This is a genomic window from Bradyrhizobium sp. AZCC 1719, assembly GCF_036924525.1.
In the GTDB taxonomy this organism is placed as follows: domain Bacteria; phylum Pseudomonadota; class Alphaproteobacteria; order Rhizobiales; family Xanthobacteraceae; genus Bradyrhizobium.
On record NZ_JAZHRU010000001.1, the window covers coordinates 1,174,376 to 1,231,890 of the forward strand.

Genomic DNA, 57,515 nt, shown 5'->3' on the forward strand with positions numbered 1-57,515 from the left:
GCTATTCGCTGGTCGCAAGCTTGTGGATCGGCGGCGTGCTGCAGGCGATCTCCAACCTGGTGTTTGCGTGGCTCGCCTTTGTCGGCACCAACCAGTGGGCACTGGCCGTCGCCATCTCGGCAGAAAACTTCACCGGCGCGATCGGCACCGTGATCTTCGTCGCCTATCTCTCGGCGCTATGCCGGAATCCGCTGCACACGGCGACCCAATACGCGCTGCTCACCGCGCTGGCCGCCGTCGGGCGCACCTATCTATCCTCCGGCGCCGGCTATGTGGCGGAGGCGACGGGCTGGCCGCTATTCTTCGTGATCTCCGTTGCGATCGCGGTGCCAAGCCTGATCCTGCTGGCGTGGCTGCAGCGGCGCGGACATTTTGAGGCGGTGGGCCCGGTGAAGGTTTAGTTGCTCATCGGCGACCGCAAACACAAATCGTCATCACCCGCGAAAGCGGGTGATCCAGTATTCCAGAGCAGTTGCGTAGAATCGAGAGAGCGCGGCGTACTGGATCGCCCGGTCCTGGTGCGCAATTGCGCACAAGGCCGGGCGACGACAGCGGTCTATGTGGCAATGACGGCCGCGACACCTCAATGCTTCGTCACCACGCTCCACTTGGTGATCACGGCTTCGCTGATCTGACCGACATCCTGCGCGCAGGCGACTTCGTCGACCTTCACCGAAATTTCCTTGCCGATGAAATTCTTCAGTTGCGCGGCCTGGGCCTCGCTGCTGGTGACGAGCTGGAACGTCTCGGGCCCGGTTTCGAGATTGCAAAGCCCGTTCGGCGGCGGCAGCCGGCGCGGCTCGCTGGTGATCTGGTAGGTGGCGGCGCGCTTCTTGCCGCCCTTCATGGCGTTGAGTTCGCCGGACAGCACGTCGCCAGCCTTGATCGGCTTGCCGGGCTTCGGCGCGGGCTCGGCCTGCTGCGCCCACGCGGAAGGCGCGATCAAGGTCGCCGCCATGATGACCGCAAAACAATAGCGTTTGCCGAATCGAGGTTTCGTCATGTCGATCAGTTCCGTTTGGTGATGGCTAGAACAGCGTGCGCTGCCGCATGGCAGCCGATAGCGTACCTTCGTCGAGATAATCAAGCTCGCCGCCGACCGGCACGCCATGGGCAAGCCGGGTGATCTTGACGTTGGCGTCCTGCAGGAGATCGGTGATGTAATGCGCGGTGGTCTGGCCGTCGACCGTGGCGTTCAGCGCGAGCACGATTTCGCTGACTTGCGACTCGTGCGCGCGCGCCACCAGCGCGTCGATGGTCAGATCCTGCGGACCGATGCCGTCGAGCGGCGACAATGTGGCGCCGAGCACGTGATAGCGGCCGTTGGTCGCATTCGCCCGCTCCAACGCCCAGAGGTCGGCGACGTCGGCGACCACGACGATGGTCGAGGGATCGCGCCGGGGGTCGGTGCACACCGTGCAGGGATTTTGCGTATCGATATTGCCGCAGGTCTTGCAGACCTGAATCCTGTCGATTGCCACCTGCAGCGCGCCGGCCAAAGGCGTCATCAGCGCCTCGCGCTTCTTGATCAGGTGTAGCGCCGCGCGCCGCGCCGAGCGCGGCCCAAGCCCCGGCAGCCGCGCCAGGAGCTGGATCAGGCGTTCGATTTCAGGGCCGGCAACGCTGGCGGCCATTTCAGGTGAGACCAAGTCCGGGCGGCAGGCCGAGCCCGCCGGTCAGCGCCTGCATTTTTTCCATCGCCGCGGTTTCCGCCTTGCGCCGCGCGTCGTTATGCGCGGTGACCAGCAGATCCTCGAGCACTTCGCGCTCCTCGGCCTTCATCAGCGACGGATCGATCTTCACGCCCTTCACTTCCATCTTCGCGGTCATGCGAACGGCAACCAGCCCGCCGCCGGAAATGCCCTCGACCTCGAGATTGCCGAGCTCTTCCTGCATCGCCTGCATCTTGGATTGCAGCTCCGCCGCCTGCTTCATCATGCCGAGAAAATCAGCCATTCATCCGTCCTCTCGAGAGTCCGATCAGTCGTCGTCGCCGTCGGAAGTCTCGTTCAAGTCGTCAGTGATAATATTGGATTCCGGCGGCTCGGCGGCAAGCCTTCGCACCTCGACGACCTTGGTGCCGGGAAACCGCGCCAGCACCTCCTGCACGCGCGGATCGGCCTCGGCTGCGCGGGCGTGCTCGTTTCTCGCTTGCTCGTTCTGCGAGCGCAATGTCGGCTGGCCGGCCTCGTTGGAGACGATCACGGTCCAGCGCCGCCCGGTCCACAGTTCCAGCTTGCGGGAGAGGTCGTTGACCAACCCCCGCGCCGCATTCCGCTCCAGCGCCACCTCAAGCCGCCCGTCCTCGAAGCGGACCAGGCGCATATCGGCTTCCAGCGCCGCCTTGGTCAGGAGATCGCGCTTTTCGCCGGCGAGCGCAACAAGCTGCGGGAAAGTCGTGATCCGCAGTACGGGCGCGGAGTCCGTTTGTGCCAACGGCGCCGCCATTTGCGGGCGCGCGGACGCCTCCGCGCCGGAGCGGGGCGAGGCAGGCGTCCGCATCGGTGACGCGGCAGACATTGAAGATACCGGTGCGGTGGGCGCAGCCCGTGACGGCGCTGCACCGCCCGCGGCGATTTGCGCGCCCCCGCCGTTTTGGTCGAGCATCCGGATCGCCTCATCCGGTGTCGGCAAGTCGGCGACATAGGCGATGCGCACCAGCACCATTTCAGCGGCAGCCGCCGGCCGGGTCGCGGTCTGCACCTCCGTGATGCCCTTGAGCAGCATCTGCCACATCCGCGACAGCACCCGCATTGACAGCTTTGCGGCAAATTCACGGGCGCGGACGCGCTCAGTCTCGCCGAAAGCGACGTTGTCGGCGGTGGCGGGGACGGCCTTCACGCGGGTAACGAAATTGACGAATTCGGCGATGTCGGACAGCACCACAACCGGATCGGCGCCGACGTCATATTGGCTGCGGAATTCGCCAAAGGCGCTGGCGATATCGCCGCGCGCCAGGTGCTCGAACAGGTCGATCACCCGGGTCCGGTCGGCAAGCCCCAGCATCTGCCGGACCGCGTCGGCACGGACAAGCCCCGCCGCATGGGCAATTGCCTGATCGAACAGCGACAGCGAATCGCGCACCGAGCCTTCGGCAGCGCGCGCGATGATGCCGAGCGCCTCGGGCTCGACCTCCACGCCTTCCTTTTTCGCGATGTTGGAGAGATGCCCCATCAGCACGTCGGCCTCGACCCGTCGCAGGTCAAAACGCTGGCAGCGCGACAGCACCGTCACCGGGACTTTACGGATCTCGGTAGTAGCGAAGACGAATTTGGCGTGTTCCGGCGGCTCTTCCAGCGTCTTCAGGAAGGCGTTGAACGCCGCCGTCGACAGCATATGGACTTCGTCGATGATGTAGACCTTGTAGCGGGCACTGGCCGGCGCGTAGCGCACGCTGTCATTGATCTGGCGGACGTCGTCAACGCCGGTATGGGACGCGGCGTCCATCTCCAGCACGTCCATGTGCCGGCTTTCCATGATCGCCTGGCAGTGCACGCCGAGATCCGGCATGTGGATGGTCGGCCCCTTCACCGAACCATCCGGCTTCTCGTAGTTGAGTGCGCGGGCGAGAATTCGCGCTGTGGTGGTTTTGCCGACCCCGCGGACGCCGGTCAGGATCCAGGCCTGCGGAATTCGCCCGGTTTCGAACGCATTCGAAACGGTGCGCACCATGGCCTCCTGGCCGATCAGGTCGTCGAAATTGGAGGGGCGGTATTTTCGCGCCAGCACGCGGTAGGGCTTGGCGGTGGCGGGCTGGCCGCCGAGCTCCAAACCACCCTGGCCGGCGCCTGCTGTCATATCGGGGGGAGCGCCAGCATCACTCATCGGTCGATCCGCAATTGATTGTCTCTCAGGGCCGGCTTGCGGAAAGGAGCAAAATCAGGCGCACGGGCGCGGACCCAGCCGCTTCCATGCGCTTTTCGCTCGAAAAACAGGTAGGAGACTGACGAGCGACCCGATCCGGACCTCGTTAGGGCTGCTTCCTTCCGGACCTGACCCGGTTGGCGAGTGGCTCGTCCACCGCCAATCTCCCGATCCCTATTTGGGGCCAAAAGGGCCGGAAAGCAAGCGGGGCTTTCCCTGTAATAATCCGTGTCTCCCTGTCATACCCCGCGAAAGCGGGGTATCCAGTACGCTGCAGCCTGACAGTAAAAACGGAAGGGCCACGGCGTACTGGATCCGCCTTCGCTGGTTGAGGCTACGGCGGACAAGTCAACCGCTTTCGCGGATGATGACACATTGGTATGAAACTGCGCGAGTGCTCTCCAGAAGGCACTTTTAAAGACCCGACATTGCATCTAAAGGCCCGGCATGGATCGGGCATGGGAACTCTTGATGTCCTCTGACGCCTCCGCCTGGTCGCTGCATTCCCAGCTCAAAAAGGACACCATCGACATCGGCGACCTGCCGCTGTGCAAGGTGCTGGTGATCAAGGATGCGCATTACCCGTGGCTGCTCCTGGTGCCGCGCCGGGCAGGTGCGGTGGAAATCATCGACCTCGACGATGTCGAGCAGGCGCAGTTGATGACCGAAATCTCCCGGGTGTCGCGGGCGCTCAAAGAGATCACGAAATGCAACAAGCTCAATGTCGCGGCATTGGGCAATCTCGTGCCGCAGTTGCATGTCCATGTCATCGCGCGACGCACCAGCGATGCGGCCTGGCCGCGCCCGGTCTGGGGCGTGATGCCGCCGCTGGCGCACGACGCCGAGGAAGTCCAGAATTTCATCAACGCGCTTCGCCGCAAGATCTGGTTGGGTTGAATAGATGTCCGCATTCGACAAGTATCCGCTGGGGAAGCCCGCTTTCGTTACCCATATTCTGGATCGCGCCGCGCATCTGCGCACCAATGACGAAAAACTGTTCGCGCTGGAGAACCAGCGCAACGCCAGCGCCTATGTGATCTACCGTGACTCGCTTCTGGTGAAGCAGGAGGCGGACGGGCCGCGCGTGCTGCTCGGCATCGAAGAGGCCGTGAAGCTCGGCGCCAATCCCGGCACGATCTTTCTGGGCCTGCGCGACGGCGCGCCGGTGTTCGGCATGGGTATTTCGGCGGCGGCCGTGGAGAAGCTGATGACGCGCGACGGTGTCGCCGTGACCGAGCTGCGCGGCATGGCCATGCAGGGCACGGTGCCGCCAGAACAACTCTCCGCGATCGCGATGGCCAAATCGATGGTGACCTGGCATCAGCGCCACGGCTATTGCGCCAATTGCGGTACCCGCACCGCGATGAAGGAAGGCGGCTGGAAGCGCGAGTGCCCGAGCTGCAAAGCCGAGCACTTTCCGCGCACCGATCCGGTCGTAATCATGCTGGTCACGCACGGCGATCGATGCCTGCTCGGCCGGCAGAAGCAGTTCATGCCTGGAATGTGGTCATGCCTCGCCGGCTTCGTCGAAGCGGCCGAGACGATCGAGGACGCGGTCTGCCGGGAAATTTTCGAGGAATCCGGCATTCGTTGCACCGACGTGAGCTATTACATGACGCAGCCGTGGCCCTATCCGTCATCGCTGATGATCGGATGTTCCGCGCGCGCGCTCAACGAGGAGATCGTAGTTGACCGCGCAGAGCTTGAGGACGCGCGCTGGTTCGATCGCGCCGAGGTCGCCCTCATGCACAAGCGCCAGCATCCTGACGGCCTGTTTGCCGCGCATCCCTTCGCGATCGCGCATCATTTGATCGGCCAATGGTTGCATGGCCGGGGATAACTGCGCGTAGCGGGGAACCGGCGTCTGCTTGCTCGATTAACTGGGGACTTGAACGGACATGACGGATTCACGCATGAACTTTCAGGACAAGGCGCCGAAAATACCCCCGCGTGTCCTCTGCATCGGCATGCCGGTGCGTGACCTCACTTTTCATACGCCGGGCGTTCCCGGGCGCGGTTCCAAGGAGAACGCCACCGCATTCGACGAAATCTGCGGCGGCAACGCGCTCAATGGCGCGATCGGCATCGTTCGGCTCGGTGGCCGCGCCTCGATTTGCGGGCCGATGGGCGATGCCAGGGAAACATCGAGCCGCTTCATCTTCGAACAAATGGCGCATGAGGGCATCGAAACAAAACATCTGATCCACATGCCGGGGCTGGTGACGCCGATCTCGGCGGTGATGATCGATCCTTCCGGCGAGCGCACCATCGTGACCTTCCGCGATCCGAACCTGTGGCATGTGAAGTTGCCCGACTTCGACACGCTGCTGGACGATTGCGCCGCCATTCTCACCGAGAGCCGCTGCGCGGAATTCTGCACCGAGCTCTGCGCCGAGGCGGTCCGGCGCGGCATTCCCGTCATCGTCGACGTCGATCGCGCGATGTCGATGCGCGAGGGACTGTTGAACGCCTCCACCCACCTGGTGTTCTCGAGCGAGCCGCTGCAGGAAACCGCAGACGTTAGCGACGATGCCCAGGCGCTGAAGAAAATTGCAAAGCTGACCCCCTCATTTCTGGCGGGAACCCGAGGCCCGAGGGGCACGATCTGGCTCGACGAGAACGGCGGCATCCAGGAAACCCCGGCTTTCCCGGTGCATACGGTAGACACCCTGGGCGCCGGCGACGTGTTCCACGGCGCGTTTGCGCTCGCGATCACCGAGAACCAGGAATTACGGCAGGCGCTCCGATTCGCCTCCGCCGCGGCAGCGCTGAAATGCACCCGCTTCGGGGGGGCCTTCGCAGCCCCACAACGTGCTGAAGTTGAAGAGTTTTTGACCCACGGCCAAGCTGCAGGCCAGGCTTCGACCGACCACTAGCGACTTGCTATAGAAGAATTTTCTATATATGAGGTGATCAGACCTTTCATATGGAACATTCTTCTCATGACCGACCTAGCCGTTCAACTCCCTGAAGCCAGCCGCCGGCTGGATGCCATCGACCGCAAGATCCTGACCGTGCTGCAGGAGGACGCCTCGCTATCGGTTGCCGAGATTGGGGACCGGGTTGGGCTGTCGTCGACGCCGTGCTGGAAGCGGATCCAGCGGCTGGAGGCCGATGGCGTGATCCTGCGCCGGGTCGCGCTGGTCGACCAGAACAAGATCGGGCTCGGCATTTCCGTGTTCGTCTCGGTCGAGAGCGCCGACCATTCCGAGGCCTGGCTGCGAAAGTTCGCCGACGCCGTCAGCGCCATGCCCGAGGTGATGGAGTTTTATCGGATGGCCGGCGACGTCGATTACATGCTGCGCGTCGTGGTCGCCGATATGGCGAGCTATGACGTGTTCTACAAAAAGCTGATCAGCGCCGTGCCGCTGAAGAACGTCACCTCGCGGTTTGCGATGGAGAAGATCAAGTCGGTGACCGCACTGCCAGTGCCGGCGGCGTAAGGGCGATCACGCGACCATTCACTCCGCTGTCGTCACCCGCGAAAGCGGGTGACCCAGTATTCCAGAGACGTCAGCGATAGAACCGAGAAGCCGCGGCGTACTGGGTCCCCCGCCTTCGCGGGGAAGACAACGGTGAGCGCGGCAACGATGCGCCCCCTTCAAATCTTCTGGTTATACTCACCCACTTCCGGATGCGTGCGCAGCACGGAATCCATCGCCTCGAACATGTCGCGCATGCGCGCCTCACTCACCGGGCTCTCGACCACGACCACCAGTTCCGGCTTGTTCGATGAGGCCCGCACCAGGCCCCAGCTTCCGTCCTCGACGGTGACGCGCACGCCATTGACGGTGACGAGATCGCGAATCTTCTGGCCGGCGACCTTGTCGCCCTTCTTCTGCAGCGCTTCGAAATGTTTCACCACGGCGTCGGCGACGCCGTATTTGGCCTCGTCGGCGCAATGCGGCGACATGGTCGGCGACGACCAGGTTTTCGGCAGCGCGTTCTTCAGGTCCGCCATCGACTTATCAGGCGCGCGATCGAGCATCTCGCAGATCGCAATTGCCGAGACCAAGCCGTCGTCATAGCCGCGGCCGAACGGCTTGTTGAAGAAGAAGTGGCCTGATTTTTCGAAACCTGCCAGCGCGCCCATCTCGTTGGTGCGGCGCTTCATGTAGGAATGGCCGGTTTTCCAGTAGGCCGTTTTCGCGCCCTGCTTCTGCAGCACCGGATCCGTGACGAACAATCCCGTCGATTTCACGTCGACCACGAATTGCGCTTCCTTGTGGATCGCCGACATGTCGCGCGCCAGCATCACGCCGACCTTGTCGGCGAAGATTTCCTCGCCGGTATTGTCAACGACGCCGCAGCGGTCGCCGTCGCCGTCGAAGCCCAGGCCCACATCGGCCTTGTGCTTGAGCACGGCGTCGCGAATCGCGTGCAGCATCTCCATGTCTTCCGGATTCGGATTGTACTTCGGAAACGTGTGGTCGAGCTCGGTGTCGAGCGGGATCACTTCGCAGCCGATCGCCTCCAAAACCTGCGGCGCGAACGCGCCCGCGGTGCCGTTGCCGCAGGCGGCAACAACCTTCAGCTTGCGTTTCAGCTTGGAACGGCTGGTGAGATCGGCGATATAGCGCGCCGGAAAGTTCTCGTGGAATTGATAAGAGCCGCCGACCCTGTTCCTGAAATCAGCGTTGAGCACGATCTCTTTCAGCCGCGTCATCTCGTCGGGGCCGAAGGTGAGCGGGCGGTTGGCACCCATCTTGACGCCGGTCCAGCCATTGTCGTTGTGCGAGGCGGTGACCATGGCGACGCAGGGCACGTCGAGATCGAACTGCGCGAAATAGGCCATCGGCGTCACCGCGAGCCCGATGTCGTGCACCTTGCAGCCCGCGGCCATCAGGCCGGAAACCAGCGCGTATTTGATCGAGGCTGAATAGCCGCGGAAATCGTGGCCGGTGACGATTTCCTGTTTGACCCCGAGTTCCGCAATCAGCGCACCGAGCCCCATGCCCAGCGCCTGAACGCCCATCAAATTGATTTCCTTCTCGAACAGCCAGCGCGCGTCGTATTCGCGGAAACCAGTCGCCTTCACCATCGGCCCGGATTCGAAGTCATAGGTATTCGGAACCAGCACGGATTTGGGCTTCGGGAACATGGGATGGCCTTGTCATGAAAGCGAGGGAACCGCAGCCATAGCGAAAGCGCAGGCCGGGCGAAAGGCGGGCCGCCGCGTTTTGACGGTCAATTGCGGCGGTTTGGTAGCCGGGTAACCTTACTGTTCCAGCACCATTCTGCCGTTGGCATATTCGAAGCGCTTCAGCTTCGACAGGAACGACAGGCCGAGCAGGTTTTCGGACAGCGCCTCGTCCGGCAGCACCACGGCATCAACGTCGCGCACCACGAGGCCGCCGAGTTCGATCATCGCAAGCCGCGTACGCGCGGCCTTGATGGTGCCGTTGGCGGTGGTGACGGTCGCGTTGTAGTCGCTGCGCGAGGGACGCAGGCCAAAGCGGGCCGCCGACTTTTCGTTCAACGCCACCAGCGAGGCGCCGGTATCGACCATGAAGTTGATGCGTTGCCCATCGATGCGGCCGTCGGTCTGGAAATGGCCGCGCGCATCGCGGGGAATGTCGAGGCTGCGACCGGAGGCTTGCGCGACCGTTTGCACGGGAGCCTTTTTCGGCGACGTACTGGCGGAGGCCGAGGTCGGCGACATCTTGTCTGCCATCTGCGCCATGTAGGTGCCGAGGCCGATCAGGACGGCGGCAAGGATCATCAGGTTACGCATCACGCCACACTCGACTGCCAGACCGCCGATATCACCACGCCGGCCGCGAAATCGCGACTAACGGCGATGACCGGGCGTGCCATTTTGACGAAAAGGATGAGTGAAGTGTTAACGGGGCGTCCTGAACCTCGCCCCGCTTGCGGGGAGAGGGAGCTCAAGCCCTCACGTCCCGCGCGGCTTGACCCGGCGGGTCGGCAGCGCATTTGCCGGGTCTTCCGGCCAGGGATGACGGGGATAACGGCCGCGCAGGTCGGAGCGCACGGCGGCATAGCTGCCGCGCCAAAAACCTGGAAGGTCGCGCGTCACCTGCACAGGGCGTTGTGCCGGGGACAGCAATTCCAGCACCAGCGGCACCTTGCCTTTGGCGATCGAAGGATGGGTGTTGAGCCCGAACAGTTCCTGCAGGCGTACAGCAATGGTCGGGCCCTGCTCGGCCTCGTAGTCGATCGCCAACATGGTGCCGGTCGGCGCCTCGAAATGCGTCGGCGCCTCGCGCTCCAGCCGCGCGCGCAATTCCCATGGCAACAGCATCATCAGCGTATCCGAGAGATCGCCGGAGGAAAAATCCTTCAGCGAGGTCTTGTCGTGGAGCGCCGGCACCAGCCAGTTCTCGGCTTCGGCTGCCAGCGCAGCATCCGACAGATCGGGCCAGCTCTCACCTTCCGCCTTGCGCAGGAACATCACACGGTCACGCCACTGCTTCAGGGATTTCGACCATGGCAGCTTGTCGAGCCCCGCGGCGACCAAGCCCGCAGCGAAGATGCGTGCGGTCTCTGCCGACGGCGACAGCGCCATCGGCGCTTCCGACAGCGTGATTGCGTGCAGCGTCCGCTTGCGGCGGGCACGCAGCGCCATCGCGCCGCGATCGAACGAAATCTCTTCGGTGCTTTCGATCTGATCGGCGAAATGCGCTTCGATATCTTCTTGCGCGATCGGTGCCGCCAGCAGAATGCGCCCCTGGGCTGCGGTGCCGGTCAGTTCGGCGACCGCGATATAGGGCGCGCGCCCCAGCGACGAGCCTTGCTCGACGGCGGCGCCACGACCGTTGGCGAGCACGAAACTGCCGTTGCCGCGGTTGCGGGCGACCCGATCGGGGAAGGCAAGCGCGAGCATGAGGCCGGTGGAGAGTTCTGCGTTAGGGACGCGAGACTGCCCGGGCTCCCCTCCCCCTTGCGGGGTCCGAGGCGAGCGAAGCTCGCTCTCGAGGTTGGGGGAAGGGGTAAGCCCAGGAAAGACTACCCGTGTGGACCCCTCTCCCCGGCCCTCCCCCGCAAGGGGGGAGGGAGAAGAGAGAGCACGCTCCTCGGCCCCCACCTGCTGCGCCCATCGCTGGGCGAGACTGCGCGCGCTGGAAGCGCGCGACGAGCGGTCGCGGCGGAACTGATCGAGCCTGACGTCGAGATCGACGCTGTCGCCGCCGAGGCCGCGTTCGGTGAGAACAGCGGCGATTTCGGCGGCCTCCTCGCCCGCGCCCAGCCGGTGCGAATCCACGATCATGCGCGCCAGCCGTGGCGGCAGCGCCAGAGCCCGAAGGCTCTTGCCCTCTGCGGTGATGCGGCCGTCGCTATCGAGAGCACCGAGCTCGAGAAGCAGGCTCCCCGCTTCCTTCAGCGCCGGCGCCGGCGGGGGATCGAGAAACGCCAGCGTCGCCGGATCGCGGACGCCCCATTGCGCGAGATCGAGCACCAGCGAGGATAGATCGGCCGAGAGAATTTCCGGCTGGGTGTAGGCGGCGAGCGAAGCCGTCTGCGGCTCGTCCCACAGCCGGTAGCACACGCCGGGCTCGGTGCGGCCGGCGCGGCCGCGGCGCTGGTCGACCGCGGCGCGCGAGGCGCGCACGGTCTCGAGCCGCGTCAGGCCGATATCGGGCTCGTAACGCGGCACCCGCGCCAGGCCGGAATCGACGACGATGCGGACGCCCTCGATGGTCAGCGAGGTCTCGGCGATCGAAGTTGCCAGCACGACTTTGCGTTGGCCCTTCGGCGCCGGCGCGATGGCGCGGTCCTGCACGGCGGCCTCCAGCGCGCCGAACAGCGGCACGATCTCGACGCTTGCGTCATGAACCCGCTCGCCGAGAAAATTCTGCGTACGGCGGATTTCGGCGGCGCCTGGTAGAAATGCCAGCACCGAGCCGGGATCGGCGCGCAGCGCGGTCGCGATCGCATCCGCCATCTGCCGCTCGATGGGTGCGTCCGCCTTGCGGCCGAGATAACGTGTCTCCACCGCAAACGCGCGGCCTTCGCTGGCAACCACTGGTGCATCCCCGAGCAGTTTGCCGACCCTTGCGCCGTCGAGCGTTGCCGACATTACGAGGATACGCAGGTCCTCGCGCAGGCCGGTCTGCGCATCGCGGGCGAGCGCGAGCCCCAGATCGGCGTCGAGCGAACGCTCGTGGAATTCGTCGAACAGCACGGCGGCGACGCCGTTCAATTCGGGATCATCGAGAATCTGGCGCGAGAAGATTCCCTCGGTGACCACCTCGATCCGGGTCGCGCGCGAGATCTTGGAGCCGAAGCGGACGCGATAGCCGACGGTCTCCCCTGCCCGCTCGCCGAGCGTCCGCGCCATTCGTTCGGCGCTGGCCCGCGCCGCGATCCGCCGCGGCTCCAGCATGATGATCTTCTTGTCCTTCAGCCAGGGCGCATCGAGCAGCGCGAGCGGCACCCGCGTGGTCTTGCCGGCACCGGGAGGGGCCACCAGCACCGCGGTGTTGCTAGCCGAAAGCGTGCGATCGAGTTCATCGAGCACGGCATCAATCGGCAGAGGCGTGTCGAAGGTAAGAGGCAATATCTCTCATCCGTCATCACCCGCGAAAGCGGGTGATCCAGTAAACGCAGACGTTGCTGATCGCAAAGACCGGGAGTACTGGATACCCCGCCTGCGCGGGGTATGACAACTGTGGTTGCGGCTACTTCCGAGTCTGAGCCGCCCGCCCGACGCTATCATAGATGAAGCCATGGGCCTCCATGTCTTCGGAGCGGTAGATGTTGCGCAAGTCGACCACGACAGGCTGCGCCATTGCGCCCTTGATCCGATCCAGATCGAGCGCGCGGTACTGCACCCATTCGGTGACGAGGACCATGGCGTCGGCGCCCTTCACGCATTCATAGGGGTCGTCGCAATATTCGATCTCGGGCAGCTCCTTCTTCGCCTGCTCCATGCCAACCGGATCGTGCGCGCGCACTTTCGCGCCCATGTCGAGCAGGCCGGTGACGAGCGGAATCGACGGCGCCTCGCGCATGTCGTCGGTGTCGGGCTTGAAGGTGAGGCCGAGCACCGCGACCGTCTTGCCGCGCAGGTTGCCGGCGGCATTCGACACCTTGCGCGCCATCGCGCGCTTTCTGATGTCGTTGACGCCGAGCACGGCCTCGACGATGCGCAGTTGCACGTCATGATCCTGAGCGATCTTGACCAGCGCGCGGGTATCCTTCGGAAAGCAGGAGCCGCCGAAGCCCGGCCCCGCATGCAGGAATTTCGAGCCGATGCGGTTGTCAAGCCCGATGCCGCGCGCGACTTGCTGCACGTCGGCGCCGACCTTTTCCGAGAGATCGGCAATCTCGTTGATGAAGGTGATCTTGGTGGCAAGGAACGCGTTGGCCGCGTATTTGATCAGTTCGGCGGTGCGCCGCGCCGTGAACATCAACGGCGCCTGGTTGAGCGACAGCGGCCGGTAGACGTCACCGAGCACCTTGCGCCCGCGTTCGTCGTCGGTCCCGACCACGATACGGTCGGGGAATTTGAAGTCGCGGATCGCGGCGCCCTCGCGCAAAAATTCCGGATTGGAGGCGACCACGACGTCGGCCGACGGATTGGCCTCGCTGATCAATCGTTCGACCTCATCGCCAGTGCCGACCGGCACGGTCGATTTGGTCACCACCACCGTGAAGCCCGACAGCGCCGCCGCGATCTCGCGCGCGGCGCTGTAGACGTAAGTGAGGTCGGCATGGCCGTCGCCACGCCGCGAGGGCGTCCCGACGGCGATGAACACGGCGTCGGCTTCCGCCACCGGCGCGGTCAGGTCGGTGGTGAAATCCAGCCGCTTGGCCCTGACGTTGGAGGCCACCAGCGCGTCGAGCCCAGGCTCGAAAATCGGGATCTCACCTCGGTGCAGGGCTTCGATCTTGCCGGCGTCCTTGTCCACGCAGGTGACCTGGTGGCCGAAATCGGCAAAGCAGGCGCCGGATACCAGCCCCACATAGCCCGTGCCAATCATGGCGATTCGCATGAAAACAATCCGTATTTGATGGTTAACGCCAATCCCGATTTTGCAGGCGTCTTAGAGCATTTTTCATCAAAGGGGAAACCGGAAAAAGCGCCCGATCCCGGCATGTGATTTGTATGGATAAAGAAGAAAGCAACGGATCGGGCCGAAGATGCGGCCGCCTCGCGCCGAAAAGGGACACCGATGACTTCAAACGGTACATCCGCCGTCACGGAACGCTCCACCCGCATCGATTGGGTGGACTACGCCAAGGGCATCTGCATCGTCATGGTGGTGATGATGCATTCGGTGCTGGGGGTCGAAGCGGCGGCCGGCCAGACCGGCTTCATGCATGCGTTCGTGATGTTCGCAAAGCCGTTCCGGATGCCGGATTTCTTCCTGATTTCGGGCCTGTTTCTTGCCGTTGTCATCGACCGTGACTGGCGCACCTATCTCGACCGCAAGGTCCTGCACTTCGCTTATTTTTATGTGCTGTGGGTGACGATCCAGTTCGGCTTCAAGGCTCCTGGCTTCGCCGCTGAATCGGGTTGGCGGCATGTCGGATTCATGTATCTGGAATCCTTCATCGAGCCGTTCGGCACGTTGTGGTTCATTTATTTGTTGCCGGTGTTCTTCGTTGTCACAAAACTGTTGCGCGGCGTCCCGCCGCTTGCGATCTGGCTCGCGGCCGCGGCGCTCGAGATGGCGCATATCACGACCGGCTGGACCGTGATCGACGAATTCTGCGGGCGTTTCGTCTATTTCTATTCCGGCTACCTGTTTGCCAACTACGTGTTCGCGGTGTCGGACCGCGCGCGGGCGCGCCCGGCCCTCGCACTCGTGGGCGTCGCGCTGTGGACGCTCGTCAACGGCGCGCTGGTCGTATCCGGTTTTGACGAATGGCCGCTCGTTTCACTGGCGCTCGGCTTTGCGGGCGCCGGCGCCATCATCGTCATGGGCACGCTGCTGGCGCGCATGCAGTGGCTGAATTTCCTGCGCTATTGCGGCGAGCATTCCATCGTCATCTACCTCGCCTTCTTCCTGCCGATGGCGGTGACCCGAACGCTGCTTTTGAAGACCGGCCTGATCGCTGATATCGGAATGGTCTCGCTGATCGTGACGGTTGCAGGCGTCGCGGGGGCGGTGGTGATCTGGCGCCTCGCGCTGGCGCTGCGGGCGAACTTCCTGTTCGACCGCCCGGCCGCGTTCTGGATCGCGCCGAAAAAAGCCGCGCCGGCGCTGCAGCCGGCGGAGTAGGTTGCTCGACACACCCTACCTGTCATCGCCCGGCCTTGTGCGCAATTGCGCACTGGGACCGGGCGACCCAGTACGCCGAGCTCCCTCAGTTGAACATGACTGCCTCGGCGTACTGGATCACCCGCCTTCGCGGGTGATGACGGATGTGCGGGTGACGACGGGTGTGTATTTGGCTCAAAATCCCTCTCCCAAGGCTGTCAATCCGCGCAAAAATCCCTAAATTTCGGCCATGCCGAAATCAGCCCCCAAAGCCGCCGCGAAACCCGCTCCCGCCAAAGCGCCTGCCAAGGCGCCCGCCAAAGCCCCTGCCAAGGGCGACCATGTGTTCCTGGTCGACGGTTCCGGCTACATTTTCCGCGCCTATCACGCGCTGCCGCCCTTGAACCGCAAATCTGACGGGCTGCAGGTCAATGCCGTGCTCGGCTTCTGCAATATGCTGTGGAAGCTGCTCCGCGAAATGCCCGAGGATAACAGGCCGACGCATCTGGCGGTCGTGTTCGACAAGTCGGAAATCACGTTCCGCAACAAGCTCTATCCCGATTACAAGGCGCATCGGCCACCCGCGCCGGACGACCTGATCCCGCAATTTGCCTTGATCCGCGAAGCCGTGCGCGCGTTCGACCTGCCTTGCCTCGAGCAAGTCGGCTACGAGGCCGACGACTTGATCGCGACCTATGTCCGCATTGCCTGCGAGCGGGGCGCCACCGCCACCATCGTGTCCTCGGACAAGGACCTGATGCAGCTCGTGACCGACTGCGTCACCATGTACGACACCATGAAGGACCGGCGCCTCGGGGTCGCTGAGGTGATCGAGAAATTCGGCGTTCCGCCGGAAAAGGTCGTCGAGGTGCAGGCGTTGGCCGGCGATTCCACCGACAACGTGCCGGGTGTACCCGGCATCGGCGTCAAGACCGCGGCGCAACTGATTGTCGAATATGGCGACCTGGAAACGCTGCTGCAGCGCGCCGGCGAGATCAAGCAGCCGAAACGGCGCGAGGCGCTGATCGAGAACGCCGAAAAGGCGCGGATCTCGCGGCAACTGGTGCTGCTCGACGACAAGGTCGATCTCGAAGTGCCGCTCGATGACCTTGCCGTGCACGAGCCGGATGCGCGCAAGCTGATCGCCTTCCTCAAGGCGATGGAGTTCTCCACCCTTACCCGCCGTGTCGCCGAATATTCGCAGATCGATCCCGCCGATATCGAGCCGGATGCAGGCAACAAGAGCGGCGCCAGTGTTTTCGCGGTGCCGCCATCGGGCAAGAAGCCGGAGGGCTATGTCGAAGGCGCGACGCTATTCGACAGTCCGCCCGCCGGCAAAGCCGGCACCGCACCGGGCAAGACCGGCGGCGACAAGCAGGACAAGGGGGCGAGCCACAAGGGTACACCGATATCGCTGGCTGCGGTCCGCGCGGAGGCCGCGCGAAAACTGCCGGTCGATCGGACCAAGTACCAGACCATCCGCACGATCGATGAGCTCAATGCCTGGGTTGCGCGGGCCTATGACGCCGGCACGTTTGCGATCGTCGCCAAGGCGAGCTCGGACGATCCAATGCAGGCCGACATCTGCGGCATTGCGCTGGCGCTGGCGCCAAACGACGCCTGCTACATTCCACTCACGCACAAGCAATCCGGCGGCGGCGCCGGCCTGTTCGACGCCGGCCTCGCGCCGGACCAGATCACGGCTGCCGAGGCGCTGGCGGGGTTGCAGCCGCTGTTGGAATCACAGGGCATTCTCAAGATCGGCTTCGATATCAAGTTCAGCGCCGTGATGCTGGCGCAACACGGCGTCACCCTGCGCAACGTCGACGACGCGCAATTGATGTCGTACGCGCTCGACGCCGGACGCAATTCACATGCGCTGGGGTCGCTCGCCGAACGTTGGTTTGGCCATGCCGTCACGAGCGAAAGCGAGCTGATCGGCAACGGCAAGAACAAGCTGACCTTCGATCAGGTCGCGATCGACAAGGCGACCGTCTATTCGGCCGAGAGCGCCGACGTCATCCTGCGGCTGCATCGCGTGCTCAGACCGCGGCTCGCCGCGGAGCACATGATGACGGTCTATGAGACCCTGGAGCGGCCGCTGGTCACCGTGCTGGCGCGGATGGAGCGGCGCGGCATTTCGATCGATCGCCAAGTGCTGTCGCGGCTGTCGGGCGATTTCGCCCAGACCGCAGCGCGCGTCGAGGCCGAGTTGCAGGAGATCGCCGGCGAGCCGATCAATGTCGGCAGCCCCAAGCAGATCGGCGACATCATCTTCGGCAAGATGGGCATCCCCGGCGGCACCAAGACCAAGACCGGGGCGTGGTCGACCTCGGCGCAGATTCTCGATGAGCTCGCCGAACAGGGTCATGAATTCCCGAAGAAAATTCTGGAGTGGCGGCAGGTCTCGAAACTGAAATCGACCTATACCGACGCGCTGCCGAATTATGTGCATCCGCAGACCCACCGCGTGCACACGACCTATGCGCTGGCCGCGACCACCACGGGGCGGCTGTCGTCGAACGAGCCGAACCTGCAGAACATTCCGGTTCGTACCGAGGACGGCCGCAAGATCCGCCGCGCCTTCATCGCGACGCCCGGGCACAAGCTGGTGTCGGCGGACTATTCGCAGATCGAATTACGGCTGCTGGCCGAGATTGCGGACATCCCCGTTTTGAAGCAGGCGTTCCGCGACGGGCTCGACATTCACGCCATGACGGCGTCCGAAATGTTCGGCGTGCCGATCAAGGACATGCCGGGCGAAGTGCGGCGGCGTGCGAAGGCGATCAATTTCGGCATCATCTACGGCATCTCGGCGTTCGGCCTCGCCAACCAGCTCGGCATCGCCCGCGAGGAAGCCTCCGCCTACATCAAGAAGTACTTCGAGCGCTTCCCGGGCATCCGCGCTTACATGGACGAGACGCGGGATTTCTGCCGCACCAATGGCTATGTGCTGACCCTGTTCGGGCGGAAGTGTCATTATCCCGACATCAAGGCCTCCAACGCCTCGGTCCGCTCCTTCAACGAGCGGGCCGCAATCAACGCGCGCCTGCAAGGCACCGCCGCCGACATCATCCGTCGCGCCATGATCCGGATGGAAGATGCGCTGGCGGAGAAGAAGCTGTCGGCGCAGATGCTGTTGCAGGTGCATGACGAACTGATCTTCGAAGTGCCCGACGACGAAGTGGCGGCGACGCTTCCGGTGGTGCAGCACGTCATGCAAGACGCGCCGTTCCCGGCGGTAAATCTCTCGCTGCCGCTGCAGGTGGATGCGCGGGCGGCGAATAATTGGGACGAGGCGCATTGAGGCGATGCGTTCCCCGGATGCTGCGCAGCATCAAAAGCGCGTTCACGCGCGTCTTGGACGCGCTATGGTGATGCGCTGCTGATCCGGGTCCAGTGGGTCCCGGCTCTGCGTCGCGTCATTTCATACCGCGCCGCGTCCGGGACACGTGATCTGCATTGCTCCGAACGATAGCGGCTCCCCATCGGAGCAATATACGAAATGACATCGCCGCGCGCTGCGCGCTAGAAACGTGCGCATTCCTCGCCGCGAGTCTGCCATGCCTCACATCGCAACCCTGCTCGGTTTTGCCCTGGTCTCGCTCGGCATGGTGCTGACGCCGGGGCCGAACATGATCTACCTGATCTCGCGCTCGATTACGCAAGGGCCGGCAGCCGGCATCGTCTCGCTGGGCGGCGTTGCGCTCGGGTTCGTGTTCTACATGCTGTGCGCGGCGTTCGGCATCACGGCGCTCTTGTTCGCGGTGCCCTATGCTTACGACGCGCTGCGGTTTGCTGGCGCGGCCTATTTGCTGTGGCTGGCGTGGCAGGCGCTGAAACCGAACGGGCGTTCGCCGTTTCAGGTGAAGAAGCTGCAAGTCGACGGCCCGCGCAAGCTGTTTGCGATGGGCTTCGTCACCAATCTGCTCAATCCGAAGATCGCGATGCTGTACCTGGCGCTGCTGCCGCAATTCATCGATCCGGCTGTGGGAGGTGTGCTGACGCAGTCGCTGGCGCTGGGCGCGATCCAGATCGTGATCAGCGTCAGCGTCAACGCGCTGATCGCGCTCGCCGCCGGATCGATCGCAATGTTTCTCGGCTCGCGGCCGACGTGGCTGTTGCTGCAGCGCTGGCTGATGGGAACGGTGCTGGCAGGGCTTGCGGTGAAGATGGCATTCGAGGCGAAGCGGGGGTGATGTTCTTCCCCTCTCCCCTTGTGGGAGAGGGTGGATCAATCGCGCGAAGCGCGTTGAGACGGGTGAGGGGTCTGTCTCCGCGGAGAGAACCCCTCATCCGGCGCGGATTGCATCCGCGCCACCTTCTCCCACAAGGGGAGAAGGAAGAAAGCAAGGCGCGTTCTCAATCCAGCTTGGCTTCCATGCCGCGCTTGGTCGCCGGGCGTGCCATCAGGGCGTTGTACCAGCGCTCGACGTTCGGAAAATCCTTCAGCTCCACCTTGTGGCGCGGGTGGCGCCAGGCCCAGCCGAGAATGGCGAAGTCGGCGACCGACAAGGCATCGGCGACGAACTCGCGGCTCTCCAGCCGACGGTCGAGGACGCCGTAGAGCCGGCGGGTTTCGGCCATGAAGCGCTTGAGGCCATAGGCGCGGTCGGTCTCGTTCTCCAGCGCGATGAAATGGTGCACCTGGCCCGGCATCGGCCCAAATCCGCCCATCTGCCACATCAGCCATTCATAGACCGGGATACGCTCGGCCAGCGGCTTGGGCAGGAACTTGCCGGTCTTCTCGCCGAGATAAAGCAGGATCGCACCGGACTCGAAGATACTGACCGGCTTGCCGCCGGGGCCGTCGGGATCGACGATCGCCGGGATCTTGTTGTTCGGGCTGAGCTTGAGAAAGGCGGGCGCCATCTGCTCGCCCTTGGTGATGTTCACCGGGATCACCTTGTAGGGCAGCCCCATTTCCTCCAGCGCAACCGATATCTTGCGGCCGTTCGGCGTGTTCCAGGTGTGCAGTTCGATCGTCATTTTGTCATCCCCGCGGAAAGCGGGGTATCCAGTACCCCGGAACTTCGGGGCGTTACAACCGCCGCTGCGGAATACGGGGCCATCCGCTTTCGCGGATGCCGACATGGTGCCCTGTTGACGGCGTCGGATCGGCGCTGGAATCTAACCGGCAGCGCCGATAGATTGCGCCCCGCCTGAAACCTTCGGGGAAACCGCCTTGTCCAAATCAGCCTCCCGCGCCCGCCTCGCCGAGATCATCCGCAAGCGCTCGTTCGGCCGCGGCGAGATCACGTTGGCCTCAGGCCGCAAGAGCGACTTCTACTTCAACCTCAAGCCGACCATGCTCGACCCCGAAGGTGCGGCGCTGTTGGCTGAATTGACCTATGAGGCGTTGAAGGACGACAATCTCGATTTCGTCGGCGGGCTGGAGATGGGCGCGGTCCCACTGGCGGGCGCGATCGCGCAGCTCTCCTGGATCAAGGGCCACCCGATCGCGGCGTTTTTCGTGCGCAAGAAACCAAAGGAGCATGGCGCGCGTCTCGCAGTGGAGGGCCTTGCCAAGGGCGAGACCCTGCAGGGCAAGCGCATCGTGATCGTGGAGGACGTCACCACCACAGGCGGCTCGGCATTGAAGGCGGTCGAGGCCGTGCGCGAAGCCGGCGGCGAGATCGTGCTCGTGCTTACGATGGTAGACCGCGAGGAAGGCGCGACCGAAGCCTTTGCCGAGGCAGGGCTTGAGTTTCGTTCGCTGTACAAGGCGGGCGAATTTTTGAAGGGGTGAATAGGTCTTCCCCCCGTCCCCGCTCATCACTCATTTACCATCCGCCGTTAAGGTTACCCCGAACTGAAGCCGTCGCGCTTCAGCGCGTTTGTTGCGTTGGGTGGAGTTGGCGTTGCGTACAGAGTTGGCCTTTTCGCGCGTGCGGCGCCGCGCGACGTTTGTTGCCGCAGCGATCCTTTCGGGCGCTCTCCTGCTCGCGCCCGGCAGCGTTTCCGCCGAGGGCCTGTTCGATTTCCTGTTCGGCGGCGCGCAGAAGCAGCAGACGCGGCAAGCGTCACCGCAGGCCAATTTCTTCGCCGATCCGTTCGGCCTCAATCAGCAGCCATCGGCACCCCCGGCCCCGCGGGTAGCCGGCTCCGGGCCAGCGTTTTGCGTGCGAAGCTGCGACGGCAAATATTTTCCGCTGACCATGCGCGGCACCGCCTCGCCGGTGCAGACCTGCCAGGCGTTCTGCCCGGCCAGCGTCACCAAGGTGTTTTACGGCAGCAACATCGATCATGCGACCGCCAGTAACGGCGAGCGTTATGCCGACAGCGAGAACGCCTACGCCTATCGCAAGGCGCTGAGCGCCGACTGCACCTGCAACGGCCGAAGCCCGTCCGGGCTTGCGCCGGTCGATCTCACGCTTGACACTTCGCTGCGCTCCGGCGATGTCGTCGCCACCACCGACGGCCTGGTGGCCTATACTGGCGTGCGTCTTGGCGCCGACCACACGGCGGAGTTCACGCCAGTCGCCTCCTATCCCGGCCTCACGGCGGATGTCCGCGCCCGGCTCGGCGAAATGAAGGTCGCGCCAGTCAGCGCCGAGATGGTCGCCGGCACCGCGCCGCTGCCCGAAGCACGGCGCGACGACGAACTGCCGACCGCCTCGATCCCGAAGACGGCCGCGCCGAAAGCGGCGAAGCGGGCGGAAGCGCGATAGGGCACCCGCACTACGCCGCAGGGCCCAAACACAAAATTACGAAAACAACCCCATGCAAAGTAGCGTGGGCCCGGGCTCGCGGCATTCAGGTAGCTGACGCCAGCACTACCGCCCCACGATGACCCCGATCACGTTCGGCGCCGACAGATATTTTTCCTCGATCGCCGCCCGCGCCGCGGCGCGGTTTTCCGGCGTCAGCAAGCCGCGCTTCTCGGCCAGAATCATCCAGCAATAGCCCCACCAGTCCGTCAGCATGCCATGGTCGTCGACGAGATCGTAGCCTGCTTGGGCTGCAAAAATCCGCGCCTGCGCTTCATCGAGCGAATCGAGAAAGGCGTGATCCTCGATCGAAAACAGTTCGTCGCTGAAATCGTCCGTGGTGTAGCCCCACACCGACATGCAGACCGCGTTGAACTCGCGGTCGATCGCGTCGTCGTCGACGAGCTGGCGGCGCGAGGCCTGATGCAGGCGCGATAGCGAGCGCGCGAAATCGGCGATGCGGGTGAGAGCGAACTGATCGAAAGCGATGGTGGACATGTAGTCCTCGCAAACTCGGATGGGCCTATATGTTGTGTCGGCGACGTGCCGAATCACAATGATATATCAAAGACTTGCTAAGGTGTTCTTAATTTGTTCTAGCCTCGTGCCGAAATTTCGCTATCCGGGTTGCCGCAAGGATCGAGATCGAGCCAGCCAGATTCGGATGCCGTTGCTGGAAGCGGCCGACGCGTTCGAGCTGCTGCAGAAGCTTTATCTCCGCTATCCCGCGCTTGCCGAGGAAGGCGAAGCTTGAGGGCCGCAATGGGATGAACCGTCCCGAACCCAATCCTTCACATCGCCGACAACAGTTTGTCGCCGCAATAATTGGCGTAGAATTTTCCGCCGCACTGCCGCTTGATCGCGGCACAACGCGCTTCTGGTGAAGCGCCCTTTGCAACGCTGAACGAGCAGCTCAGCCCGTCGGCACTTCTGCCGGTCTTGCCCGCGGCAAAGGCGGCGCTGGTGGCGCTGATGCAGACCATCAATAACGCGGTAGCAGCGATCTCGATCGTCAACCTCATGACAGGCCCTCCCCGTTTTGCTGGCGCGCGATTCCTTGGACCCGAATCGGCATCTACCCACCAAGCCCCAGCGATCCCTGTACTTTGGTATTGGATTATAACACCAAAGCTGGCACGCCGGTGCCGCGAAATCGGCCCGGTCCTTGCATAAATTCATACCAGCGCAGTGCACAACATACTCCGGCGTTCTCCGGCGTTTCGATTGCCGGACAAGACGCCTATGTTGTGAGTCTCAACGCAGGGATCGACGTGTTGCAGGAACAAATCGCAGGGAACTATCCGGCACTTGGCCAGCCGGTCGACGAACTCGCGCTGGCCGAGATCAAGGGCGCCATCCTCGCCAAGCTGCGCCTTGCGATCGGCAAGGATGCCGGCATGGCGACGCGTCGCGACTGGTACAAGGCCGCGGCGCTGGCGTTGCGCGACCGCGTCGTGCACCGCTGGCTGACGGCCGAAAAAGAGAGCTACGACGCGGGCAGCAAACGGGTCTACTACCTCTCGCTCGAATTCCTGATCGGCCGGCTGTTCACCGACGCGCTGAACAATATGGGCCTCTTGCCGGTGTTCGAGGCGGCGCTCGGCGATCTCGGCGTCGGCCTGGATGATTTGCGCAAATGCGAGCCGGATGCAGCGCTCGGCAATGGCGGTCTCGGACGGCTTGCGGCGTGCTTCATGGAAAGCATGGCGACGCTGGCCGTTCCCGCTATCGGCTACGGCATCCGCTACGATTTCGGCCTGTTCCGCCAGATCATTTCGCAAGGCTGGCAGCAGGAATATCCGGACGAATGGCTGAGCTTCGGCAACCCCTGGGAATTCCTGCGGGCGGAGGTGGTCTATCACGTTCATTTCGGCGGCTTTGTCGATCACGTCGACGACCACGGGCGCGACCGCGCGACATGGCGCCCGGCGGAAACCGTGCAGGCCGTCGCCTATGACACGCCGATCGTGGGCTGGCGCGGCCAGCACGTAAACGCGCTACGGCTATGGTCGGCGCGCTCGCCCGATCCCTTGCGGCTCGACGTCTTCAACACCGGCGACTACCTCGGCGCCGTCGCCGAGGAAGCGCGCGCGGAATCGATCTGCAAATTCCTCTATCCGAACGACGAGAGCCCCGCGGGGCGCGAGTTGCGGCTACGGCAGGAATATTTCTTCGTTTCGGCCTCGCTGCAGGACCTGGTCAAGCGGCACCTCGCCTCGGACGGGCAGTTGCGCAGCTTGGCGATGAAGGCCGCGGTGCAGCTCAACGACACCCATCCGAGCCTCGCCGTCACCGAGCTGATGCGCATCCTGGTCGATCTGCACAATTTCCGCTGGGACGAGGCGTGGAAGATCACGGTGGCGACGCTGTCCTACACCAATCACACGCTGCTGCCGGAAGCGCTGGAGACATGGCCGGTCGAGCTGTTCGAGCGGCTGCTGCCGCGGCATCTCGAAATCATCTACCGCATCAACGCTGCGCATCTGGCGCTGGCCGATCAGCGCTGCCCTGGTGACATCGAATATCGCGCGTCGGTGTCGCTGATCGACGAGAAGTCCGGCCGCCGCGTGCGGATGGGGCAGCTCGCCTTCGTCGGCTCGCACCGCATCAACGGCGTGTCGGCGATGCACTCCGACCTGATGAAAGAGACCGTGTTCCACGATCTCAATCATCTCTATCCCGGCCGCATCACCAACAAGACCAACGGCATCACCTTCCGCCGCTGGCTGATGCTGGCCAATCCAAAGCTCACCGGACTTATGCGCGAGGTCTGCGGCGAGAACGTGCTCGACGATTTCTCGCTGTTCGAGCGCCTCGAGGCCCACGCCAGTGACAACGCGTTCCAGCAGCGTTTTCGCGAGGTCAAGCATCACAACAAGGTGGCGCTGGCGCGGCTCATCAACGAGCGCCTTGGCGTCAAGATCGATCCGTCGGCATTGTTCGACATCCAGATCAAGCGCATCCACGAGTACAAGCGGCAATTGCTCAATGTCGTCGAGACCATTGCGCTGTACCAGGCGATCAAGGACGAGCCGCAGCGCGACTGGGTGCCGCGCGTAAAAATCTTCGCCGGCAAGGCGGCGGCGAGCTATCGCTACGCCAAGCTGATCATCAAGCTGATCAACGATGTCGCCGAAGTCGTCAACAACGACCCTGACGTCGCAGGAAGGCTGAAGGTCGTCTTTCTCGCCGACTACAATGTCAGCCTCGCCGAAGTGATCATTCCGGCCGCCGATCTATCCGAACAGATTTCGACCGCCGGCATGGAGGCCTCCGGTACCGGTAACATGAAGCTGGCGCTGAACGGCGCGCTGACGATCGGCACGCTCGACGGCGCCAATATCGAAATCCGCGACCATGTCGGCGTGGAGAATATCGCGATCTTCGGCATGGAGGCCGGCGACGTCATGATCCGGCGCAAGCAGGGCCTGGATGCGACCGATGTGATCAGCCGCTCGCCGCGGCTGGCGCGGGCCATTACCGCGATCGAGAGCGGCGCGTTCTCGCCCGACGATCGCGCCCGCTTTGCTTCGATCGGCCACGCGCTGCGCTACCTCGACCACTACATGGTCTCGGCCGATTTCGATTCCTACTACACGGCGCAGCGCGGCATCGACGCACGCTGGCAGGTGGTGCCGGCCTGGACCCGCGCCTCGATCCTCAACGTGGCGCGGATGCCGTGGTTCTCCTCCGACCGCACCATCCGTGAATATGCCGAGGAGATCTGGAACGTGCCGGTGCGGGCGGCTGCGCCGGTGTCGGAGCCGGAGGCGCAACGCGGGGCGACGCGATAAGTCCGGGGCACGGAACCATTACCTCTGACGTCATTGAATTCGGCCGGATAGTCGCGATACTACCTCCCCGTCATTGCGAGGAGCGCAAGCGACGAAGCAATCCATTCCTCCGCTTGCGGCGCGATGGATTGCTTCGCTCCGCTCGCAATGACGGCACTTGCGGCAAGGCTGTCACCTTTGAAGATCGAAAGTATCCATGCTGACCAAAGCCCCACATCTTTTCGACGATGCCACACGGGTCACCGCCGGTGACAGTTGCTGGCAGGGCAAGACCAGCCCGGATTACTGGGCCTTTGTCGGCCCGTTCGGCGGCTGCACGGCCGCCACCATCCTGCGCGCGCTGATGGAGCATCCGCAGCGTGCAGGCGATCCGTTGTCGGTCACGGTGAATTTCTGCGCGCCGGTCGCCGAAGGCGGCTTCGATCTCGATGTCCGCCTGGTCAAGGCCAACCGTTCGAGCCAGCATTGGTGCGTGGAGATGACGCAGAGCGGCGGCGACGTCGCGACGCTGGCGACCGCCGTGTTCGCCGAACGCCGTCCGTCCTGGTCGCACCAGCAGGCAAAATTTCCGGGCGCCGCGCCGTTCGATCAGGCGCGTTCATTTCCGAACACGCCGATGACCTGGACGCACCAGTATGATTTCCGCTTCGTCGAGGGTGAGCCGAGTTTGTACGGATCGCCTGCCACGGCACCGCTCGATGCGTTCTCTAAACAGTGGATCGGCGACCGCACGCCGCGGAAGATCGACATGTTGTCGCTGATGTCGATGTCAGACGCCTTCTTCGGCCGGGTGTTTCTGGCGCGGCGGGAACTGGTCCCGTTCGGCACGGTATCGCTGACGACGTACTTCCATACCGCGTCGGACGATCTCGCGGCCGAGAACATCACGCGCACACTGGCGGTAGCCGACGCCAGAATTTTCCACAGGAGTTATGGCGACCAGCACGGCGAATTATGGTCGCCGTCGGGACGCCTCCTCGCAACCACGACGCAAATCGCCTATTTCAAGGCATGACAGCGTAGGGTGGGCAAAGTCGCGCTTGCGCCGTGCCCACTATCTATCCGACTGTGATCCTGGTCGGTGGGCACGCGGAGCCTGTCATCGGGCGCGCATTCGCGCGACCCGTTGGCTTTGCCCACCCTACGATTTTTCGGAGGCCCCGGCTCATGTCCGAAGCTGCCCAACCCCGCATCGCCCTGCTCGGTGTCCCCCTCGAGATCGGCGCCTCGCAGGCCGGCACGCTGATGGGACCAGCGGCGCTACGCACCGCAGGCATCGGCCGCATCCTCGATCAACTCGGTTTTGTCGTCGAAGACCATGGCGATATGCTGACGCCGGCCATTGCTCCCGCCGAGGGGCCGCCGCCGGCGAACGCCAAATATTACGATGTGATCAAAACCTGGATCCGCGCGCTCAGCGAGCGTTCGTATTTGCTCGCGCAATCCGGCGCCGTTCCGATCTTCATGGGCGGCGATCACTCGCTCTCGATGGGCTCGGTGAACGGCGTCGCGCGGCACTGGCAGGAACAGGGCCGGCCGTTGTTCGTGCTGTGGCTCGATGCACATGCCGATTACAACACGCCGCAGACGACCGAGACCGGCAACATGCACGGCATGTCGGCGGCCTTTCTCTGCGGCGAAGACGGTCTCGAGGGCCTGCTCGGCGACGTGCCCCGCGCCTCGATCGGTCCCGAGCGACTCGATCTGTTCGGCATCCGCTCGATCGATCCGCTGGAGAAGAAGCTGGTGTTCGACCGCCGCGTCGCGATCGCCGACATGCGCGCCATCGACGAGTTCGGCGTCGCCGTCCTGATCCGGCGCGTGATCGAGCGTGTCAGGGCGAGCAACGGGGTGCTGCATTTAAGCTTCGACGTCGATTTTCTCGATCCCGCGGTCGCTCCCGGCGTCGGCACCACGGTACCGGGTGGCGCGACCTATCGCGAAGCGCATCTCATCATGGAGTTGCTGCACGATTCCGGTCTGGTGCGATCAGTCGACGTCGTCGAGCTCAACCCGTTCCTGGACGAACGCGGCCGCACCGCGCGCGTCGCGGTCGAATTGATCAGCAGCCTGTTCGGCCTGCAGATCACCGATCGTCGCACGCCCAGCAACGCGGTCTTTCCGGACAACAGCCAAATTCGTCGGAAAAGCAAAAAGGGCGGCCCATGAAGCCGCCCTTTGGAGCAGTTGATTGCGTTTGAGGCTTACTCCGCCGCGAGCTTCAAATCCGGCGCGGCAGCGCGAACTTCGGCGTCGACCTGGGCTTCGAACTTGGCAAAGTTCTTCTGGAACATGCCGACCAGCGCGCGCGCAGTCTTGTCGAACTCGGCCTTGTCCTTCCAGGTATTGACGGGATTGAGGATCTCGCTGGGCACGCCCGGCAGCGCAGTCGGCACCGCGAAACCGAAATACTTGTCGGTTCGGAATTCGACATTGCGCAACGAACCGTCGAGCGCCGCGGTCAGCAGCGCGCGCGTCACCTTGATCGGCATCCGGCTGCCGGTGCCGTATTTGCCGCCGGTCCAGCCGGTGTTGACCAGCCAGCAATCGACGTCGTGCTTGGCGATCAGCTCACGCAGCATGTTGCCGTAGACGGAAGGATCGAGCGGCAGGAACGGCGAGCCGAAGCAGGTGGAGAATTCCGGCTGCGGCTCATTGCCGAGACCGCGCTCGGTGCCGGCAACCTTGGCGGTATAGCCGGACAGGAAGTGATACATTGCCTGCGCCGGCGAGAGTTTTGCAATCGGGGGCAATACGCCGAACGCGTCGGCGGCCAGCATCACCACGTTTTTCGGCTGGCCGGCGCGGCCGGTGCGCGAAGCGTTCGGGATGAAATCGAGCGGGTAGGCCGAACGGGTGTTTTCGGTCTTCGAGCCGTCGTCGAAGTCGGGCACGCGGGTGCTCTCGTCAAGCACCACGTTCTCGAGCACGGCGCCGAAGCGGCTGCTGGCGGCGAAGATCTGCGGCTCGGCTTCCTTCGACAGCTTGATGCACTTGGCGTAGCAGCCGCCTTCGAAGTTGAAGACGCCGTCGCTGCCCCAGCCATGCTCGTCGTCGCCGATCAGCGTGCGGTTGGGATCGGCCGACAGCGTGGTCTTTCCGGTACCGGACAGGCCGAAGAAGATCGCGGTGTCGCCCTTGGGTCCGACATTGGCCGAGCAGTGCATCGGCAGCACGCCCTTGGCGGGCAGATAATAGTTCAGCGTGGTGAAGACCGACTTCTTCATCTCGCCGGCATAATAAGACCCGCCGATCAGGACGATCTTGCGGGCGAAATCGATCGCGACGACGTTCTCCGAGCGCACGCCGTGACGTTTGGGGTCGGCGCGGAAGCTCGGCAGGTCGATGATGGTGAGTTCAGGCACGAAGTCCTTCAGCGCTTGAGCCTCGGGGCGGATCAAAAGCGTGCGGATGAACAGCGAGTGCCAGGCAAGTTCGGTGAACACGCGCGTCTTGATCTGGAAGTTCGGATCGGCGCCGCCGTATAGATCCTGCGCATACAGCGACATGCCTTCGGCATGCTTGAGGAAGTCGGCATAGAGCGCGGCAAACTGCTCCGAGGTGATCGATTGGTTGCCGGCCCACCACATGTTCTTGTCGGTGGTCGCATCACGCACCGTGAACTTGTCCTTGGGACTGCGGCCGGTGAATTCACCGGTGTCCGCGCAGAGCGCGCCGTCGGCCGACAACACGGCCTCGCCGGCCGTGAGTGAATGTTGATAAAGCTGCGGCGCCCCGAGATTCCAGTGCACCGTCTTGAGATTTTTTAAGCCGAATTTGTCGGCGCCGAAGGCGCCGTTGCGTAGACCCGTCTCTTGCACGAAGAAAGTCCTCCTCGAACCCGCGTTACTCGAATCGCGCGCATGTCGCTTGACGCGCTCTGTCGCGGTGACCCTGAATTATAGCCTTCCGGCATCGGTCCGGCGACCTATATTGATGAACGCCGTGCTTGCCAAGCCGATCCACGCGACTTGGTTTATTCCAGCGCGGAAGGTTGATTTGCATCAATCGCTTGCTGCACTGCTTTGCGCTGGTTTGCCCTCTTGGTTGCGCGACCATACGCCGTTGTTTAGCTCGGCCAGTAATTGCTGCGTCGCACAATCAGAATATTTTCAGCGCGCGGAGCGTGTTTTCATTGACGAAGCTTTCCGCCCGTGACCGCGAACTGCACCATCGCCTTGTTTTACGGCAACCGTGCCTGAATCTTCTTCACTGTCATCGGCGATGAATTCGACAGTGCGGCGCAGTTGCTCGGTGACGGCGTTAACGTTTGCTAGCCCTTGGCCCGCGCCTCGCCCGCAAGCCGCACCAGCATCTTGCGCAACGCCATGGCGCTGGTGACTCGTTCGGGGAAATCCAGCCGCAGCGTCGCGGAGCCGGCCTGCATGTCCATGCCGTCGGGGTCGCAGCCGGTGCAGCGCCAGTCGTCCGATTCGGCGCCCAGTAGTTTGGTCGCGTAGAGGTTCATCGCCTCGCGGTGATCCTCATTCATATGCTCGACAGCGCCTTGCTCGGCTTCCAGCAAATCGGCGGTATCGCCGATCTCGGTCATGAACTGCTCGGGCCTGAGGTCGATGATGCGGCCGAAACCCGCGACCAGATGCAGGCCTGACGGGACGATCCGGAAGAACGAGAAGTCCTTGAAATCTACAAACGCTTCAGCCGATGGATGAGCGTTAAGATAGCGCCGGCGCAGGATTTTCGCAGTTTCTCCTTGGGCCTCCTCGGCCCGTCCCGCCAGCATGATTCGTGCGCCCTCCAGCGGATCGCCGGCGGCACGTTCGTCCAGCATCAGCGATACCCTGCTATCGGCGAGGATGTTTTTTGTATGCAGCGCCAGCCGCGAAAGCAGCAGAATCGGCGACGCATCGGCATGGCTGGCGACGTTCACCAGTGAGCAATAGGGATCGCCACTTTCGGGCATAAGCGTGGCCAATGCGCCCTGCCGGCTACGCCGCAACAGCGATCGGGCCAGTTTGGAAGCATCAAAATCTGCGGTCGGCTGCATGGTTCCTTTCCGGCCATCTTATTGCAAAAAGGGCCTTTTCTCATCGGGTCAGGGTGCTATATGGGGGGCCGCGCGTCTCCTTGGGGAACGTTTTGCGGAACTCGGTCACACTTCAGCCCAGCTTGCATTGCTCGTTGACTGTGTACACGAAGCCCATTTACGCGGCGTCTGGCTCAAGTGCCCGCCGTTTAAGCCACTCTCTTATTCGAAAGCAGAGGCTCATGCCCACAATCGCCCTGGTCGATGATGACCGCAACATTCTCACTTCCGTATCGATCGCGCTCGAAGCCGAAGGCTATCGCATCATGACCTATACGGATGGTGCCTCGGCGCTGGACGGCTTCCGCACTTCGCCGCCGGACCTTGCGATCCTCGATATCAAGATGCCGCGCATGGACGGCATGGAGACGTTACGCCGGTTGCGGCAGAAGTCCGATCTGCCGGTGATTTTCTTAACTTCCAAGGATGAAGAGATCGACGAATTGTTCGGCCTCAAGATGGGCGCCGACGATTTCATCCGCAAGCCGTTCTCGCAGCGCCTCTTGGTCGAGCGGGTCAAGGCCGTGCTTCGCCGCGGCCAGCCCAAGGATCCGACCGCCGTTCCGAAGGAGCCGGATGCACGCGCGCTGGACCGCGGCCTGTTGCGGATGGACCCGGAGCGTCACACCTGCACCTGGAAGAACGAGCCGGTGACGCTGACGGTGACGGAGTTCTTGATCTTGCAGGCGCTGGCCACGCGGCCCGGTGTGGTGAAGAGCCGCAACGCGCTGATGGACGCGGCCTATGACGACCAGGTCTATGTCGACGACCGCACCATCGACAGCCACATCAAGCGGCTGCGCAAGAAGTTCAAGGTGGTCGATGACGATTTCGAGATGATCGAGACGCTGTACGGCGTCGGCTATCGCTTCAAGGAAGCCTGATCTGCGTTTTCCGGGCGGAAGTGTTAACTGACACATCCGCCCGTTCGGCGTAAAAGCGTAGAGCTAGAAATCGGCGCATCACAACCGGCAGTTCAGCCATTGCTAGATCGAACGCAGCCCGATTCCAACCTGAACCACGAGGATGCTTTGGAGCTCCTCGATCGGGAACGCGTTGCCGAGGATAATGCGGGCGAGAAGGGCTGGCGGCGGCCGCTCGGCTGGTTGCGCCGGGCCGGGCAGTTCTTCTTCGCGCTCTCCTTCTCCAGCCTCACGCGCCGGATCGTCTCGCTCAATCTGGCGGGCCTCGTCGCGCTGGTGGCGAGCATTCTCTATCTCTCGCAATTCCGTGCCGGCCTGATCGATGCGCGGGCGCAGAGCCTGCTGGTGCAGGCCGAAATCATCGCCGGTGCGATCGCCGCCTCCGCCACCGTCGAAACCAACACCATCACCATCGATCCGGATCGGCTGCTCGACCTCAAGCCCGGCGAAAGCTACGGCGCGCCGGACGAATCTTCCGGGCTGGATTTTCCGATCAATCCGGAACGGGTCGCGCCGGTGCTGCGGCGGCTGATCTCGCCGACCAAGACGCGCGCCCGCATCTATGGCGGCGACGGCGGCATGATCCTCGACAGCCGCAGTCTCTATGGCCGCGGCGACGTGTTGCGATTCGAACTGCCGCCACCTTCCACGGAGAAGCCGGGCTTCGTCGAACGCGCGCTGATCGCGACCCGCACCTGGCTCAATCGCGGCGACCTGCCGCTGTATCGCGAGCTGGGCCCGGAGAACGGCAAGGGCTATCAGGAAATCGTGCAGGCGCTCGACGGCGTCAAAAGCAGCGTGGTGCGCGTCAACGACCGCGGCGAGGTGATCGTCTCGGTCGCGGTCCCCGTACAGCGGTTCCGTGCCGTACACGGTGCGCTGATGCTCTCGACGCAAGGCGACGACATCGACCAGATGGTGACCGCCGAGCGGCTGGCGATCCTCAAGGTCGGCGGCGTCGCTTCGGCAGTCATGATCGTGCTGTCGCTGCTGCTCGCGAGCACGATCGCAGGTCCGGTGCGGCGGCTGGCCGACGGCGCCGAGCGCGTCCGCCGGCGCATCCAGACCCGCGTCGAGATTCCTGATTTCACCCGCCGCCGCGACGAGATCGGCCATCTGTCCGGCGCGCTGCGCGACATGACGAACGCGCTCTACAGCCGCATCGAGGCGATCGAGATGTTCGCCGCCGATGTCGCCCATGAATTGAAGAATCCGCTGACCTCGCTGCGGTCGGCGGTGGAAACGCTGCCTTTGGCGCGCAATGACACCAGCCGCGCGCGCCTGCTCGAGGTGATCGAGCACGACGTCAAGCGGCTCGATCGGCTGATCTCGGATATTTCAGACGCCAGCCGCCTCGACGCCGAATTGCAGCGCCAGGACATGGCCCCGGTCGATCTGCGCCGGCTGCTGACGACGCTGACCTCGGTCGCCAACGAAACCAGGCTCGGTCATGACGTCGCCGTCGAGGCCCGCTTCGACGGCCGCGGCGCCACCGATACGTTCTCGGTGCCAGGCCATGATTCCCGGCTCGGGCAGGTGATCTCCAACCTGTTGTCCAATGCGCAATCCTTCTCCACCCCCGGCGGGAAAGTGCGCGTCACCTGCCGCCGCGTGCGATCGGAAATCGAAATCATCGTCGATGACGATGGGCCGGGTATCGGCGAGGATGCGCTGGAACGCATCTTCGAGCGCTTCTACACCGACCGGCCCCATCAGGGCTTTGGCCAGAACTCAGGTCTCGGCCTATCGATCTCAAAGCAGATTATCGAAGCGCATAATGGGCGGATCTGGGCGGAAAACCGCCATGGCCCGGCCGGCGCCGACGGCAATCCGAGTGTGGCGGGTGCGCGGTTCGTGGTCAGGCTGCCCACGCCATGACGGCGGGCGCGAGCGTGCACGCCTCCGCCGTGCTGGTGGGCGAGCGCGCCGTGCTGATCCGCGGGCCATCCGGCGCCGGCAAGTCGCGGCTGGCGTTCGATCTGATTCTCGCCGGACGCGCCGGACAGCTTCCGCGGGCCGTTTTGGTCGGCGATGACCGTGTCCATCTCGACACAGTCGCCGGACAATTGTTGGTCCGCCCGGCGCGAGAATTGGCCGGGCTGATCGAGGTCCGGGGCCTCGGCATCCGCCATTGTGACTTTGTTGGGGAAGCGGTGGTGGGCCTCGTCGCCGACCTTGCGGCCAGCGATGCCGAGCGGCTGCCGCCGCCAGAAGCGCTCTCCACCCGCCTCAACGGTGTTTTACTACCGAGAATTCCCGTCGGGACCGGCTTTGATCCCCTCCCGCTGATTGTAGCGGCTCTGACGACAACCGTCGGTTCAGGTTCCGTCCAACCTTTGGATGATTGTTCGAAGGGGATTGGTAACCATATAAGCCCCAATATCGCCACCGAATAAGCTGGCGCAGGCCTCACTCTTTACCGGCAAATTCCGGAACAATAGCCAAGATGCCCTCTTGCGCGGGGGCTCTGGATGGTCAAAGTGGCGCGTTCGTGCGGTGCACCAAAAAGCACCCGCGAGGAGTTTCCGATGATTGGTCTAGTGCTTGTGACCCATGGGCGCCTTGCCGACGAGTTCAAGGCGGCGCTCGAACATGTCATGGGTCCGCAAAAACAAATTGAAGCCATCACGATTGGAGCCGAAGACGACTCCGATCTGTGTCGAAGCGATATCATCGAAGCGGTGAATCGCGTCGACAGTGGCGATGGTGTCGCCATCCTCACCGACATGTTCGGCGGCACGCCTTCCAACCTCGCAATTTCCTGCATGAGCCGCCCAAAGGTGGAAGTGCTCGCAGGCATCAATCTTCCCATGCTGGTCAAGCTTGCCAAGGTGCGCGAAGAGCGCTCGCTTCCCGACGCCATCGCGATGGCGCAGGAAGCCGGCCGCAAATACGTCACCATCGCCAGCCGCGTGCTCGCCGGCAAATGAGCGACGACGCCGCGCCCGACAAGGAACTCGGGCCGAGCGTGCCCGCAGGCGCCATCTCGCGGGAACTTCAGATTATCAATAAGCGCGGCCTGCACGCGCGGGCCTCGGCCAAATTCGTCCAGATGGTGGAGCGCTTCAACGCCGAGGTCTGGGTGACGCGCGGCAACGAGACCGTCGGCGGCACCTCGATCATGGGGTTGATGATGCTGGCAGCGGGACCTGGAACCTCGGTTACCGTCTCCGCGATCGGCCCCGAGGCTCAGCAAGCGGTCGATGCGATCGCAGCGCTGGTCGCCGACAAATTCAACGAAGAAGGCGTGTGACCGTTTCCCTTCGCGCGCCTGTTACCTTTAGACCCTCATGGTGAGGAGCCGCGCAGCGGCGTCTCGAACCATGTGGCCCCGCCGGTGCCATTCATCCTTCGAGATGGCGCGTTCGCGCCTCCTCAGGATGAGGTCAGACATCTCAAAACGGGTTGGTAACAATCCCGCCATCGGCGCGGAGCGCGGCGCCGTTGGTGGCGCTGGAGGCTTTTGAGCAGACGTAGCAGATCAGATTGGCGATCTCCTCCGGCGCGGCGTAACGCTGCAAGAGCGACGCCGGGCGGCGTTCGCTGAAGGTGCGCGAGACGAGGTCGTCGACGGTCGTGCCCGCAGCTTTCGCGCGCGCGGCCAGGCGAACCGGCGCCATCTCGACCCAGGTCGGGCCGGGCATCACCGAGTTGACAGTCACGTTGGTGCCCTTGGTGGTTTCCGCCGCGCCGCGCGCGATGACGAGCTGCGCCGATTTCGAGAAGCCGTAATGCACCATCTCCTTCGGAACAAAGACGCCGGATTCGCTGGAGACGAACACGACGCGGCCCCAGTCCTTGTTATCAAGCATCCGCTTCAAATAGTGCCGCGTCAGCCGCACCCCGCTCATGACGTTGACTTCGAACATCCTTGACCAATCGGAATCCTCGATCTCGAAAAATCCCTTTGGTTCGTAAATGCCTAGATTGTTGACGAGAATGTCGACGTCAGGGAATTGCGCCACCAGCGCCGCGCAGCCCGCTGCGTTGCCGAGATCGAACGCCGCGACGTGCACCTTGGCCGACGGCGCCGCCTGCTGGACTTTTGCCACGGCCTCACCGACCGCCGCCTTTTCGCGGCCGTTGACGATCACTTCCGCGCCCATTTGCGCAAGCCCGATGGCGGTCGCGAGCCCGATGCCGCGGGTCGAGCCGGTCACGAGCGCCGTTTTATCCGTCAGGTCGAGATCCATGCGTTACCCCTTCGAGTGATTTCTATCTGGCCGGCGGCACGATGAAGATGTTCCAGGCCGTTGCGGGGCCAGCCTTGCCGAGAAAGAATCGCCGCGTGGTCATCACCATGCGCTCGGCATTGGCGGCATGGGCCTGCATCCACGCCTCGCATTTTTCCAGCTTCCAGTCGCCGACCTCGCAGATGCCGATGAAGCCCGATCGCTTCGCCTCCTCGAGCGAGGTCAGGCCGGACGACCACGGCTCGTCCGGCGTCAGCGGCGCCGGATGGTCGGGGCTGTAGAAGGTGACAGGCTGGCCGGTATCGGTATAGGCGGCGACTACCGGCCAGCGCGAATAAAACCGCGTGTGCCAGGCTTCCGTCAGTTCGCGGGCGAGTTCGGAACGTGCCCGATAGGTCGCGCCTGCGGTGCGCTTTTCATCCAGTTCGTAGGCGACGATCCTTGGCGATATCGCCAGCACGACGAGCGAAATGACGAGCCAGGTCGTCGTCAGGTTCAACAGCGCGATCTTTCGGATCCGCACCGCAGGGATCGCGACCAGCGCGAGCGGCATCAGGAAGAACAGCGGGATGCCCCAGTCGGTTTTGATGTAGACGTGGAATAGCAAGGCACCCAGCGGCGGACCGATCGCCACGACCGCCTGGACGATCCAGACATTGATCGCCTGCGAAATGTTGACGCCGGTATTGGCGCCGCGCGCGAGGAGCGGAAACGGCATCAAGCGGAACGGCCGCCACATCAGCGCTATCGCGCCGAGTATCACCGGTGCGGCCAGCAGCGCGAGATTGTGCTTGACATAGCCCAGTGCGAGATCGTCGATTATCGCGCGGTCGGTGAGGGAGTAGGTGTCGCCGGCATAGGTGAGCGGGACGAAGTCCACCTGCTTCAGCCACATGAAGTGCGGGAGCATTGCGACCGCGAGCGTGGCAATCGCGACCCATGGCGCCGGCGAACGCAGGAACTGCAAACGCTGCGGATGGATCAACGCGGCAAGGCCGACGGCGCCGATCATGGTCAGCACCCAGTATTTGGTCATCAGCGCCAGCGCACCGGCGAGCCCGAGCCACACGCCCGATTTGATGCTGCGCTTCTCGAACGCGTCGAGATAGGCCAGCACGACGAGCGGCAGCGTGACGAGTTGCAACAGGTCCGGATTGTACTTGAAGCCCTTGAAGTTGAAGATCGGATAGAGCGCGAGCATCACCACGACGAAGAACGCACGGCGGCGATCGACCACGCGCAACGCCAACAGCCAGCAGATCACGAGGGAGCAGCCGAGCGTCGCCATTGCCAATGCATAGGTCGCCCAGTCCGTGACCGGAAACAGCATGAACCAGGCGCCGGCGACCCATCCCGACAGCGGCGGGTGCTTGCCATAGCCGAGCAGGAACTTCTGCCCCCAGGCGAAGGCCTCCGCGACGTCCATATGGACGTCCTGCCCGGTCTTCAGATTGACCAGGATCAGCGTCCACAGCACGGCGTGGACCACGGCAAAGCCGGTCACCAGCCACAGGCCGGCCTTGGGATCACTGGCGCGTGAGGCCAGCCACGCCGCCAGCCGCTGGATCGTGGGAATGCGCCTTAAACGCGCGGCCGTGGGCGAAATGGATGCAATCGACATGGCCACTGCCTAGCGTGTTTTCGGCTCAAGTGGAATCAGCTTGGCGTGAAGAAAGCCCCTTAAAATACAGCAAGATGGTTGCCGCACGGGGACGCGAATGCTATCCCGCGCCCCATGACAACTGCGCCCATTTCCAACATCCGCAACTTCTCCATCGTCGCCCACATCGACCATGGCAAATCGACGCTGGCCGACCGCCTGATCCAGATGACGGGCGGGCTGTCGGACCGCGAAATGGCGGGCAAGGAACAGGTGCTCGATTCCATGGATATCGAGCGCGAGCGCGGCATCACCATCAAGGCGCAGACGGTGCGGCTGAACTACCGCGCCAAGGACGGCAAGAATTACATCTTCAACCTGATGGACACGCCCGGCCATGTCGACTTCGCCTACGAAGTCTCGCGGTCGCTGGCCGCCTGCGAAGGGTCGCTCCTGGTGGTCGACGCCAGCCAGGGCGTGGAGGCGCAGACGCTCGCCAACGTCTATCAGGCGCTCGACAACAATCACGAGATCGTACCGGTTCTCAACAAGGTCGACCTGCCGGCGGCCGAGCCGGACAAGGTCAAGCAACAGATCGAGGACGTGATCGGGATCGACGCCTCGGACGCGGTGATGATCTCGGCCAAGACGGGCTTGGGCGTTCCCGACGTGCTGGAAGCCATCGTGACTCGCCTGCCGCCGCCGAAGGGCGATCGCGGCGCGACGCTGAAGGCGCTATTGGTGGATAGCTGGTACGACGTCTATCTCGGCGTCGTCGTGCTGATCCGCGTCGTCGACGGCACGATGAAGAAGGGCCAGCGCATCCGGATGATGGGCACCAACGCGGCCTATGACGTCGAGCGCGTCGGGTTCTTCACGCCGAAGATGGAGCAGGTCGACGAGCTCGGCCCCGGCGAGATCGGCTTCATTACCGCGGCGATCAAGGAAGTCGCCGATACGCGCGTCGGCGACACCATCACCGACGACAAGAAGCCGATCACCGAGATGCTGCCGGGCTTCAAGCCGGCGATCCCGGTGGTGTTCTGCGGCCTGTTCCCGGTCGATGCCAACGATTTCGAAACGCTGCGCGCGGCAATGGGCAAGCTGCGGCTCAACGACGCGAGCTTTTCCTACGAAATGGAAACCTCGGCCGCGCTGGGTTTTGGCTTCCGCTGCGGCTTCCTCGGGCTGCTGCACCTCGAAATCATCCAGGAGCGGCTGTCGCGCGAGTTCGATCTCAACCTGATCGCGACGGCGCCGAGCGTGATCTACAAGATGCACCTGACCGATGGGCAGGAGATCGAGATCCACAACCCGGTCGACATGCCCGATGTCGTCAAGATCGCCGACATCGAGGAGCCGTGGATCGAGGCCACGATCCTCACGCCGGACGAATATCTCGGCAGCGTGCTAAAACTGTGCCAGGACCGCCGCGGCGCGCAGAAGGAGCTCACTTACGTCGGCTCCCGCGCGATGGTGAAATACGATTTGCCGCTCAACGAAGTCGTGTTCGATTTCTACGACCGGCTGAAATCCGTCTCGAAGGGCTACGCCTCGTTCGACTATCATCTGACCGACTACAAGGTGGCCGACCTCGTCAAGATGCAGATCCTCGTCAACGCCGAGCCGGTCGATGCGCTGTCGATGCTGGTGCATCGCACCCGCGCGGAGGGCCGCGGCCGCGCCATGGTCGAAAAGATGAAGGAACTGATCCCGCCGCACATGTTCCAGATCCCGATCCAGGCGGCGATCGGCGGCAAGGTGATCGCCCGCGAAACCGTCCGCGCGCTCCGCAAGGACGTCACCGCCAAATGCTACGGCGGCGACATCACGCGCAAACGGAAGCTTCTGGAGAAGCAGAAGGAAGGCAAGAAGAAGATGCGGCAGTTCGGCAAGGTCGACATTCCGCAGGAAGCATTCATTGCCGCGCTGAAGGTGGATAGCTGAGCGGGCCGCTCGCGAAGCACCAACGATCTCGTGTGCCGGGCGCTGGCCGCGCCTCTCCGACGGGGCCTGGACACAAAATCGCGAAATCAACCCCATGCAAAGTAGAAATTGTAGGGTGGGCCAAGCGCAGCGTGCCCACCATCCATCCAAATCGCGGGTTCGATGGTGTGCACGCCTCGCTTAGCCTACCCTACGTTTTTATCGCTCGCCTCACGACACGTGCAAGGCGTAGAATTTCGAATCAACGGCCATGATCGGAAAGGTCTTGGGCAGCTCGGCTTTCTGCAGCTCCTTGAAATTGTTCCTTTCATAGAAGCGGTGCGCGGCCAGGAACTTGTCCGTCGTGCCGAGAAAAATCTCGGCAACACGCTCTGCGCGGGCATGCGCCAGCAGCATGTCAAGCAGCTTTCCGGCCACTCCGAGCTCCCGGCCTCGAAATGGAGCGGCGACAAACATCTTGCGCAGTGCCGCCTGTCTTGCGCCGATGTCTTTCAATCCGATCGTGCCAACGACCCGACCATTGGAGCGAGCCACCCAGAAGCCGCCGGTCCCCGATTGGTAGAACCCGGGAATATCAGTGAGATCAGGCTGGTCGGCTGCCGTGATGGGGATACCAAATTCTCGTTGCTGGATCGGCAGGATGACATCGAGGACTCCCTGCTGATCGGCGTCGGAATATGGCGCAATAAGAGTTTCCTGCATTGACTTTCTATCGTTCCATCAAGCGCAGGTACATTTTGACCGTCACGCGTTCGATACGCAATCCTCGAACGGACCAGCCTCGTCATGGTCGCGCGCGAAGCTCCGCCGAATGCGACGCGCAACCACACGATCTTCGAATGAGAGGGTTGCCTTCCATCGCATTGCGCGACGACGCCAAATAGGCCACCATTATCCCGCGCATACAAATAACAGCACACGCGCAAGGAAACGCATGGGCAAGGCTTCCGGTTTATCCTACGGCTGGGTCGTCGTCGCCGTAGGTGCGCTGATGACTTGTGTCGCGTTCGGCTCGATGCTGTCGCTCGCGGTGTTCCTGCAGCCGATTTCGGAGGCGATGGGATGGTCGCGCAGCGGCGTCTCGGCGGCGGCGACGATCAATTTTCTCGCCATGGGGCTGGCTGCTTTTTTCTGGGGCACGCTGTCCGACCGGTTTGGCACCCGCATCGTCGTCCTGTCTGGCACACTCCTGCTCGGCGCCGGACTGATCGGCGCGAGCCAGGCCACCAGCCTGTGGCAATTCCAGTTGGCGTTCGGCGTCCTGATCGGGATTGCGGCCGGCAGCTTCTATGCGCCGATGGTCGCAGTGGCGAGCGCCTGGATCGAACATCGCCGCAGCCTCGCGGTGGCGTTGGTATCGGCCGGCATGGGCGTTTCGCCGCTGACGGTTGCGCCATTCGCAAGCTATTTGATCACGGCCTATGACTGGCGCACGGCGATGCTGGTGATCGGCATCGTCGCCCTGGCGCTGTTGATCCCGGCCTCATTGCTGGTGCGACGCCCGCCGGAGCCGTCAACGCCTGCTGCCGCCCATGGGACGGGCGCGCCTGACGGGCAGTGGACGGTCGCGCAGGCGCTGCGAACGCCGCAATTCATCATCCTGGCAGGCGCGCATTTCGCCTGCTGCGCGGCGCATTCGGGGCCGATCTTCCACCTGGTGAGCTACGCCATGATCTGCGGCATCGCGCCGCTGACCGCAGTCACGGTCTACAGCCTCGCCGGCTTCTCCGGCCTCGGCGGCCGTTTGCTGCTCGGCCTACTGGCCGATCGCTTCGGCGCCAAGCACGTCCTGGTCGGCGGCCTGTTCGTACAGGCCTTGGCGATCGCCACCTATCTCGCGGTCGGCCAGCTCGGCGAGTTCTACGCCCTGTCGGTTGTCTTCGGCCTCGCCTATGGCGGCGTGATGCCGCTATACGCCGTGCTGGTGCGTGAATATTTCGGCGTGCGCATCATGGGCAGCATGTTCGGCGCCGTCTCCGCTTTTGCCAGCCTCGGCATGGCGCTGGGGCCGCTCGCCGGCGGATGGGTATTCGACGCCTTCCACGGCTATACCTGGCTCTATGTCGGCTCTTTCACGATCGGCATGGCCGCCGTGGCCATAGCCTTGAGTTTCCCGTCCGCCAAGCGACCGCCGCAGCCGTCGCTCAATGTCGGCCGCGCGGCGGCGTGACAACAAACAAAAGGGAGTGCGAGGAAACGCATGAACAGGCAGCCTAGCGTCGATCTTGTTGAACGCGCGCGGGCGCTGGCGCCACTGATCGCGCGCGAGGCCGACGAGATCGAGCGGACCCGCCGCCTGACTTCAGCGGTAACACAGGCGCTGATCGAGAACGGGCTTTACCGCGCGCTGCTGCCGAAGAGTTTTGGTGGCGCCGAAGTGCCGCTAGAAACTTTCATGCAGATGCAGGAGGAAGTCGCCAAGGCCGACGCCTCGACCGCATGGTGCCTTGGCCAATGCAGCGTCTGCGCCATGACCGCAGCCTATCTCGATCCCGATGCTGCCAACGAAATCTTCAACGTTGCACCCGGCATTCTGGCCTGGGGCGCGATCAACCACGAAGTGCAGGCGGTTCCCGGCGGCTACAAGGCCAGCGCGCGCTGGGATTTTGCGTCCGGCTCGCGGCAGGCAAGCTGGCTCGGCGCCCATGTCCGGGTTGTCGAAGCCGACGGCACGCCGCGGCGCAAGCCCGACGGTTCGCCGGAGATTCGTACCATCCTGTTTCCGGTAACCAGCGCCACGATGCACGACGTCTGGGACGTGATCGGCCTGCGCGGCACCGGCACCGATTCCTATTCGGTCGACAATCTGTTCATCCCGGAAAAGTTCGCAGCGCTTCGCGACGAGCCGGCGGCGCTGCGCGAGAGCGGCCCGCTGTACAAGCTGTCGACCAACATGGTTTTCGGCATGGGTTTTGCGGCGACCTCGCTCGGCGTCGCCCGCGCCACGCTCGATGCGGCGATCGACCTTGCCCGGGGCAAGCACCGCAAGCGTCAAAGGCGATGCGCGACAACAACGCCGTGCAGGGGCTGATCGGACGCACCGAGGCACAACTGCGCGCCACCCGCGCCTATCTCTATGCCACTGCAGCGGATGTATGGCATGACCTGTCGCAAGGCGCTGTTATCACCGAAGCCCATCGCGTGGCGCTGCGCATCGCCTCGACATGGACCATCCATCAATCGGCCGCCGTGGTCGACACCGCCTATCACATGACGGGCGCAACGGCCGTATTCAATGCCAACAAGTTCGAGCGCCGCTTTCGCGACATGCATGCGATCGCGCAGCAGATCCAGGGCCGTGATGCCCATTACGAGGATGCCGGCCGGGCGATCCTCGCGGGCAATCTCGACGCACCGCCGACGACGCGATGAAGCGACGGGGCGCGGCCGGCCCCGAACACGAGCCGGCTAAAGCATGATGATTTTTGGTTAGATCGATTTTGGCCGCAGACGCGCTTCACCTCTCCCGCTTGCGGGGGAGGTCGGCGCGAAGCGCCGGGTGGGGGCTCTCTCCACTCGGGCAGTGTCGCCCGCGGAGACACCCCCACCCCAGCCCTCCCCCGCAAGCGGGAGAGGGAGCGCACCTTCTTCGTGGTCGCAAGCAAACCTAATTTCATTACGCTTTAGCGTGCTGTGTGCGCGCCGAACAATTTGCCCTTCCAGCCACGCGCGATGATCAGCGCCATCAGCAGCAGGACCACCACGGCCGCTGCGGCGTCGAAGACTCGCTCACCCGCCGAGCAGCGGCTGGCATTGTTGACGCAGGCATTGGACATGATACCGGCTGCGTTAAGGCCGATCACGATAGCCAGATAAACGACGAATATCAGCACCAGATACACGCAAATGACGACCACCCGGCGCCACCGCGACGGCAGGTTGGCGTCCGCCAGATCGCTACGCTCACTGACATATTGACCGGGCAACGCCTTCGCCGGATCGCGGATCTGCACGGTGGATCTTGTCAGGAGATCGTGAATCGCCTGATTGCGGCGTGTCGCCGCGAGGACGACAAACGAGTACAGGCCGAGCACGCCCTTGATCGCGACGCGGGCGCAGGCCTTGAGGAAACTCACGTTGCCGCCGCTGCGCTCATCGACGACGCGCAGATTGGTGAAATAGTGCCCGAGCGTGCTTCCGGTGAACGAGACCAAGACCGGCTCGTACAGCAAAAGCGCGGCCACCACCAGAATTCCCAGCGCCCGGGAGAAGTTGTCGTTTCTCACAGTACTGGTCAGCATCAGCGCACCGAAAAGGATGGCCATGAGGATCATCCAGTCGAGCACAATCCCGCGAAAGCGGCGGGAAAACCGAGCGTATTTTGGGGCAACCGTCACCGGCGCTTCGGGACAAGGATTCATTTGAGATACCGGCCTTTGGGCATACCCATCATCTATGCAATTTGGCGGATTACACGCTAGTTTGTCCAGAGAATCACACCGGCAGGTTGCGATGACAAAAACACGAAAGGTCGCTTCGGTGCGCAAGCAGCGTGTGGGAGTCCCGGAGGCCGCCGTCAATGCGATCTTCAGCGCTTATCCCAATCCGGTCAGGGCAAAACTGCTGGCGCTGCGCCGGCTGATTCTTGACACCGCAAGGACCACCGAGGGCGTCGGCGCTCTGGAAGAGACGCTGAAATGGGGGCAGCCGAGCTATCTCACGACCGAGAGCAAGAGCGGCAGCACGGTCCGGATCGACCAGGTGAAGGCGGAAGCCGGCCACTACGCGGTCTATTTCCACTGCCAGACCGATCTGGTCGAGACCTTTCGCGAGCTCTATCCGGAACTGCGCTACGGCGGCAACCGCAGCATTCTGCTCGATGCCGGCGACAAACTGCCCGAGGCCGCGCTGCGCCACTGCGTGGCGCTGGCGCTGACGTATCATGCGAGGAAGCGGAAAGAGAGATGATCGTCATTCCGGGATGGTCCGAAGGACCAGACCTCAGATGCGCAATTGCGCATCGGGGAATCTCGAGATTCTCAGGTGCGCAACTGCGCACCGTAGTTCGATGCTTCGCATCGCCCCGGAATGACGGCCTCAAATCACGCCACCAGCGCTGCGCCCGCCGGCGCACTCCAGTTGCCTTGCGTCTTCAACAGACTGACGATCTCCGCATTGGGCCGCGCGCGGCTGAACAGGAAGCCCTGCCCCTCGTGGCATCCTTCGTTGCGCAGGCAATTTACCTCGGCCTCGCTCTCGACGCCTTCCGCCGTGATCGTGACGCCGAGGCCCTTGCCGAGGCTGATGATCGAACGCACGATCGCCTGCGCGTCGGGATTGGCGGCGAGGTCGCGCACGAAGGACTGATCGATCTTGATCTTGTCGAACGGAAAGCTGCGCAGGTAACTCAGGCTGGAATAGCCGGTGCCGAAATCGTCCATCGAGATGCGAACGCCGAGCGCGCGCAGCGCATGCAGCGTCGCCAGCACCTCGCTGCTCTTTTCCAATAGCAGCGTCTCGGTAATCTCGAGCTCCAGGCGCTTCGCCGGCAGGCCGGACTGCTTCAGTGTTTCCACGACCAGCGACAAGAGGTTGCCGACGCGGAACTGCAGCGGCGACAGATTGACCGCGACGCGGACGTCGTCGGGCCATTGCGCCGCATCGGTGCAGGCGCGGCGCAGCATCAACCCGCCGACGGCGTTGATCAGCCCGGTCTCCTCGGCGACAGGGATGAATTCGGCCGGCGAGATCATGCCGCGCTCGGGATGCGGCCAGCGCACCAGCGCTTCGAAACCGGTGATGCGCCCGCTAGCAAGATCGACCAGCGGCTGGTAATAGGGCCGGAGCACATCGGTGCGCACGGCCTCGCGCAGCTCGGTTTCGATCTTGCGGCGGGTCTGGGCGCGCGCATCCATTCCCGCTTCGAAGAACGAGAACGTGCCGCGGGAATCGTTCTTGGCGCGCGATAATGCGAGGTCGGCGTTCTTCAGCAGTTTCTCGGATTCATCGCCGTCGCCGGGCGACATCGCAATGCCGATGCTGGCGCCGATTACCACGGAATGCCCGTCCAGAAGATAGGGATCAGCGATCGCGTCCAATAGGCGCCTCGCCATGAACACTACATCCTCGGGTCGCGTCACCCCGCCCTGGATGACCGCGAATTCGTCGGAGTTGAGCCGGGCCAGCGCATCTTCCTCGCGCAGCATCGATTGCAATCGCTTGGCGACGCCGCGCAGGAGCTTGTCGCCGATGCCGTGGCCGAGCGTATCGTTGACCGCCTTGAAATGGTCAAGGCCGAGCACGAGCACCGCCACCTTCTCGGCGTTGCGGCGGGTGCGCAGCAGGATGTCGTCCATCTGCTGACGCAGCAAATTGCGGTTCGGCAGCCCGGTCAGGCCATCATGCTGGGCCATGAACGTCAGCCGCGCCTCGGCGCGCTTGCGTTCGGTGGTGTCCATCAGCGCGAGCAGGACCGCTGGCCGATCGCTGTAAACAAGCTGGCGCGAATAGATCGCCAGATCGATCAGCGCGCCGTCGGCCCTGACATGCTTCCAGGCGTGGGCCGCGCGCTCGTCGCCGGCGTGTTCGCCGGCCCATGGCGGCTCGACGTCGAAGGCCTGCAGGTTGCGGATCGTGAGCTTCTCGAATTCACCGCGGCTGTAACCGTAGTGCTGGATCGCAGCGTCGTTGACTGCGAGAATTCGTTCGTCACCCAGCGCGCAGACGATCATCGGAACCGGATTGCTGTCGAACAGCAGCCGGAACGAAGCCTCGCGCTGTTTCAACTCGGTGATGTCGACGCGCAGTCCGATGAAGCCGCCATCCCGGGTCGCAGCGGGCTTTGCGCGCCGGCCAGGAAAACGGACAATCGACTGTTTCGGCTTCCTGGCAGCTTTTGGCTTCTTCGGCATTACCACGCTCTACTCGCACTGTGCGTGCAAAGTTTTCAGATAAGTCTCTGAAAAAAAGGTATCTCTTGTCGCAGAAACTACTACCTCACGCGCGCTCATACGTCGCCTGACAAGAAGGCACGCACACGCTTTGCGTGTACAAGCTCGGTGCGGACCGCCGATCCACGGGGCACAATCGACGCGCGGCCGCCGGGCACTGCTTCTCGCGCGGCGGATCCACAAGGAATGCGGGAAACGCCGAACGTGCGCACAAATGTCCGTCAGTGACCGAGAGGGTTATCGCGCGGTTAATACGACCACGTGCAACCCTCGTTCAGCACAGCGAAGATGCTGCGGCTTGCGCTACCGCTACCACGTCGTGATCAAGTCATCCGCTTACATGCGCGAGGAAAGCGACCGGTGGGCCGCGGTGATCAAGTCCGCCAACATCGAGTTGCAGTGAGGGAACGCGTGAGTTGACCCCGATGCGGGTGTTTGCGCGGATTGTTGCGCCGGCGTGGGGACCACGCAATTGTGCTCGCCGCGCCTCTCCCCTGTTGCCGATTTCATGCTACGGTTGCGCGAATTGAGTGATCCCTGAAACTCTCTGGTCCGATGAACCCCCGCCTGTTTCTGATCCCCCTCATAACCTTGCTAGTCGCCTCCTATGCCGCAAGCGCATGGGCGCAGGACAAGGGCACGGTTCATCCAAAACCGCTGCCGCCGCTAGCCAATCCCAACGATCCCAACATCGCTGCCAAGGAGTTGTTCGGCCGCAAGGTGCTGCCGACGGCAATGCCGACGCGCGTGCACGGGTTCTATGCCCATGGCTGCATCGCGGGCGCGGAAGGGCTGCCGATCAACGGCGATACCTGGCAGGTGATGCGCCTGTCGCGCAATCGCTATTGGGGCCATCCCGACCTGGTCGCACTGGTCAAGCGGCTGGCCGCAAGAGCGCGCCGGGATGCTGGCTGGCACGGAATACTGGTCGGCGACATGTCGCAGCCGCGCGGCGGGCCGATGTTGACCGGGCATGCCAGCCATCAGGTGGGGTTAGATGCCGACATCTGGCTGACGCCGATGCCGAACCGGCAACTATCGCGCAACGAGCGCGAGGAAATGTCCGCGGTGATGATGGTGCGCCGCGACAGGCTCGATATCGATCCGCAGGCCTGGACACCGACACATCTCGCGGTGATCCGCGCCGCCGCGCTGGAGCCCAGCGTGCAGCGCATCTTCGTCAATGCCGCGATCAAGAAGGCGCTGTGCCGCGAGGCCAAGGGCGACCGCGACTGGCTCCACAAGGTGCGGCCGATGTACGGCCACGACTACCATTTCCACATCCGCATGAAATGCCCGCCCGGCGCCAGCGAATGTGAAAGCCAGCCCCATCCGAACGAGGGCGAAGGCTGCCAGCCTGCCGACCTCGCCTACTGGTTCAGCGACGCGGTGCTGCATCCCAAACCGCCGAAAGTGCCGCCGAAGCCGAAGCCGCCAATGACGATGGCGGCGCTGCCGCCCGCCTGCAAGACGGTGCTGAACGCGCCGGATGCCAAACACGAAGTGTCAAGCAGACCCAGCGGAGAACAACGATGAAGATTTGGCCCCTGATTGCATCGATCGCATTCGTCACGAGCGTGCACGCACAGACCCCTTATGCAGGAATGCAGACGCGCTCGATCAAGGCGCTATCGGAGCAGCAGATTTCTGATCTTGGCGCCGGCCGCGGAATGGGCCTGGCGCTCGCGGCCGAACTGAACGGCTATCCGGGGCCGTTGCACGTTCTCGAGCTTGCCGACAAGCTCGAACTCTCCGCCGAGCAACGCGCCAGCATGCAGCGCCTGTTCGATTCCATGAAGGCCGAAGCGATGCCGCTGGGCGCCAAGCTGATCGAACAGGAAGCCGAACTGGACAAGCAGTTTGCCACCCGCACCGTCACGCCCGAAAGCCTGAAGGCGTCCACCGCGGCCGTTGCCGCCACCCAAGGAATGCTGCGCGAGACCCATCTGAAATATCATTTGTCGACCGGCAGCATTTTGACCCCGTCGCAGATGACCAAATATGCGGAGTTGCGGGGTTACGGCGGTGGCGGGCACAAGCGACACCAGCACCATTGATACTGGTGGACTGGCCCGCCCTAAGTCGCGACACCGTCAAATTTCCCGGCGGGCTATTGTTTTGGTTCGAACTGCGCAAGATCAAGGGCATCCGCCACGCGCGCGGTCTTCGGTGCCTTCACGAGCTCATCTGGAGTTCCGATTTGCAGCGTCTCACCACCGTCGATGACGCACATGCGGTCAGATAGCGCGATGGCTTCATCGAGATCGTGTGTCACCATCACGATCGGAATGCGCATCAGTTTGCGCAGATCGGCAAGCTCTTCCCTGAGTTTTCGCCTGGTACGCCGATCAACGGCAGAGAATGGCTCGTCCATTAGCAGAACTGCCGGATCACGCGCGAGCGCACGCGCGACCGCGACGCGCTGCTGTTCTCCACCGGATAGCGAAGCCGGATAGCGATTCTCGAACCCATTGAGATGCACGAGCGACAGTAACGCTCGCGCTCTGCTGTCTCGTTCCTGCTTGGGACGAGAGCCCAGGGCTGCCGTCACGTTACGTAGTACGGTCATATGCGGAAACAGCGCATAGCTCTGGAACACCAGTCCGACGGGGCGCTTGTGCGGTGGAATGTTCACGCCACCAGCGACATCAAACCAGACATCGCCCTGGCAGGAGATCCGTCCTTCGCGAGGCTGATAGAGCCCTGCAACAGAACGAAGAACGGTACTCTTCCCGCTTCCCGACGGCCCGACCAAAGTGAGCAATTCATTTTGACCACAAGAAAATTCGACGTCGAGCGGGATAGGCCCCGCCTGGCGTAACCTGACATGCAAGCCGCTTTCAGACATAGCGGCGTCCAATCCGACTTGAAAGCAGATAGATTATCGAGAGCGCGAGCAACGACAACGCCAGCAGCAACGCCGACATCACACCAGCGGCATAATTGTCGAAGGCCTGAACACGGTCATAAATTGCCACCGATATCGTGCGTGTCTCACCCGCGATGTTGCCGCCGACCATCAAGACGACGCCGAATTCGCCCAGCGTGTGCGCAAAGGCAAGTACGAGGCCGGTGATTATTCCCGGCCAAGCCAGCGGCAGATCGATTGTAAGAAATACACGCCACGGCGAAAGTCCTGAACACGCCGCGGCCTCCCGTACTTCGACCGGAATAGCCTCGAAACCCCGCTGCATCGGTTGAATGACGAACGGAATATTCGCTATCAGCGACGCGAGCAACAGGCCATGAAAGCTAAAGGCGAGAGTATGACCGCTGATGGCCTGCCATATCCGGCCCAAAATGGCATCGCCGCCGAACGCTACCAGCAAGTAATAGCCGAGCACCGTCGGTGGCAAAACGAGCGGAAGCGCAAGCAAAGCCTCGACAAAGCCCTTACCGCCGAATCGATTAAATGCCAGCGCCCTGCCGCAGACGATTCCAACGGGCAGCAGCACAAGAATTGTCGCGACCCCTAACTTGAGCGAAACAACCAGCGCGGGCCAATCCATGAATCACGTCGCTTCGCCTGGCAACACGAAGCCGTATTTGCGGAAGATGACACGCGCCGCAGCCGTCTGGACATAGCGGTAAAAATCTCTAGCCAGCGGGCCCGCATTCTTCATCAACACCATGCGTTGCCGCAGCGGCGTATGCCATTCGGAAGGAATCAGCACATAAGAACCAAGCTTGCTTACTTCGGGCGCCAAGGCGAGCGAGTAAGCGAATATCCCGCCTTGCGAGGATCCCGATGTTGCGAACTGGGCAGCCTGCGAAACATTTTCACCCAGCACGAGCTTCGGCTGCATTGCATCCCATAGGCCCTGACTCTTCAAGGCCTGCTCCGCCGCACGGCCGTACGGTGCATGCTCGGGATTGGCAATCGCGAATTTCTGGATTCGTCCCGATGCGAGAGCAAGGCGAAGATCGGTAAGTTGTGCATCCGCCTTAAACGACGAATTTGCGGGAACAAACAGAACGATCCGTCCCTCCGCGTAAAGCGCGCCGCGATCAACCGTCTTTCCCGTGTCCGCCAACTGCAGAACGAAGCCCTCGTCCGCCGACATAAACATTTCAAATGGCGCGCCCTGCTGCAATTGACGGGCGAAGTTTCCCGACGATCCGAAGTTGAGTCGCACCTCATGGCCGGTTTCAGCTTTGAATTTGCTCGCGACTTCTTCGAGCGCAAACTTAAGATCGGACGCCGCTGCTATGATCGGCACATCTTGCGCATGGGACGCGCGTAAGCCGAGGCCGGCGAGAGCGAGCAACACAAATGCATAGCGCAAGAATTTGGACATGATGGCCCCCGCGCAAAGCGCGTCTGAAGGTTTGATCGAAGGAAATCGACCTAGCCCGATGCCATCGTAACGGGATTCAACGGCCGCTTACGGCAGGCCGCCAGTCTGCCCGGTTCTTAGCATAAGATGCATGGCAATATCAATTGCGCAGGGCAATTGTGACAACCGCTCTCGCGCCCAATGCCTCACTCGAAGGGTCAAGGTGCTGACATCCGATCAAACACAGAACCGGCCGCCACCGCTATTCTGGCACAATCCGCACCGCACCGCGGGCGGCGCTCGTCGTCAGCGCGGCATAGGCCTTCAGCGCCATTGACACATTGCGGCTGCGCTTCTTGGCGGGCTTCCAGGCGTCCGCCCCGCGGGCCAGCATGGCTTCGCGGCGCTTCGCCAGCGTGGCGTCATCCACCACGAGGCTGATCGAGCGCGCGGGGATGTCGATCTTGATCAGGTCGCCGTCTTCCACGAGGCCGATCAGACCGCCTTCAGCCGCTTCCGGCGAAATGTGTCCGATCGACAGGCCCGAGGAGCCGCCGGAGAACCGGCCATCGGTGATCAGCGCGCAGACCTTTCCGAGGCCCTTCGATTTCAAATAACTCGTCGGATACAGCATCTCCTGCATGCCGGGACCGCCGCGGGGTCCCTCATAGCGGACCACGACGACATCGCCAGCCTTGATCTTGCCACCCAAAATACCTTCGACCGCGGCATCCTGGCTTTCGAAAATCCGCGCCGGTCCTTCGAACTTCAAAATGCTCTCGTCGACGCCCGCCGTCTTCACGATACAGCCGTCGAGCGCGAGGTTGCCCGAGAGCACTGCGAGGCCGCCGTCCTTGGAGAAGGCGTGCGCGGCGTCGCGGATGCAGCCGGTGGCGCGGTCGGTATCGAGTTCCTCGAACCGGCGCTCCTGGCTGAACGCGACCTGCGTCGGCACATTGCCCGGAGCCGCCGTGAAGAACTTGCGGACGCTTTCGCTCCTGGTCTGCTTGATATCCCAGCGGCCGAGCGCGTCTTCCAGCGTCTTGGAGTGAACCATCGGCAGGCCGCGGTTGAGCAGCCCGGCGCGGTCCAGTTCGCCGAGGATGGCCATGATGCCGCCGGCGCGGTGCACATCTTCCAGATGCACGTCCGCGACCGACGGCGCGACCTTGCACAGCACTGGAACGCGCCGCGACAAGCGGTCGATATCCTGCATCGTGAACGGCACCTTGCCTTCGTAAGCCGCCGCCAACAGATGCAGCACGGTGTTGGTCGAGCCGCCCATGGCGATGTCGAGCGTCATCGCGTTCTCGAACGCCTTGAAGTTGGCGATCGTCCGCGGCAATGCCGTTTCGTCATCCTGCTCGTAATAGCGCCGCGCCAGATCGACGATCAGGTGGCCAGCCTCGACGAACAATCCCTTGCGGTCGGCATGCGTGGCCAGGATGGAACCGTTCCCCGGCAGCGCCAAGCCAAGCGCCTCGGTGAGGCAGTTCATCGAATTAGCCGTAAACATGCCCGAGCACGATCCGCAGGTCGGACACGCTGAGCGCTCGATCACCTCCACGTCCGCATCGCTGACATTGCTGTCGGCGGCTGCGACCATGGCGTCGATCAGGTCGACCGCGCGGACCTTGCCCTTGAGGTTGACCTTGCCGGATTCCATCGGGCCGCCGGAGACGAACACGGTCGGGATGTTGATCCGCAGCGCCGCCATCAGCATGCCGGGCGTGATCTTGTCGCAGTTGGAAATGCAGACCATCGCGTCGGCGCAATGCGCGTTGACCATGTACTCGACGCTGTCGGCGATGATTTCGCGCGACGGCAGGCTGTAGAGCATGCCGTCATGGCCCATCGCGATGCCGTCGTCGACCGCGATGGTGTTGAACTCCTTGGCGACGCCGCCCGCCTTCTCGATTTCGCGCGCGACGAGCTGGCCGAGGTCCTTCAGGTGCACGTGGCCGGGCACGAACTGGGTGAAGGAATTGACCACCGCAATGATCGGCTTGCCAAAGTCTTCGTTCTTCATGCCGGTGGCGCGCCAGAGGCCACGGGCGCCCGCCATGTTGCGGCCGTGGGTCGTGGTTCGGGAACGATAGGCGGGCATGATCTATCCTTTTGGAAGCGGGAAAGGCGTCTTTTAGACGGTAAGCCCGGCCGCTTAAAGCGGCTTGGTGCAGGGTCGCCATGCGCAGGCATGCTCAAAACGGGACAGGGACCAGACTCCCCTGCCCCGGCTACCGCTAGACGATTTCGCGCGCGCGCAGTTCCGCAATTGCTTCGGTGTCGTAGCCGAGCGAGGCCAGCACCTCGTCGGTGTGGGCGCCGAGCGCGGGCGCCATGTGGTCGAGCCGTCCGCCGCCATGGGCGAGCTGAAAGCCGCTGCCGGCAAAGCGCAGGCGGCCATAGGGCGTATCGATCTCCTGAATGGCGCCGCGCGCGGCGATCTGCGGGTGGTCGATCACCTCCTCGACCTTCCAGATGCTGGCACAGGGCGCGCCTGCGGCTTCCAGCAGCTTTTCCCACTCGCGCGGGTCCTTCTTGGACAGCGCCTCCTCGATGATGGCCCGCAGCGCCGGCTCGTTTTCCTGACGGGCAAACCAGTCAGCAAAGCGGGAATCCTCGAGCGCATCGGCGCGGCCGAGCGCGGTCATCAAGGCGCGGTATTGCTTCTCGCTGTTGACGGCCAGCAACAGATAGCCGTCGCCGGCCTTGAACAAATTGGCGGTGGGCCTTCGGCTCACGGCCTGATTGCCGGAAAGCTGCTGGCGGTGGCCGGCGACCGAATAGTCCGCGACCTGCCCGGACAGAAACGCCAGCGTCGCCTCCAGCATGGAGACGTCGACCAACTGGCCCTTGCCGGTATGGGTGCGCTGGAACAGCGCGCTCGACACGCCAAAGGCTGCGGTCGCGCCCGACAGCACGTCGCAGACCGCAAAGCCGGCGCGGGTCGGTCCGGTCTCGGGATGGCCGGTGATCGACATGATGCCCGATAGCGCCTGGATCTTGCCGTCATAGCCGGCTCCCAGCCGTTCCGGCCCGGTCTGACCGAAGCCGGAAATGGCGCAATAGATCAGCCGCGGATTGATCTCAGACAGCACGGCATAGCCGATGCCGAGCTTGTCCATCACGCCGGGGCGGAAGTTCTCCATCACCACGTCGGCCTGGGCGGCGAGTTGCTTGACGATGGTGATCGCTTCCGGCCTCGAGAGGTCGAGTGTCAGGCTGCGCTTGTTGCCGTTGATCGCCTGCCAGCCCGGCGCGAGCCCGCGTTCAGCCCATTCGCGGCTCAGCGGCGTACGGCGCATGTCCTCCCCTTCGCGCCGCTCCACCTTGATGACGTCGGCCCCGAGCAGCGCGAGCTGGTAACTCGCATAGGGGCCAGCCAGCACTTGCGTGAAGTCGAGAATCTTCACGCCTTCGAACGGTCGGGTCAAAGGGGTATCCTCCTGCTTCTTCTCCCCTTGTTGGAGAGGATGGCCGTGAAGTCCACCCTCCCCTGGAGGGGTCCGAGACGAGCGAAGCTCGCTCGTGGGTCGGCTCACATGGAGCGCAGCGAAATGTGAGACGGGGTGGGGGGATCTCTCCACTCGGGCACTGTTGGATGCGGAGAGACCGTCACCCCACCTCGGTTCGCATTTCATGCGAACCGATCCTCCCCCTCCAGGGGAGGATAAGAGGGGGTCACGCCGCCCGGTTGCCGCGCGCGATCTCTTTCTGCCTGTCGAACTCGGCGCGGCGGCGCGCCAACTCTTCCGGGCTCATCTGCGAGATGTTGTTGTAGTCGAGCTTCCAGGAAGCATCCTCGCTCCAGCGCAGCGGTGACTGCATCGTGGTGCGCGCGCCGGGCGCGGACTCGAGCAGCCGCAGCGCCAGCTCGAGCGTCAGCGCCTGCGACTCCACATCATGCGGCCTGCCGGCGGAATTGCCGAGCGGGAAATCCGAAAACAGGAAACGCGGCGCGGCCGCGTATTCGACGATATCCTTGGCGCAGCCCATCACCACGGTGGCGATGCCGTTGGCCTCGAGGTGACGAGCCACCAGCGCAGAAGTCTGATGGCACACCGGGCAGTTCGGCACGATCACGGCGGCATCGACCTTGTCGGCCAAGCAGCGGGCGAGAATGTCGGGCGCATCGACGTCGATGGTGACGCGGTGGCTGCGATTGGTCGGCGCCCCGAAGAAGCGCGGCGCAACCTCGCCGATCCGTCCCGCGGCGGCGGCTTTCAGAAGCTGCGGCAGCGGAAACCAGGTGCCGCTGTCGGTTGCCGTGGTGTGCTTGCGGTCGTAGCCGATATGCGAGATGCGCAAATCGTGCTCTTTCGAGGTGTCGCCGTCATAGACCTGGTAGAATTTGGCGCTGCCGTTGTAGGCCGCGCCCGGTCCCTGATCGCCCTTGGTGGGATCATACTGGGCAGCCGTGGTGACGATGGTGACGCGCGATTGCGCGAGCGGCTTTTTCAGCGACTGGAACGGCGCGTCGACATAGTGCGCCCAACGGTAGGGCGTGGTGTAGCCGATCGCCGCGTAGTAGTCGCGGGTCCGCTGCATATAGGGAACGGCAGAATCATAATCGGGCGCAAAGCCGAGCTGGTCGTCAGAGGGGCCGGACATTGTTGTGTCTCTCCTGCGTTTCCACCGTGCGGCCGTGAAGCGGCCTTGCCCCGCAGGCTAATGATACTCGGTTCATTCCTCAACTGCGGATATTGCATCAGAGGAGCGCAGGATCGCGCTTCCTGACCGCACGCGCAAAGGCGGGTGCCACTGAACGCTTGCTGCGTGCTGCAGGTCACACCTGAACGCGCGTTCATAAAAATCCCTCGAACTTTCTCCGAAAGCGGCGCGTCTCACAGGCATAGCAGGCAATCACGCCTGGATTGGAGAATGTAAATGTTTCGCAAGATTACCCTCGCTGCCGTCGCCGCCATTGCCATGACCGCGGCTGCGGTCGCACCGGCGTCCGCCGGCGGCAAGCATGGTGGCCATCATGGCCACGGTCACGGTCATCATGGACATGGTCATCACGGCCACGGTCATCATGGACATCATGGGCATGGTCACTGGGGCCATCGCCACTTTGGAACGTCGTTCTATGTCGGCGGAAGCTGCTACAAGACCATCTTCACCAAGTATGGTCCGCGCACCGTGTACGTCTGCGCTCCCTACATCTATTGAGGGTGCATAGCACTTGACGGGAAGGCCTCAGCCGACGGCTGGGGCCTTTTTGTTCGCTGAATCGCCTATTGGCCGACGGCTTTCGACGGAACTGAAGAGCTCGAGAACTCGTTCAGAATAGACACGCTCCTGATCGCATCAGAGCGTTGAACAGGAGGAAGCAGGCACCAATCGCCGCAACGGAGGTTTGCAATGCCCAGTACCGCTGGAACGACGGATCACGTTTACAAGATCCTGGATCTCGCCGGATCGTCCGAAAAAAGCATCGAGGATGCCATTCAGAACGCCATCACCCGCGCGTCAAAGACCATCCGCGAATTGAAATGGTTCGAGGTCGTGCAGACCAGAGGCCATATCGAAAATGGGGCTGTTCGCCATTACCAGGTCACCTTGCGGGTCGGGTTTACGCTGGAGGAATAACTGCGGCGCAACGCGCCCCGCGTCGAATCCAAACGGCGCGCCCTGTGACGGACCACAGCCAAGGAAGGCTGCGGCGATCAAACGCCTGCCACCGACGACCAGACCTCCGCAAGCTTGCGCTTGAAGGCCTGCCAGCTTGTCAGGGGCAAGACCTTCTCCTCCTCTTCCGGCAGCCGCAGGCCAACCACGTTGACGCGGCCGCCGCTGATATTGCGTGCGACAAGGACGATGGGATCCAATGCCAGCTCCGCGCCTGCTTTCGGCGTGTGGTCGAGATGGATATCGAAATAATCCGATAACGTCAGCTTGCCCTGATCGTCGCTGATGGCGACGCCATAGACCTCCGCCAGTTCACCCAGCGTGTGCTCGCCCGACACCATGAAATCCCCGAGCAGATGCGGGTCGGGCGCGGTGCTCGGCGGCATATCGACAAAGAAACGGTCCAGCGCCTCGGCCTTTTCCGGCGGCGCCAGCAGATAGACGTAGTCGCCGGCTTCGATCGGATCGGCCTCGATGGGCGAGAGAATCCGCTCGTCGCGGATGACGAGCGTCGGCTTCGACCAGGATGGCGTAAGGCCACGACGGAAATACAGGCTCTTCGCCCGCACCGGATAGCCGACCAGTTGCTGCTCGAGCTGGCCGGGCAGATCGAGCTCGACGCGCCGCGGACCGCGTTCGATGCGCGGCAGCGCCACGTGCAGCCATCGCGCCGCCGGCGCCAGTGTCCAGCCCTGCAGCAAGAGCGAGATGATGACCACGACAAAGGCGACGTCGAAATAGAGATAGGCCTTTGGCAATCCGACCAACATCGGGATCGAGGCGAGGAAGATCGCGACCGCGCCGCGCAGGCCGGTCCAGGCGATGAAGATCTTTTCCCGCCAGTTGAATCGGAACGGTATCAGGCACAGCAACACCGCGATCGGCCGCGCCACCAGCATCAGCACCAGCGCCACGATCACGGCCGGACCGACGCTATCCAGCAGGCGCTGCGGCGACGCCAGCAGCCCGAGCAGGACGAACATCACGATCTGCGCCAGCCAGGTCGCGGCATCGAGAAACGTCACCACCGAATTGTGGGCGCGCGTCGGCCGGTTGCCGACGATGATTCCCGCGAGATAGACCGCGAGAAAGCCCGACGCGTGTGCAATCTGCGCTACACCGAAAACCACCAATGCAGCGGTTGTGACGAAGGGCGCATGCAAGCCCTGCGGCAGCGCCATGCGATTGAGCGCCAGCACCACCAGACGACCGCCGACCACACCGAAGATGGCGCCGAGCAGACCTTCGCGCGCGAGTTCGAATGCGACATGTCCGGGTGAGCTTTGACCGATGGAGATGAATTCGACCAGCATCAAGGTGAGGAAGATCGCGAACGGATCGTTGGTGCCGGATTCCGCCTCCAGCGTCGCCCCCACACGGGGACGCAGGCGCAGGCCCTGGGTGTGGACGAGCAGGAACACCGCGGCGGCATCGGTCGACGCCACCACCGCGCCGACCAGCAGCG

At 63.3% G+C, this 57,515-nt stretch carries 51 protein-coding genes, 1 other RNA gene and 1 pseudogene (2 of these 53 running past the window's edge); 27 read left to right on the forward strand and 26 right to left on the reverse strand.

Annotation, left to right across the window (positions count from 1 at the left end; genetic code table 11):
• On the forward strand, nt 1-401 hold the end of the coding sequence (locus V1292_RS05680; RefSeq protein ID WP_334370937.1) for an AmpG family muropeptide MFS transporter. It extends 958 nt beyond the left edge of the window; only the last 401 of its 1,359 coding nucleotides appear in the window; the start codon falls outside the window, past its left edge; the stop codon is at nt 399-401.
• Between the two features lie 182 nt (nt 402-583).
• On the opposite strand, the gene V1292_RS05685 is transcribed toward V1292_RS05680, so the two are convergent.
• The 5 genes from V1292_RS05685 to ffs all read right to left on the reverse strand — a co-directional run bounded on the left by V1292_RS05685 (nt 584) and on the right by ffs (nt 4,032).
• Nucleotides 584-1,003 carry a hypothetical protein gene (locus V1292_RS05685; RefSeq protein ID WP_334370938.1) on the reverse strand — a complete coding sequence of 140 codons (420 nt, stop codon included), beginning with the start codon at nt 1,001-1,003 and terminating at the stop codon, nt 584-586.
• Between the two features lie 25 nt (nt 1,004-1,028).
• Nucleotides 1,029-1,634, reverse strand: coding sequence for a recombination mediator RecR (gene recR / locus V1292_RS05690; RefSeq protein WP_028351632.1), 606 nt, complete (start codon nt 1,632-1,634; stop codon nt 1,029-1,031).
• 1 nt (nt 1,635) lies between these two features.
• Nucleotides 1,636-1,956 (reverse strand): YbaB/EbfC family nucleoid-associated protein, encoded by a 321-nt coding sequence (locus V1292_RS05695; protein WP_065743872.1) that lies wholly within the window; start codon nt 1,954-1,956, stop codon nt 1,636-1,638.
• Nucleotides 1,957-1,980: 24 nt separating this feature from the next.
• Nucleotides 1,981-3,825 carry a DNA polymerase III subunit gamma/tau gene (locus V1292_RS05700; protein ID WP_334370940.1) on the reverse strand — a complete coding sequence of 615 codons (1,845 nt, stop codon included), beginning with the start codon at nt 3,823-3,825 and terminating at the stop codon, nt 1,981-1,983.
• Nucleotides 3,826-3,935: 110 nt separating this feature from the next.
• An RNA gene (gene ffs, locus V1292_RS05705) (signal recognition particle sRNA small type) lies at nt 3,936-4,032 on the reverse strand.
• A gap of 303 nt (nt 4,033-4,335) precedes the next feature.
• Here ffs and V1292_RS05710 point away from each other — a divergent pair.
• From V1292_RS05710 to V1292_RS05725, 4 genes are all read left to right on the forward strand, one after another.
• Complete coding sequence (locus V1292_RS05710) at nt 4,336-4,761, forward strand: HIT family protein (protein ID WP_334370942.1); 426 nt, start codon at nt 4,336-4,338, stop codon at nt 4,759-4,761.
• Nucleotides 4,762-4,765: 4 nt separating this feature from the next.
• A complete protein-coding gene (gene nudC, locus V1292_RS05715; RefSeq protein WP_334370944.1) occupies nt 4,766-5,704 on the forward strand; it encodes an NAD(+) diphosphatase in 939 nt (312 codons plus the stop codon).
• Between the two features lie 73 nt (nt 5,705-5,777).
• Nucleotides 5,778-6,740: a sugar kinase gene (locus V1292_RS05720; RefSeq protein WP_334376950.1), complete on the forward strand. Its 963-nt coding sequence runs from the start codon at nt 5,778-5,780 to the stop codon at nt 6,738-6,740.
• Nucleotides 6,741-6,806: 66 nt separating this feature from the next.
• Nucleotides 6,807-7,307 (forward strand): Lrp/AsnC family transcriptional regulator, encoded by a 501-nt coding sequence (locus tag V1292_RS05725; protein WP_028351627.1) that lies wholly within the window; start codon nt 6,807-6,809, stop codon nt 7,305-7,307.
• 158 nt (nt 7,308-7,465) lie between these two features.
• Here the strand turns inward: V1292_RS05725 and V1292_RS05730 are convergent, their stop codons facing one another.
• The 4 genes from V1292_RS05730 to V1292_RS05745 all read right to left on the reverse strand — a co-directional run bounded on the left by V1292_RS05730 (nt 7,466) and on the right by V1292_RS05745 (nt 13,823).
• Nucleotides 7,466-8,965: a phosphomannomutase/phosphoglucomutase gene (locus tag V1292_RS05730; protein ID WP_334370946.1), complete on the reverse strand. Its 1,500-nt coding sequence runs from the start codon at nt 8,963-8,965 to the stop codon at nt 7,466-7,468.
• A 117-nt stretch (nt 8,966-9,082) separates the two neighbouring features.
• Nucleotides 9,083-9,598 (reverse strand): TIGR02281 family clan AA aspartic protease, encoded by a 516-nt coding sequence (locus V1292_RS05735; protein ID WP_334370947.1) that lies wholly within the window; start codon nt 9,596-9,598, stop codon nt 9,083-9,085.
• Nucleotides 9,599-9,760: 162 nt separating this feature from the next.
• A complete protein-coding gene (gene hrpB / locus V1292_RS05740) occupies nt 9,761-12,385 on the reverse strand; it encodes an ATP-dependent helicase HrpB (protein ID WP_334370949.1) in 2,625 nt (874 codons plus the stop codon).
• A 121-nt stretch (nt 12,386-12,506) separates the two neighbouring features.
• On the reverse strand, nt 12,507-13,823 hold the full coding sequence (locus tag V1292_RS05745) for a UDP-glucose dehydrogenase family protein (protein ID WP_334370951.1): 1,317 nt from the start codon (nt 13,821-13,823) through the stop codon (nt 12,507-12,509).
• A gap of 180 nt (nt 13,824-14,003) precedes the next feature.
• Here V1292_RS05745 and V1292_RS05750 point away from each other — a divergent pair, with 180 nt between their 5' ends.
• The 3 genes from V1292_RS05750 (at nt 14,004) to V1292_RS05760 (ending at nt 19,234) form a co-directional block, all read left to right on the forward strand.
• Nucleotides 14,004-15,056: an acyltransferase family protein gene (locus V1292_RS05750; protein WP_334370953.1), complete on the forward strand. Its 1,053-nt coding sequence runs from the start codon at nt 14,004-14,006 to the stop codon at nt 15,054-15,056.
• 229 nt (nt 15,057-15,285) lie between these two features.
• Nucleotides 15,286-18,342 carry a DNA polymerase I gene (polA, locus tag V1292_RS05755; protein ID WP_334370955.1) on the forward strand — a complete coding sequence of 1,019 codons (3,057 nt, stop codon included), beginning with the start codon at nt 15,286-15,288 and terminating at the stop codon, nt 18,340-18,342.
• Nucleotides 18,343-18,598: 256 nt separating this feature from the next.
• A complete protein-coding gene (locus V1292_RS05760) occupies nt 18,599-19,234 on the forward strand; it encodes a LysE family translocator (protein WP_334370958.1) in 636 nt (211 codons plus the stop codon).
• A gap of 163 nt (nt 19,235-19,397) precedes the next feature.
• On the opposite strand, the gene V1292_RS05765 is transcribed toward V1292_RS05760, so the two are convergent.
• Entirely contained in the window at nt 19,398-20,024 is a 627-nt protein-coding gene (locus V1292_RS05765) for a glutathione S-transferase family protein (RefSeq protein WP_334370960.1), read from the reverse strand.
• A 196-nt stretch (nt 20,025-20,220) separates the two neighbouring features.
• Between V1292_RS05765 and pyrE the strand changes: the two genes are divergently transcribed.
• Together pyrE and V1292_RS05775 are read left to right on the forward strand one after the other, a co-directional pair.
• Complete coding sequence (gene pyrE, locus V1292_RS05770) at nt 20,221-20,784, forward strand: orotate phosphoribosyltransferase (RefSeq protein WP_065743861.1); 564 nt, start codon at nt 20,221-20,223, stop codon at nt 20,782-20,784.
• Nucleotides 20,785-20,896: 112 nt separating this feature from the next.
• A complete protein-coding gene (locus tag V1292_RS05775) occupies nt 20,897-21,706 on the forward strand; it encodes a DUF2865 domain-containing protein (protein ID WP_334370962.1) in 810 nt (269 codons plus the stop codon).
• Nucleotides 21,707-21,811: 105 nt separating this feature from the next.
• On the opposite strand, the gene V1292_RS05780 is transcribed toward V1292_RS05775, so the two are convergent.
• Nucleotides 21,812-22,243 (reverse strand): hypothetical protein, encoded by a 432-nt coding sequence (locus V1292_RS05780; RefSeq protein WP_334370964.1) that lies wholly within the window; start codon nt 22,241-22,243, stop codon nt 21,812-21,814.
• Between the two features lie 293 nt (nt 22,244-22,536).
• Entirely contained in the window at nt 22,537-22,767 is a 231-nt protein-coding gene (locus V1292_RS05785) for a hypothetical protein (RefSeq protein WP_334370965.1), read from the reverse strand.
• Between the two features lie 243 nt (nt 22,768-23,010).
• Between V1292_RS05785 and V1292_RS05790 the strand changes: the two genes are divergently transcribed.
• From V1292_RS05790 to rocF, 3 genes are all read left to right on the forward strand, one after another.
• Complete coding sequence (locus V1292_RS05790; RefSeq protein WP_442895600.1) at nt 23,011-25,539, forward strand: glycogen/starch/alpha-glucan phosphorylase; 2,529 nt, start codon at nt 23,011-23,013, stop codon at nt 25,537-25,539.
• A gap of 196 nt (nt 25,540-25,735) precedes the next feature.
• A complete protein-coding gene (locus V1292_RS05795; protein ID WP_334370966.1) occupies nt 25,736-26,554 on the forward strand; it encodes an acyl-CoA thioesterase in 819 nt (272 codons plus the stop codon).
• 152 nt (nt 26,555-26,706) lie between these two features.
• Nucleotides 26,707-27,708 carry an arginase gene (rocF, locus tag V1292_RS05800; protein WP_334370967.1) on the forward strand — a complete coding sequence of 334 codons (1,002 nt, stop codon included), beginning with the start codon at nt 26,707-26,709 and terminating at the stop codon, nt 27,706-27,708.
• Nucleotides 27,709-27,743: 35 nt separating this feature from the next.
• On the opposite strand, the gene V1292_RS05805 is transcribed toward rocF, so the two are convergent.
• Nucleotides 27,744-29,360, reverse strand: coding sequence for a phosphoenolpyruvate carboxykinase (locus V1292_RS05805; protein ID WP_334370969.1), 1,617 nt, complete (start codon nt 29,358-29,360; stop codon nt 27,744-27,746).
• 115 nt (nt 29,361-29,475) lie between these two features.
• On the opposite strand from V1292_RS05805, the gene V1292_RS05810 reads away from it, so the two are divergent.
• The gene (locus V1292_RS05810; protein WP_334370970.1) at nt 29,476-29,697 is read left to right on the forward strand and encodes a hypothetical protein; all 222 of its coding nucleotides are present in this window, start codon (nt 29,476-29,478) and stop codon (nt 29,695-29,697) included.
• 115 nt (nt 29,698-29,812) lie between these two features.
• On the opposite strand, the gene V1292_RS05815 is transcribed toward V1292_RS05810, so the two are convergent.
• Nucleotides 29,813-30,547, reverse strand: a complete 735-nt coding sequence (locus V1292_RS05815) for a HugZ family pyridoxamine 5'-phosphate oxidase (protein WP_334370971.1) — start codon at nt 30,545-30,547, stop codon at nt 29,813-29,815.
• A 221-nt stretch (nt 30,548-30,768) separates the two neighbouring features.
• On the opposite strand from V1292_RS05815, the gene V1292_RS05820 reads away from it, so the two are divergent.
• From V1292_RS05820 to V1292_RS05840, 5 genes are all read left to right on the forward strand, one after another.
• Nucleotides 30,769-31,470 (forward strand): response regulator transcription factor, encoded by a 702-nt coding sequence (locus tag V1292_RS05820; protein WP_027541437.1) that lies wholly within the window; start codon nt 30,769-30,771, stop codon nt 31,468-31,470.
• A gap of 99 nt (nt 31,471-31,569) precedes the next feature.
• Complete coding sequence (locus V1292_RS05825; protein ID WP_334370973.1) at nt 31,570-33,387, forward strand: sensor histidine kinase; 1,818 nt, start codon at nt 31,570-31,572, stop codon at nt 33,385-33,387.
• On the forward strand, nt 33,384-33,905 hold the full coding sequence (locus V1292_RS05830) for an HPr kinase/phosphorylase (RefSeq protein ID WP_334370974.1): 522 nt from the start codon (nt 33,384-33,386) through the stop codon (nt 33,903-33,905). The genes V1292_RS05825 and V1292_RS05830 overlap by 4 nt, the downstream gene beginning before the upstream one ends.
• A 132-nt stretch (nt 33,906-34,037) precedes the next feature.
• Complete coding sequence (locus V1292_RS05835) at nt 34,038-34,439, forward strand: PTS sugar transporter subunit IIA (protein ID WP_024339151.1); 402 nt, start codon at nt 34,038-34,040, stop codon at nt 34,437-34,439.
• Nucleotides 34,436-34,762 (forward strand): HPr family phosphocarrier protein, encoded by a 327-nt coding sequence (locus tag V1292_RS05840; protein WP_334370976.1) that lies wholly within the window; start codon nt 34,436-34,438, stop codon nt 34,760-34,762. Before V1292_RS05835 ends, V1292_RS05840 begins: the two co-directional genes overlap by 4 nt.
• A 142-nt stretch (nt 34,763-34,904) precedes the next feature.
• Here V1292_RS05840 and V1292_RS05845 read toward each other — a convergent pair whose 3' ends face one another.
• Both V1292_RS05845 and V1292_RS05850 read right to left on the reverse strand, forming a co-directional pair.
• Nucleotides 34,905-35,702 (reverse strand): SDR family NAD(P)-dependent oxidoreductase, encoded by a 798-nt coding sequence (locus V1292_RS05845; RefSeq protein ID WP_334370978.1) that lies wholly within the window; start codon nt 35,700-35,702, stop codon nt 34,905-34,907.
• Nucleotides 35,703-35,724: 22 nt separating this feature from the next.
• Entirely contained in the window at nt 35,725-37,323 is a 1,599-nt protein-coding gene (locus tag V1292_RS05850) for a glycosyltransferase family 39 protein (RefSeq protein ID WP_334370980.1), read from the reverse strand.
• Nucleotides 37,324-37,437: 114 nt separating this feature from the next.
• Between V1292_RS05850 and lepA the strand changes: the two genes are divergently transcribed.
• On the forward strand, nt 37,438-39,249 hold the full coding sequence (gene lepA, locus V1292_RS05855; protein WP_334370982.1) for a translation elongation factor 4: 1,812 nt from the start codon (nt 37,438-37,440) through the stop codon (nt 39,247-39,249).
• A gap of 210 nt (nt 39,250-39,459) precedes the next feature.
• On the opposite strand, the gene V1292_RS05860 is transcribed toward lepA, so the two are convergent.
• Complete coding sequence (locus tag V1292_RS05860) at nt 39,460-39,951, reverse strand: GNAT family N-acetyltransferase (protein ID WP_334370984.1); 492 nt, start codon at nt 39,949-39,951, stop codon at nt 39,460-39,462.
• Between the two features lie 232 nt (nt 39,952-40,183).
• Here V1292_RS05860 and V1292_RS05865 point away from each other — a divergent pair, with 232 nt between their 5' ends.
• Nucleotides 40,184-41,419 carry an MFS transporter gene (locus V1292_RS05865; protein ID WP_334370986.1) on the forward strand — a complete coding sequence of 412 codons (1,236 nt, stop codon included), beginning with the start codon at nt 40,184-40,186 and terminating at the stop codon, nt 41,417-41,419.
• 30 nt (nt 41,420-41,449) lie between these two features.
• Nucleotides 41,450-42,621: pseudogene (locus V1292_RS05870) on the forward strand (acyl-CoA dehydrogenase family protein).
• A 251-nt stretch (nt 42,622-42,872) separates the two neighbouring features.
• Here the strand turns inward: V1292_RS05870 and V1292_RS05875 are convergent.
• Nucleotides 42,873-43,610, reverse strand: a complete 738-nt coding sequence (locus V1292_RS05875) for an RDD family protein (protein WP_334376952.1) — start codon at nt 43,608-43,610, stop codon at nt 42,873-42,875.
• Between the two features lie 91 nt (nt 43,611-43,701).
• Between V1292_RS05875 and V1292_RS05880 the strand changes: the two genes are divergently transcribed.
• Nucleotides 43,702-44,157: a DUF1801 domain-containing protein gene (locus V1292_RS05880; protein ID WP_334370988.1), complete on the forward strand. Its 456-nt coding sequence runs from the start codon at nt 43,702-43,704 to the stop codon at nt 44,155-44,157.
• A gap of 134 nt (nt 44,158-44,291) precedes the next feature.
• On the opposite strand, the gene V1292_RS05885 is transcribed toward V1292_RS05880, so the two are convergent.
• Nucleotides 44,292-46,100, reverse strand: coding sequence for a putative bifunctional diguanylate cyclase/phosphodiesterase (locus V1292_RS05885; RefSeq protein ID WP_442895492.1), 1,809 nt, complete (start codon nt 46,098-46,100; stop codon nt 44,292-44,294).
• A gap of 594 nt (nt 46,101-46,694) precedes the next feature.
• On the opposite strand from V1292_RS05885, the gene mepA reads away from it, so the two are divergent.
• Entirely contained in the window at nt 46,695-47,675 is a 981-nt protein-coding gene (gene mepA / locus V1292_RS05890; protein WP_334370989.1) for a penicillin-insensitive murein endopeptidase, read from the forward strand.
• A complete protein-coding gene (locus V1292_RS05895; RefSeq protein ID WP_334370990.1) occupies nt 47,672-48,196 on the forward strand; it encodes a Spy/CpxP family protein refolding chaperone in 525 nt (174 codons plus the stop codon). The genes mepA and V1292_RS05895 overlap by 4 nt, the downstream gene beginning before the upstream one ends.
• Nucleotides 48,197-48,249: 53 nt before the next feature.
• Here V1292_RS05895 and V1292_RS05900 read toward each other — a convergent pair whose 3' ends face one another.
• The 6 genes from V1292_RS05900 to V1292_RS05925 form a co-directional block, all read right to left on the reverse strand.
• Nucleotides 48,250-48,987 carry an ABC transporter ATP-binding protein gene (locus V1292_RS05900; protein WP_334370991.1) on the reverse strand — a complete coding sequence of 246 codons (738 nt, stop codon included), beginning with the start codon at nt 48,985-48,987 and terminating at the stop codon, nt 48,250-48,252.
• On the reverse strand, nt 48,980-49,648 hold the full coding sequence (modB, locus tag V1292_RS05905; protein WP_334370992.1) for a molybdate ABC transporter permease subunit: 669 nt from the start codon (nt 49,646-49,648) through the stop codon (nt 48,980-48,982). Before modB ends, V1292_RS05900 begins: the two co-directional genes overlap by 8 nt.
• Before the next feature lie 3 nt (nt 49,649-49,651).
• Nucleotides 49,652-50,437 carry a molybdate ABC transporter substrate-binding protein gene (gene modA / locus V1292_RS05910; protein WP_334370994.1) on the reverse strand — a complete coding sequence of 262 codons (786 nt, stop codon included), beginning with the start codon at nt 50,435-50,437 and terminating at the stop codon, nt 49,652-49,654.
• Nucleotides 50,438-50,678: 241 nt separating this feature from the next.
• A complete protein-coding gene (ilvD, locus tag V1292_RS05915) occupies nt 50,679-52,523 on the reverse strand; it encodes a dihydroxy-acid dehydratase (RefSeq protein WP_334370996.1) in 1,845 nt (614 codons plus the stop codon).
• A 136-nt stretch (nt 52,524-52,659) separates the two neighbouring features.
• Nucleotides 52,660-53,853, reverse strand: a complete 1,194-nt coding sequence (locus tag V1292_RS05920; RefSeq protein ID WP_334370998.1) for a CaiB/BaiF CoA transferase family protein — start codon at nt 53,851-53,853, stop codon at nt 52,660-52,662.
• Nucleotides 53,854-54,100: 247 nt separating this feature from the next.
• Nucleotides 54,101-55,030: a glycine reductase gene (locus V1292_RS05925; RefSeq protein ID WP_334371000.1), complete on the reverse strand. Its 930-nt coding sequence runs from the start codon at nt 55,028-55,030 to the stop codon at nt 54,101-54,103.
• A 276-nt stretch (nt 55,031-55,306) separates the two neighbouring features.
• Here V1292_RS05925 and V1292_RS05930 point away from each other — a divergent pair, with 276 nt between their 5' ends.
• Both V1292_RS05930 and V1292_RS05935 read left to right on the forward strand, forming a co-directional pair.
• Complete coding sequence (locus tag V1292_RS05930; RefSeq protein ID WP_334371002.1) at nt 55,307-55,591, forward strand: hypothetical protein; 285 nt, start codon at nt 55,307-55,309, stop codon at nt 55,589-55,591.
• A 192-nt stretch (nt 55,592-55,783) separates the two neighbouring features.
• Entirely contained in the window at nt 55,784-56,011 is a 228-nt protein-coding gene (locus V1292_RS05935; protein WP_334371004.1) for a dodecin, read from the forward strand.
• A 77-nt stretch (nt 56,012-56,088) separates the two neighbouring features.
• On the opposite strand, the gene V1292_RS05940 is transcribed toward V1292_RS05935, so the two are convergent.
• Nucleotides 56,089-57,515 carry the 3' portion of a potassium/proton antiporter gene (locus V1292_RS05940; RefSeq protein ID WP_334371006.1) on the reverse strand. The gene runs 367 nt beyond the window's last position, so the window shows 1,427 of its 1,794 coding nt (coding positions 368-1,794); its start codon lies beyond the right edge, outside the window; it ends in the stop codon at nt 56,089-56,091.

Coding starts and splice junctions, on each gene's coding strand:
- V1292_RS05935 (WP_334371004.1), top strand. CDS start 55,784: ATGCCCAGTACCGCTGGAACGACGGATCACGTTTACAAGATCCTGGAT.
- V1292_RS05875 (WP_334376952.1), bottom strand. CDS start 43,610: ATGAATCCTTGTCCCGAAGCGCCGGTGACGGTTGCCCCAAAATACGCT.
- polA (WP_334370955.1), top strand. CDS start 15,286: ATGCCGAAATCAGCCCCCAAAGCCGCCGCGAAACCCGCTCCCGCCAAA.
- V1292_RS05850 (WP_334370980.1), bottom strand. CDS start 37,323: ATGTCGATTGCATCCATTTCGCCCACGGCCGCGCGTTTAAGGCGCATT.
- V1292_RS05885 (WP_442895492.1), bottom strand. CDS start 46,100: ATGCCGAAGAAGCCAAAAGCTGCCAGGAAGCCGAAACAGTCGATTGTC.
- V1292_RS05710 (WP_334370942.1), top strand. CDS start 4,336: ATGTCCTCTGACGCCTCCGCCTGGTCGCTGCATTCCCAGCTCAAAAAG.
- ilvD (WP_334370996.1), bottom strand. CDS start 52,523: ATGCCCGCCTATCGTTCCCGAACCACGACCCACGGCCGCAACATGGCG.
- V1292_RS05785 (WP_334370965.1), bottom strand. CDS start 22,767: ATGAGGTTGACGATCGAGATCGCTGCTACCGCGTTATTGATGGTCTGC.
- V1292_RS05795 (WP_334370966.1), top strand. CDS start 25,736: ATGCTGACCAAAGCCCCACATCTTTTCGACGATGCCACACGGGTCACC.
- V1292_RS05765 (WP_334370960.1), bottom strand. CDS start 20,024: ATGACGATCGAACTGCACACCTGGAACACGCCGAACGGCCGCAAGATA.
- V1292_RS05725 (WP_028351627.1), top strand. CDS start 6,807: ATGACCGACCTAGCCGTTCAACTCCCTGAAGCCAGCCGCCGGCTGGAT.
- modA (WP_334370994.1), bottom strand. CDS start 50,437: ATGTCCAAATTCTTGCGCTATGCATTTGTGTTGCTCGCTCTCGCCGGC.
- V1292_RS05845 (WP_334370978.1), bottom strand. CDS start 35,702: ATGGATCTCGACCTGACGGATAAAACGGCGCTCGTGACCGGCTCGACC.
- V1292_RS05735 (WP_334370947.1), bottom strand. CDS start 9,598: ATGCGTAACCTGATGATCCTTGCCGCCGTCCTGATCGGCCTCGGCACC.
- V1292_RS05810 (WP_334370970.1), top strand. CDS start 29,476: ATGAACGCCGTGCTTGCCAAGCCGATCCACGCGACTTGGTTTATTCCA.
- V1292_RS05760 (WP_334370958.1), top strand. CDS start 18,599: ATGCCTCACATCGCAACCCTGCTCGGTTTTGCCCTGGTCTCGCTCGGC.
- V1292_RS05730 (WP_334370946.1), bottom strand. CDS start 8,965: ATGTTCCCGAAGCCCAAATCCGTGCTGGTTCCGAATACCTATGACTTC.
- V1292_RS05830 (WP_334370974.1), top strand. CDS start 33,384: ATGACGGCGGGCGCGAGCGTGCACGCCTCCGCCGTGCTGGTGGGCGAG.
- V1292_RS05750 (WP_334370953.1), top strand. CDS start 14,004: ATGACTTCAAACGGTACATCCGCCGTCACGGAACGCTCCACCCGCATC.
- V1292_RS05895 (WP_334370990.1), top strand. CDS start 47,672: ATGAAGATTTGGCCCCTGATTGCATCGATCGCATTCGTCACGAGCGTG.
- V1292_RS05860 (WP_334370984.1), bottom strand. CDS start 39,951: ATGCAGGAAACTCTTATTGCGCCATATTCCGACGCCGATCAGCAGGGA.
- V1292_RS05695 (WP_065743872.1), bottom strand. CDS start 1,956: ATGGCTGATTTTCTCGGCATGATGAAGCAGGCGGCGGAGCTGCAATCC.
- rocF (WP_334370967.1), top strand. CDS start 26,707: ATGTCCGAAGCTGCCCAACCCCGCATCGCCCTGCTCGGTGTCCCCCTC.
- V1292_RS05685 (WP_334370938.1), bottom strand. CDS start 1,003: ATGACGAAACCTCGATTCGGCAAACGCTATTGTTTTGCGGTCATCATG.
- V1292_RS05835 (WP_024339151.1), top strand. CDS start 34,038: ATGATTGGTCTAGTGCTTGTGACCCATGGGCGCCTTGCCGACGAGTTC.
- V1292_RS05925 (WP_334371000.1), bottom strand. CDS start 55,030: ATGTCCGGCCCCTCTGACGACCAGCTCGGCTTTGCGCCCGATTATGAT.
- mepA (WP_334370989.1), top strand. CDS start 46,695: ATGAACCCCCGCCTGTTTCTGATCCCCCTCATAACCTTGCTAGTCGCC.
- V1292_RS05745 (WP_334370951.1), bottom strand. CDS start 13,823: ATGCGAATCGCCATGATTGGCACGGGCTATGTGGGGCTGGTATCCGGC.
- V1292_RS05780 (WP_334370964.1), bottom strand. CDS start 22,243: ATGTCCACCATCGCTTTCGATCAGTTCGCTCTCACCCGCATCGCCGAT.
- V1292_RS05720 (WP_334376950.1), top strand. CDS start 5,778: ATGAACTTTCAGGACAAGGCGCCGAAAATACCCCCGCGTGTCCTCTGC.
- V1292_RS05840 (WP_334370976.1), top strand. CDS start 34,436: ATGAGCGACGACGCCGCGCCCGACAAGGAACTCGGGCCGAGCGTGCCC.
- V1292_RS05865 (WP_334370986.1), top strand. CDS start 40,184: ATGGGCAAGGCTTCCGGTTTATCCTACGGCTGGGTCGTCGTCGCCGTA.
- recR (WP_028351632.1), bottom strand. CDS start 1,634: ATGGCCGCCAGCGTTGCCGGCCCTGAAATCGAACGCCTGATCCAGCTC.
- V1292_RS05900 (WP_334370991.1), bottom strand. CDS start 48,987: ATGTCTGAAAGCGGCTTGCATGTCAGGTTACGCCAGGCGGGGCCTATC.
- V1292_RS05880 (WP_334370988.1), top strand. CDS start 43,702: ATGACAAAAACACGAAAGGTCGCTTCGGTGCGCAAGCAGCGTGTGGGA.
- V1292_RS05930 (WP_334371002.1), top strand. CDS start 55,307: ATGTTTCGCAAGATTACCCTCGCTGCCGTCGCCGCCATTGCCATGACC.
- V1292_RS05820 (WP_027541437.1), top strand. CDS start 30,769: ATGCCCACAATCGCCCTGGTCGATGATGACCGCAACATTCTCACTTCC.
- lepA (WP_334370982.1), top strand. CDS start 37,438: ATGACAACTGCGCCCATTTCCAACATCCGCAACTTCTCCATCGTCGCC.
- modB (WP_334370992.1), bottom strand. CDS start 49,648: ATGGATTGGCCCGCGCTGGTTGTTTCGCTCAAGTTAGGGGTCGCGACA.
- V1292_RS05700 (WP_334370940.1), bottom strand. CDS start 3,825: ATGAGTGATGCTGGCGCTCCCCCCGATATGACAGCAGGCGCCGGCCAG.
- nudC (WP_334370944.1), top strand. CDS start 4,766: ATGTCCGCATTCGACAAGTATCCGCTGGGGAAGCCCGCTTTCGTTACC.
- V1292_RS05815 (WP_334370971.1), bottom strand. CDS start 30,547: ATGCAGCCGACCGCAGATTTTGATGCTTCCAAACTGGCCCGATCGCTG.